The 57671-nt window shown below is 56.7% G+C and carries 44 protein-coding genes (2 of these 44 cut by a window edge); 31 read left to right on the top strand and 13 right to left on the bottom strand.

Annotation, left to right across the window (positions count from 1 at the left end; translation table 11 throughout):
* From dnaE to BHW66_RS09830, 5 genes are all read left to right on the top strand, one after another.
* Positions 1-1049, top strand: the 3' end of a protein-coding gene (dnaE, locus tag BHW66_RS09850) for a DNA polymerase III subunit alpha (RefSeq protein ID WP_046438013.1). It extends 2476 nt beyond the left edge of the window; the window shows 1049 of its 3525 coding nt (coding positions 2477-3525); its start codon lies off the left edge, out of view; it ends in the stop codon at positions 1047-1049.
* A gap of 4 nt (positions 1050-1053) precedes the next feature.
* Complete coding sequence (locus BHW66_RS09845; protein ID WP_031930203.1) at positions 1054-1617, top strand: GNAT family N-acetyltransferase; 564 nt, start codon at positions 1054-1056, stop codon at positions 1615-1617.
* A gap of 652 nt (positions 1618-2269) precedes the next feature.
* A complete protein-coding gene (locus tag BHW66_RS09840) occupies positions 2270-3670 on the top strand; it encodes a glutamate decarboxylase (protein WP_046437926.1) in 1401 nt (466 codons plus the stop codon).
* A 1184-nt stretch (positions 3671-4854) separates the two neighbouring features.
* Positions 4855-7431, top strand: a complete 2577-nt coding sequence (locus BHW66_RS09835) for a two-component regulator propeller domain-containing protein (protein WP_046437924.1) — start codon at positions 4855-4857, stop codon at positions 7429-7431.
* 53 nt (positions 7432-7484) lie between these two features.
* Positions 7485-7964, top strand: a complete 480-nt coding sequence (locus BHW66_RS09830) for a hypothetical protein (RefSeq protein ID WP_146023934.1) — start codon at positions 7485-7487, stop codon at positions 7962-7964.
* A gap of 333 nt (positions 7965-8297) precedes the next feature.
* On the opposite strand, the gene BHW66_RS09825 is transcribed toward BHW66_RS09830, so the two are convergent.
* Positions 8298-10295 carry a beta-N-acetylhexosaminidase gene (locus BHW66_RS09825; protein ID WP_102758705.1) on the bottom strand — a complete coding sequence of 666 codons (1998 nt, stop codon included), beginning with the start codon at positions 10293-10295 and terminating at the stop codon, positions 8298-8300.
* Between the two features lie 236 nt (positions 10296-10531).
* Here BHW66_RS09825 and BHW66_RS09820 point away from each other — a divergent pair, with 236 nt between their 5' ends.
* The 4 genes from BHW66_RS09820 (at position 10532) to BHW66_RS09805 (ending at position 15888) form a co-directional block, all read left to right on the top strand.
* A complete protein-coding gene (locus BHW66_RS09820; protein ID WP_128153422.1) occupies positions 10532-11311 on the top strand; it encodes a hypothetical protein in 780 nt (259 codons plus the stop codon).
* Positions 11312-11480: 169 nt separating this feature from the next.
* Entirely contained in the window at positions 11481-13268 is a 1788-nt protein-coding gene (locus BHW66_RS09815; RefSeq protein WP_022198405.1) for a chloride channel protein, read from the top strand.
* A 197-nt stretch (positions 13269-13465) separates the two neighbouring features.
* Positions 13466-14992, top strand: coding sequence for a sigma-54-dependent Fis family transcriptional regulator (locus BHW66_RS09810; protein ID WP_022198404.1), 1527 nt, complete (start codon positions 13466-13468; stop codon positions 14990-14992).
* A complete protein-coding gene (locus BHW66_RS09805; protein WP_022198403.1) occupies positions 14989-15888 on the top strand; it encodes a squalene/phytoene synthase family protein in 900 nt (299 codons plus the stop codon). Before BHW66_RS09810 ends, BHW66_RS09805 begins: the two co-directional genes overlap by 4 nt.
* A gap of 1 nt (position 15889) precedes the next feature.
* Here BHW66_RS09805 and BHW66_RS09800 read toward each other — a convergent pair whose 3' ends face one another.
* The 3 genes from BHW66_RS09800 to BHW66_RS09790 form a co-directional block, all read right to left on the bottom strand.
* Positions 15890-17461, bottom strand: a complete 1572-nt coding sequence (locus tag BHW66_RS09800) for a glycoside hydrolase family 75 protein (protein ID WP_102758680.1) — start codon at positions 17459-17461, stop codon at positions 15890-15892.
* Positions 17458-18303, bottom strand: coding sequence for an SDR family NAD(P)-dependent oxidoreductase (locus BHW66_RS09795; protein WP_102732330.1), 846 nt, complete (start codon positions 18301-18303; stop codon positions 17458-17460). The genes BHW66_RS09800 and BHW66_RS09795 overlap by 4 nt, the downstream gene beginning before the upstream one ends.
* A gap of 233 nt (positions 18304-18536) precedes the next feature.
* Positions 18537-18959 carry a hypothetical protein gene (locus BHW66_RS09790; RefSeq protein ID WP_012419416.1) on the bottom strand — a complete coding sequence of 141 codons (423 nt, stop codon included), beginning with the start codon at positions 18957-18959 and terminating at the stop codon, positions 18537-18539.
* A 192-nt stretch (positions 18960-19151) separates the two neighbouring features.
* On the opposite strand from BHW66_RS09790, the gene BHW66_RS09785 reads away from it, so the two are divergent.
* The 5 genes from BHW66_RS09785 (at position 19152) to BHW66_RS09765 (ending at position 26295) form a co-directional block, all read left to right on the top strand.
* Positions 19152-22688, top strand: a complete 3537-nt coding sequence (locus tag BHW66_RS09785) for an ATP-binding cassette domain-containing protein (protein ID WP_102758679.1) — start codon at positions 19152-19154, stop codon at positions 22686-22688.
* Positions 22689-22886: 198 nt separating this feature from the next.
* Entirely contained in the window at positions 22887-23441 is a 555-nt protein-coding gene (locus BHW66_RS09780; RefSeq protein ID WP_128153421.1) for a hypothetical protein, read from the top strand.
* 160 nt (positions 23442-23601) lie between these two features.
* On the top strand, positions 23602-24558 hold the full coding sequence (locus BHW66_RS09775; RefSeq protein ID WP_128153420.1) for a hypothetical protein: 957 nt from the start codon (positions 23602-23604) through the stop codon (positions 24556-24558).
* On the top strand, positions 24555-25187 hold the full coding sequence (locus tag BHW66_RS09770) for an ATP-binding cassette domain-containing protein (RefSeq protein ID WP_022198396.1): 633 nt from the start codon (positions 24555-24557) through the stop codon (positions 25185-25187). The genes BHW66_RS09775 and BHW66_RS09770 overlap by 4 nt, the downstream gene beginning before the upstream one ends.
* Positions 25150-26295 carry an ABC transporter permease gene (locus BHW66_RS09765; protein ID WP_022198395.1) on the top strand — a complete coding sequence of 382 codons (1146 nt, stop codon included), beginning with the start codon at positions 25150-25152 and terminating at the stop codon, positions 26293-26295. The genes BHW66_RS09770 and BHW66_RS09765 overlap by 38 nt, the downstream gene beginning before the upstream one ends.
* A gap of 171 nt (positions 26296-26466) precedes the next feature.
* Here BHW66_RS09765 and BHW66_RS09760 read toward each other — a convergent pair whose 3' ends face one another.
* On the bottom strand, positions 26467-26943 hold the full coding sequence (locus BHW66_RS09760; protein WP_022198394.1) for a hypothetical protein: 477 nt from the start codon (positions 26941-26943) through the stop codon (positions 26467-26469).
* Between the two features lie 28 nt (positions 26944-26971).
* A complete protein-coding gene (locus BHW66_RS09755) occupies positions 26972-27487 on the bottom strand; it encodes a hypothetical protein (RefSeq protein WP_022198393.1) in 516 nt (171 codons plus the stop codon).
* A 200-nt stretch (positions 27488-27687) separates the two neighbouring features.
* On the opposite strand from BHW66_RS09755, the gene BHW66_RS09750 reads away from it, so the two are divergent.
* Positions 27688-28977: a hypothetical protein gene (locus BHW66_RS09750; protein WP_022198392.1), complete on the top strand. Its 1290-nt coding sequence runs from the start codon at positions 27688-27690 to the stop codon at positions 28975-28977.
* Between the two features lie 110 nt (positions 28978-29087).
* A complete protein-coding gene (locus BHW66_RS09745; RefSeq protein ID WP_128153419.1) occupies positions 29088-30017 on the top strand; it encodes a hypothetical protein in 930 nt (309 codons plus the stop codon).
* A 70-nt stretch (positions 30018-30087) separates the two neighbouring features.
* On the opposite strand, the gene BHW66_RS09740 is transcribed toward BHW66_RS09745, so the two are convergent.
* On the bottom strand, positions 30088-30918 hold the full coding sequence (locus BHW66_RS09740) for a hypothetical protein (RefSeq protein ID WP_102738667.1): 831 nt from the start codon (positions 30916-30918) through the stop codon (positions 30088-30090).
* A 19-nt stretch (positions 30919-30937) separates the two neighbouring features.
* A complete protein-coding gene (gene menB, locus BHW66_RS09735; RefSeq protein ID WP_031930179.1) occupies positions 30938-31762 on the bottom strand; it encodes a 1,4-dihydroxy-2-naphthoyl-CoA synthase in 825 nt (274 codons plus the stop codon).
* A 211-nt stretch (positions 31763-31973) separates the two neighbouring features.
* On the opposite strand from menB, the gene BHW66_RS09730 reads away from it, so the two are divergent.
* The 7 genes from BHW66_RS09730 (at position 31974) to BHW66_RS09700 (ending at position 41019) form a co-directional block, all read left to right on the top strand.
* Positions 31974-33050 (top strand): AAA family ATPase, encoded by a 1077-nt coding sequence (locus BHW66_RS09730; protein ID WP_022198388.1) that lies wholly within the window; start codon positions 31974-31976, stop codon positions 33048-33050.
* The gene (locus tag BHW66_RS09725) at positions 33040-33837 is read left to right on the top strand and encodes a hypothetical protein (protein WP_012419403.1); all 798 of its coding nucleotides are present in this window, start codon (positions 33040-33042) and stop codon (positions 33835-33837) included. Before BHW66_RS09730 ends, BHW66_RS09725 begins: the two co-directional genes overlap by 11 nt.
* Positions 33838-34001: 164 nt before the next feature.
* Positions 34002-36452 (top strand): ATP-dependent zinc metalloprotease FtsH, encoded by a 2451-nt coding sequence (gene ftsH, locus BHW66_RS09720; protein ID WP_233444556.1) that lies wholly within the window; start codon positions 34002-34004, stop codon positions 36450-36452.
* A 21-nt stretch (positions 36453-36473) separates the two neighbouring features.
* Positions 36474-36824 carry a ribosome silencing factor gene (gene rsfS / locus BHW66_RS09715; protein ID WP_012419401.1) on the top strand — a complete coding sequence of 117 codons (351 nt, stop codon included), beginning with the start codon at positions 36474-36476 and terminating at the stop codon, positions 36822-36824.
* Positions 36825-37139: 315 nt separating this feature from the next.
* Positions 37140-39641 carry a DNA mismatch repair protein MutS gene (gene mutS, locus BHW66_RS09710; protein WP_249849793.1) on the top strand — a complete coding sequence of 834 codons (2502 nt, stop codon included), beginning with the start codon at positions 37140-37142 and terminating at the stop codon, positions 39639-39641.
* A gap of 1 nt (position 39642) precedes the next feature.
* Entirely contained in the window at positions 39643-40236 is a 594-nt protein-coding gene (locus BHW66_RS09705) for a 3'-5' exonuclease (RefSeq protein ID WP_022198372.1), read from the top strand.
* Positions 40237-40287: 51 nt separating this feature from the next.
* The gene (locus BHW66_RS09700) at positions 40288-41019 is read left to right on the top strand and encodes a GDSL-type esterase/lipase family protein (RefSeq protein ID WP_094139650.1); all 732 of its coding nucleotides are present in this window, start codon (positions 40288-40290) and stop codon (positions 41017-41019) included.
* Positions 41020-41093: 74 nt separating this feature from the next.
* Here the strand turns inward: BHW66_RS09700 and BHW66_RS09695 are convergent, their stop codons facing one another.
* The gene (locus BHW66_RS09695) at positions 41094-43409 is read right to left on the bottom strand and encodes a thioredoxin family protein (RefSeq protein WP_215836339.1); all 2316 of its coding nucleotides are present in this window, start codon (positions 43407-43409) and stop codon (positions 41094-41096) included.
* A gap of 81 nt (positions 43410-43490) precedes the next feature.
* Here BHW66_RS09695 and BHW66_RS09690 point away from each other — a divergent pair, with 81 nt between their 5' ends.
* Positions 43491-43898 carry an OsmC family protein gene (locus tag BHW66_RS09690; RefSeq protein WP_215836338.1) on the top strand — a complete coding sequence of 136 codons (408 nt, stop codon included), beginning with the start codon at positions 43491-43493 and terminating at the stop codon, positions 43896-43898.
* A 158-nt stretch (positions 43899-44056) separates the two neighbouring features.
* Positions 44057-44491, top strand: a complete 435-nt coding sequence (locus BHW66_RS09685) for a hypothetical protein (protein ID WP_286689020.1) — start codon at positions 44057-44059, stop codon at positions 44489-44491.
* A gap of 11 nt (positions 44492-44502) precedes the next feature.
* Here BHW66_RS09685 and BHW66_RS09680 read toward each other — a convergent pair whose 3' ends face one another.
* Positions 44503-44970 (bottom strand): deoxycytidylate deaminase, encoded by a 468-nt coding sequence (locus tag BHW66_RS09680; protein ID WP_215444062.1) that lies wholly within the window; start codon positions 44968-44970, stop codon positions 44503-44505.
* The gene (locus tag BHW66_RS09675) at positions 44960-47626 is read right to left on the bottom strand and encodes an MFS transporter (RefSeq protein ID WP_237970141.1); all 2667 of its coding nucleotides are present in this window, start codon (positions 47624-47626) and stop codon (positions 44960-44962) included. The genes BHW66_RS09680 and BHW66_RS09675 overlap by 11 nt, the downstream gene beginning before the upstream one ends.
* A 476-nt stretch (positions 47627-48102) precedes the next feature.
* Between BHW66_RS09675 and BHW66_RS09670 the strand changes: the two genes are divergently transcribed.
* From BHW66_RS09670 to BHW66_RS09645, 6 genes are all read left to right on the top strand, one after another.
* Positions 48103-48663 carry a hypothetical protein gene (locus BHW66_RS09670; RefSeq protein WP_094139648.1) on the top strand — a complete coding sequence of 187 codons (561 nt, stop codon included), beginning with the start codon at positions 48103-48105 and terminating at the stop codon, positions 48661-48663.
* Positions 48664-48743: 80 nt separating this feature from the next.
* Complete coding sequence (locus BHW66_RS09665) at positions 48744-49631, top strand: prephenate dehydrogenase/arogenate dehydrogenase family protein (RefSeq protein ID WP_164917371.1); 888 nt, start codon at positions 48744-48746, stop codon at positions 49629-49631.
* 134 nt (positions 49632-49765) lie between these two features.
* Complete coding sequence (locus BHW66_RS09660) at positions 49766-51973, top strand: TonB-dependent receptor (RefSeq protein ID WP_286689019.1); 2208 nt, start codon at positions 49766-49768, stop codon at positions 51971-51973.
* A 15-nt stretch (positions 51974-51988) separates the two neighbouring features.
* Positions 51989-52735: an ABC transporter ATP-binding protein gene (locus tag BHW66_RS09655; RefSeq protein WP_215433471.1), complete on the top strand. Its 747-nt coding sequence runs from the start codon at positions 51989-51991 to the stop codon at positions 52733-52735.
* 5 nt (positions 52736-52740) lie between these two features.
* On the top strand, positions 52741-55557 hold the full coding sequence (locus tag BHW66_RS09650) for an ABC transporter permease (RefSeq protein WP_215433473.1): 2817 nt from the start codon (positions 52741-52743) through the stop codon (positions 55555-55557).
* A gap of 212 nt (positions 55558-55769) precedes the next feature.
* Entirely contained in the window at positions 55770-56405 is a 636-nt protein-coding gene (locus BHW66_RS09645) for a CatA-like O-acetyltransferase (protein WP_102739027.1), read from the top strand.
* Positions 56406-56454: 49 nt separating this feature from the next.
* On the opposite strand, the gene BHW66_RS09640 is transcribed toward BHW66_RS09645, so the two are convergent.
* Together BHW66_RS09640 and der are read right to left on the bottom strand one after the other, a co-directional pair.
* Positions 56455-57423 (bottom strand): ABC transporter ATP-binding protein, encoded by a 969-nt coding sequence (locus BHW66_RS09640; RefSeq protein WP_286689018.1) that lies wholly within the window; start codon positions 57421-57423, stop codon positions 56455-56457.
* Between the two features lie 18 nt (positions 57424-57441).
* Positions 57442-57671 carry the end of a ribosome biogenesis GTPase Der gene (gene der / locus BHW66_RS09635; protein WP_240044118.1) on the bottom strand. The gene runs 1192 nt beyond the window's last position, so the window shows 230 of its 1422 coding nt (coding positions 1193-1422); its start codon lies beyond the right edge, outside the window; the stop codon is at positions 57442-57444.

Here is a 57671-nt window from a genome sequence, read left to right as displayed (position 1 = left end):
CTCCCGATGTGAATAAATCCATGCTCAAGTTCACTCCTGAGAAAATGCCCTCCGGCAAGCTGGCCGTGCGTTATGGGCTGGCGGCCATTAAGAACGTGGGAGAGGGGGCTATGCAGATTCTTCTGGAAGAAAGAGAGAAGAATGGGGAATTTTCCAGTATGGAGGACATTTGTAACAGGCTGGATTCCAAATCTGTCAACAAAAAGATTCTGGAATCCCTGATTCGTGCGGGAGCGCTGGACTGGACGCTGGAGCCGCGTTGTGTTCTGTTCGAACGTGTGGACCTGGCCCTCAGCGGAGCTTCCCAGGTACATAAGGATAAGGCTCTGGGGCAGGGGTCTCTGTTTGACATGACCTTTGAAGCGCCCAGGGTGAAGGATGAACCTGCCGTTCCAGAGTGGTCCAAGGAGCAGCGTATGGGAGATGAAAAGGATCTGTTGGGCGCTTATTTTTGCGGCCATCCCCTGGACTCCATGCGCGGTGTCATTGATGCGGAAAAATATACCCGCATAGGACTCATTGACACGCTGGAACCACACGAACTCAAGCAGAAGCACCAGATTGCCGGCATGGTTCGTTCCGTCACCCCCAAAATCAGCAAGGCCGGTAGAAAATTCGCCATTCTGACGTTGGAAGATTTTACCGGCAGCATAGAAGTGTTGTTGTGGTCGGATGTTTATGAAAAGGCTCAGGAAATGGAGGGAGGCCTGGAGCCGGGCGTTTTCGTCTCCATGCGAGCCAACATCCGGGAGGATGACCGTACATCCTCCAAAAGCGTGGCTGCCCAGAGCATTGACCCACTTGGAGGCAAAAAGCGCAAATCCAAATCCGGGGATCAGGGGCCTCTGAATATCATTGTCAGTCCCCTCCGCCACACGAGAAAAAATCTGGAACAGATACGGGATATTCTAAAAAGGTATCCCGGTCGTTCCAAAGTCAATCTCACCATCAAGGACAGCCTGGGCCATAGCCAAATTCTGGAACTGGATGAACGGTTTCGCGTGAATCGCTGCCCGGAGCTGGAAACAGAGCTTTCCATGTACAACTAAGGCCATGCCGGGAGGAAAACTGTCATTGCCGGAATCTGAACGCCTGGTGTTACGGGAGTGGCGGGAAAAAGACTGGCCTTTTTTTGCGGCTATGAACGCCAATCCCCAGGTGATGCGTTTTTTTCCCGGTGTCATGACGGACAAGGATTCTCTTTCCATGTGGAACCGTATGCGGGAAGAACTGGATGAAAGAGGGTATGGATTGTACGCAGTGGAATTGAAACATTCCGGTTCCTTGATCGGCCTTCTCGGCTTTCATTGGGCTGATTTTGAAGCGGACTTTACACCGTGTGTGGAAATAGGCTGGAGGCTTGTGCCGGAAGCCTGGGGGTACGGATACGCTACGGAAGGCGCCCGTGCATGCCTGAAACATGGTTTTGCACGATTCGGCTTTGACAGGGTATATTCTTTTACTGCTTGCGTGAATTTTCCTTCACAAGCTGTGATGCAACGTGTTGGAATGCGAAAAATAGCGGAATTCAATCATCCCAAAGTAGCTCCGGATTCCATTCTTTATCCGCATGTACTTTATGTGAAGGATACCTTCCGGAAAATTGAACGGGAGTAATCTTGAAGGAATGCCACCTGTTGACCGGGTAAAAAGTGCAGGGAGGGGGAGAAGGCACCTCTGCTGCCAGCCGTGGCTTAAAAGGGTGTAACTTGCCACGGCATTAACCCGGTATAGGTTGAGTATTTCTTCCCCCTGTCTGCACCAGAAGTTGCTCATCAGGAAAAGCGGGGAAGATTCCACGATGTTGGTTTTATTATTGTGCAGCAGTTTTTTTGATGGAAATTCGGGTTAATCCGTATTTTTCCCTTTCTGAAAGTGCGCATGCACGCCTCGGCATCAGGAACCGTAAAAGTCCGTGACACAGTTTTTTCCAATGGATGTTGTATTGTTAAGATAGGGGGGTAACACATTATCCCGTCTGGGAATTGCATCCGAAAACGTCCGTTTCTCTTAACTGTCATAATATGGAGATGTCATACATAAAGTTATCTGGAGATATTGGCGAGTTTTTATAAAGATATTTGCAATTAAATAATTTTTAGTCATCAATGAATGATGAAATAAATCTCGACTCTGTGTTTTTCCGGGAAAATTATACCTAGGATAATGACAATGGAAATATGAACGCTTTTATTCGCGGGTGCTTCTATCCTTCATGCGGGTTGCCTTTCACGGTTGGCCCGGAAACGATGAAACAATAGATACCGTCATGTTTGATCCAAATCAAAAACCCGATACAGCCCGGGCGGAAAATTCCATTTTCGGTTCTCCGGAGGCAGATAACCTTCTCCCCAAGGATGAGTTCCCGGATTATGCGATGCGCGCGGAGGACGCTTTCCAATTGGTGTCCGATGAATTGATGCTGGACGGCAATGCCCGCCAGAATCTTGCAACCTTCTGCCAGACCTGGGATGAAAAGCAGGTCAGGATGCTGATGAATCTCAGCATTAACAAGAACATGATTGACAAGGATGAATATCCCCAGACAGCCGCTATTGAGATGCGTTGCGCTGCCATTATTGCCAATCTTTGGAATGCCAGCCAGAATGAAAAGCCTATTGGTTGTTCCACTATCGGTTCCAGTGAAGCATGCATGCTTGGAGGCATGGCCGCCCTGTGGCGCTGGAGAGCCCGCCGGAAAGCCGCCGGCAAACCCATTGACAAGCCCAACCTGGTATGCGGCCCTGTCCAAATCTGCTGGCACAAGTTCTGCCGCTATTGGGATATTGAAATGCGTGAAATCCCGATGGCGCCCGGAAAATGGAAGATGGATGTTGACCGGATGCTGGAACAGATTGATGAGAACACCATCGTTGTGGTTCCCACGTTCGGAGTGACCTATACGGGTGCTTATGAATTGCCGGCGGAGATTGCCAAGGCCCTGGATGATTATGAAAACAAGACCGGCATCAGCGTTGACATCCATGTAGATGGAGCCAGCGGCGGTTTCCTTGCTCCGTTCTGCGCCCCGGATCTTGTCTTTGACTTCCGCATTCCCCGCGTCAAGTCCATCAGTGCTTCCGGCCATAAATACGGATTGGCTCCGCTCGGAGTGGGCTGGGTCGTTTGGAGAGATATTTCCGAACTGCCTGAAGGGTTGATCTTCAATGTCAACTATCTTGGCGGGGAAATTCCCAATTTTGCCATTAACTTCTCACGACCGGCCGGACAGATTATCTGCCAGTATTATGATTTCATCCGACTGGGCAAGGAAGGCTATACGAACATCCATACACAGGCCTACGAAGTAGCGAAGTACATTTCAGATGAGCTTTCCAAACTGGGGCCGTATGAATTCATTTGTACGGGCGATCCGGAAAAAGGTATTCCCGCCGTCTGCTTCTTCATCAAGGATGGAGCCCGTGCGAACTACACGCTCTTTGACCTTTCGGACAAGCTGAGAACCCGCGGTTGGCAGGTGCCCGCCTTCACGCTCCCTGCCAACTGTCAGGATACGGTGGTGATGCGCGTCATGGTTCGCCAGGGCTTCTCCAAAGATTTGGCAGACCTGTTCCTGGAAGACTACAAGCGCATGCTCTCTTTCTTCGAGAAACACCCGGTCTCTTCTCCGATGACGGCGGAAGAAGGAACGGCTTTCCACCATTCCTGATGGAAGAAGCTCTGCTGAGCGATTTTTGTTGGATGAATAAGTGTGTGTAAGCGCAGCTCCGCAGTTGTCAAGGTTTGTGCGTGGACCTGACGGCTGCGGAGCTTTAATAAGTGTTTATTTGATACGTTTCGATATTTCAGCAGGGTATTCAACAGCCCCAGGGAGGTAATCCGGGGCGGAAAGGCTGTTCTGCTATGGGCCGGATGCAGAATGATATGTTCCTTTTCTTTGTTGTGGAACGGAACACCTTCCTCTCCAGAAATAATCCGGAGGGGTTGGATAGGTCAGGGAGGTTCGTTTTTTCCGTTTATCTAGAAGTAATAATTGGCACCTGGGTATGAGGAAAGAACGTACGGGACGGCATAATTCTATCTGTCGTGAATTTGGCCGTATCTTTTAGGGAGGCGGTGTTTCATACCCCCGGCTTGGGGCTCAACAGAAACCTGCAGACCGCTATTATAATCGCCCGGATAGGCCATCTAGGGAGAAAACCGGGGGCTTTATTCCATCTTTTTTGTCTTCGCTTTCTTCTTTTCCGCCTGTCGGACTGGTTCCTCCCTCCTTTCCTTTGGTGGCTTTAATATACAGTTGACCGTCAGTCCCGCTTTATGAAGCAATACCTCATTCATGGTCGGAAGGGTGCTGCGTGACTATGCCGGAACTGGTTGCTGGAATCAGGTCCGGAAGAATTGTTCGTGTTGGTGAGGACAACACTTTCTTTTTCTTTGGCCATCATCGGGAAGCCCTCCTCCGGGAACGTCCATATTGCCTCCTATTGCCGCTTCGGAAGAGTAGATGGCTTCTCCTTCGGATCTTGAGCTGTGTTTATTCTCCTGCCTCAAAAAAGGCCGGTAAATATAACTTTATATGGGGAAACGCATGGTAGGTTTGAAATTTGAATCAGAGAATAACCGGGGAAAACATGTTGAAAAAACGGAATGCCGGACGTTGCTATCAGGCCTGTTCCCTGTATTTTCCCATCCAAGCATAAAAAAGTATTAGTGAGGATTTTCTTGGAATTGATGTTTTTAATATAACTAACACATATTAAATTGTTTATGTGCATAATTCTAAACGAATTATGCCGTATTTTGTTTGGATAAACTTAACAATAAATTGAAAATGGCGTTGACAATGATAAAAACCGATAATATTATCCTGCAATAATCAGGAGATAGTTGGTTATGTTGATTAAATTCAAACACTTCGTAGGGACATTTGTGTTGATTTTCCTTTTGTTGGGGGCGTGGGCGGCAGGAAAGGTCGTAACCGTCCAGATACCGGAGCAACTTCCGGAATGTCCGGTCCGTTTTATTCGCGGCACGCTGGTAGCTGGCGACGGCTCCATTTGGGCCGTAGGAGAAAAAGAAAGCATTTACCGCCTTCAGATTGGGGACCGGACATATGAAAAATCGTGGCTTAATATGGATTATTATTCCGGTTTCCCCAAAGGAAAGAATTTCACCTGTATCGCGGAGGACAGGCAGGGGCGCATCTGGGCGGGCACGGATGACAGCGGCGTAGCCGTTTTTAACGGAAGGGAATGGAAGATGTATGACCGCAGCAATGCCCTAAATGGAGAGCATGTTTATGCTTTGGCCATTTCTCCCGTTTCCGGGGAGGTGGCCGTCGCCACATCCGGAGGCGTATCCATTTACGATCCTGCAGGCGATTCATGGAAGACGCTGGACAGGTCCACCGGCCTGGTGGAAGACCAGGCGGCTTCCGCAGGTTTTGATACCAGGGGGAATTTGTGGCTGGCCTATGCTTGCGGCGGGGTATCCTGCTCTTCGCGCCAGTCAAAGTATATGCAGTGGAAAAATGTTCAGGCTCCCTGGTACTGGGATAACAGGCAATTCGCCCGTCAGCCGTACCAGCCGTATGGTGATGGTTTGCCTTCCAATATCTGCAATGTTTTGACTTGTACGGATAAGGGCCAGGTGTTGGTAGGTACCTGCTCAGGCTTGGCGTACAGTAACGGCATTAGTTCTTGGCGTTATATGAGAGGGCGTGATTATGCCCAGAAAAACAACCATCTGTATGGTTCTGCCGCACGGAAGACTGCGGTGCCGGGGGAGTCGAATTCCAGAATGTTGTCTGAAGATTTTATTTCTTCCATTATCCAGCAGGGAAAGGAAATTTTCATCGGCTACCGGATGCAGGGAGTGGATGTTCTGGATGCTGAAAAAATGACGGTGAATCAGAGAATAAGGAAGGGGCTGGAAAACGTGGATGTTCCTTCCTTGCTGGCGCTTCAGGACGGGAGTGTTTGGGCGGCGACATACGGACGGGGCTTTGTTCGTCTGAAAAAGGGGACTCTGGCTTATAAACTGGACAGGGAACAGCTGGACAATGAAGTCCCGTTCCCTCGTCCGGCGCAGATGGAGGAGCCTTCTGTAGTGCTCAGAAGGTTGGAAAGGCTGGGATCCGATGCGCATGCGGGGAAGAATATTGTGTTCCGGGGGGAGGACTGGACTACAAAAGGGGACTGGTGCGGGAAGTACGGGCACACGCGTGCCACGCTGTGCGCCACGAATGCCCCCATGAGCAATTCCGAATTCAAAGCCAAGCCTATCAAGTTCCGTACCCTTTCTTCCGTTCCCGGACATCCCGGATACAAGGGGGCCTTGTCACCCTACTGGATTCAGGGGCTGATGGGGCTCAACCGCAAGAAAGGGGACGCTTTGCGCTGGTGGGTGCATAGCATCAAGGAAAATGATAACCGCAACGTTCTTTTCGACCCTACGGATTCCGTGCGGACAGAGGCGGAGTGGGATGACCACGGAGAAGTGTATCCGGGCTTTGTGGATGGACCCGATATATGGGTAGCCGTAGAGGTGCCGGAAGGTGTCCATGAAATAGCCCTGTATTTTTACAATCCCAACGGTTATCTCACCAATGAATTCAGGCGGGATTACGTGGTGGAAGCCAGAAGGCACCCTTCCACCGCTCCCCTTGTGTTCCAGTTCAATATTGAGGGGGATCTTGCGATAGGAGAACAGAATAATTGGGGGAAGGAACTTGCTGCATCCATGGAGCAGTGGTATTCCTACCCGGTGGAGGCGCGCACACGCGTTTCCAGATTTGCGGGGTCCGGGGTTTATAAAAGGTTCATGAGCAGGAAAGGGGGGATTTACCTGTTCCGTATTTGCCGGAACGGTTCCTTTAATACCATTTTAAACGGCGTGTTTGTGAATGAAAAAATACCGTGGGAAATTCGAATGCCTGAGGAATTGCCTTATTACGTATCCGGTGCTCTGGCCGGTATTGTCCCCACTCCGGAAAGGGTGAGTGGAGCTACTCTGGGACAGAGGGAAAAGGCTGTGTGCAAGCCTCTGTATGAGTTGCAGTATACGCGCAAGTACCTGACTCCAGCTGCGTGCAGTCTTCAGAACAGGTATATTCTTTCCCTGTGGCGGCAGGCCCGGGAGAGTCGGGCCGAGGGTGGTTGCCTGGCGGACTGCCTCCAGTGGGAAGCCAGAGTAAGCGACGACCGTGTGAGAGCTTCCTTCGATGAGACCATGAAGCGTTCTTGGGATCAGAGCCAGATTTATTATATTGGCAACAGGTCCCGGGATTTCATGCCGAATGCCCCGGGTACTGTTCCTTTTTCTCTCAGCGAATTGCGCCTGATGGCCAAGCTGCGCATCGACTGGAGGCAGTATCGGGACGATGCGAAGACCCCTCCTGAAAAAACTGTTCAGGAAATGAAAGAATTCCTCAATAAGGAATTGCTGAAACAACAACAAAGTAGAAAATAACAATGAATAAAATTGCCTGTGCAATAATGGTTTCTCTCTCAGGAATCTGTCTCTTGAAAGGGGAAACAGTGCCGCAGAAAACGGAATGGAAAGGGGGACGTCTCATTTATGATGGAGTCATCATCAAAAATCAGTTCAATCTGCCTCAAAAAGGAATCAAATACCATGATGAGGATAGGTTGTCCTATGATGTCATGGACACCACCATTGAAATGAGCACCACCCTTTCCAAAAATCCTCAATGCGGCAGGGAATGGTGTTACAAGGGAATCAGCCATATTGTTGTTAAATATTCCGGCCCGATTTCCGATCCGATAGACGGGGGAACCATCTATTTTGAACCATACTATAACCACCATATCTGGTTTGATAAGAAAAAGCATGGGGAATGGGGGATTTTGTACTCCAAAGTCTATATTATTACCCGAATCAAGAATGCGAATATTGAGGATGTCAGAGACTATGGAATCAGCGGGGAGGACGGAAGCATCTTTTTCCAGTATGTGGAAAAAGTGGTAGATGATAACATGTAAATTCCGTCTGGCTTTCCCGGATGAAAATCATCTTCCGCCGATTCACGGTTGTTCAGGCTCCGGAGGTTCGTAAGCAACGACCTCCGGAGCCTTGTTAAGGCAAGGTTGATTTCAGGGTAAGCCTTTCTGGTTTAAAGTATCAATTTCGTGCCGCTTGATGGAAGGGGTGTCTTCCTCTATGAAAAGACATGCCGGCGCCCTTGGGAGGCCGATGATACTGAAAGGCTTGTGTCCGTAACCATGAGTCTGCGGATGCAGTGCTCCGTTTGTCGGAGTAAAGGGGGCTCTGTGTGAAGCCCCTGCTGTTTCTGGTATAGGACGGGGACGGTGTTTTTATGGCGTTTCAAAATACACTGTCCCGTGGGAATCCCGGCCTCCGTCCCCTTTGAATTTTGCTTTGACAGTATAGGTTGCTCCTTGCCTGGGTTCCGGGGCATTCAGAATGTACTGGATATTTTCCTTATGGGCGCCGCTTCTGCCCGCATGGGCGTCCCGGGAGATTTCCCGGGAATTTTCATACAGGGCTACGGATTCGATTTCGATGGCGTGGGCACCTTTGTCGTACAGCAGGGTGACAGTGTGTTTGCCGGACGCTTTGACCAGTTTGGTAACGTCAAACGAATGTTCCTCCCGGGTCAGGGTGGCAGGCGTCCATGTGCCAATCCTGGGCGTATTGAAAAAGTCAGATTTGTCTATTTGGCTGATGACGTTCCGGGCAAACTTGATCCCCATCAGATCCATACGCTCGCTATACGCTTTCAAGCGTTTTTTGAAATCCGGAAAATCCTTTTTACCGGCGGGAGTCCAGCCGACTTCCGCAAAGGCGCAGGCACGGGGGAATGCCTGGTAATGCAGGCGTTCCGGTGTGGAAATCCATTCCGTCCATACTTGGGCGCCCAGTCCCTTGACTCTGGAATGGTACTGTTCCTCCAACCCGGGGAAAACGGGTTCGAACCCATATGCCTTTTGCAGGGGAATGCTGCCGTAGCTGTAATCCAAATAGGTGGAGGTGTGGAGAGAATTGATAACGTCGTGTCCGTCCCGGATAGCGTTTTTAGCCAGGCCGGTGTTGCCCTTCCAGAACTGGATGACGGCGTTTGTATCCAGTTTGGCGCCGGCTTTTCCTCCTCCGTCCCCATTGACGTCATGTCCGTAAATTTCATTCCATCCCATCATGCGGCGCCCTTTTTGGGCAATAATGCCGGACATGCGGTTGGTGAAATGCATCTGGACGTCCGCATAACTTCTCATGCCGTTTTTTTTCATGAATTCCTCAATTTCCGGAACACCCTTCCATTGCTTGTCATAGCGCACCTCATCTCCGCCAATGTGGATGATTCTGCCGGGGAAGAGCGCCGTGATTTCATCCAAAACATCGGACAGGAAGGCATAAGTTTTTTCCGAGGTGGGATCGAAGGCCGTATTGACGATGAATGTGGTGGGCACTTCCCCGGGAGTTTTCAGGCTCAGGAAGGGGTATGCTACGGCGGCGGCACTGGCATGGCCCGGCATTTCAATTTCCGGAACGATGGTGATGTTTCGGCGGGCTGCGTATTGTACGATATCTCTGATCTGTGCCTGGGTATAAAAGCCTTCATGCGGCGTTCCGTCTGATTTACCGCTGTTCCATGTGCCGATTTCTGATTCTCTGCGTTTGGAGCCAATGGAGGTCAGGCGCGGATACTTCTTGATTTCAATGCGCCATCCTGTGTCGTCCGTCAGGTGCCAGTGCAGGATGTTCATTTTCAGCAGAGCCATTTGGTCGATGATCTGTTTAATGGTTTTCTCGCCAAAGAAGTGGCGTGCTTCATCAATCATCAGCGCCCGCCAAGAGAACCGCGGGTAGTCCGTTATGCGGAACGGAGTTTCAGAAATATTCCACCGGACGGCGGATTTATCTGCCGTCCGGTCGTGGAAGACGAAGGGCATCATCTGGACCAGGCTTTGCCCCGCGTAAAAGATGCCCCTGGCATCGGCTGCGGAAAGGATGATTCCGTTTGGGGATGATTGGATGGAGTAGGCTTCTTCTCCTCTGGCGGCAAGGGTTGGGTCTTTTTTGATGACGATGCAGGCGGCTTTTTTCGACGCTTGCCCGGCCGGTTTAAGGGGAAGGGGGAGTCCTGTCCCTTCGCTGAGCATCTGCTGCAATTGCCCTGCCTGATCCAGGAAAGACTTGTCCTGTGTTTCCGTGATGATGAGGGAATCCGGTGTGAGACGGGCCGGACTTCCTGTGAACAATGTGATTTCCGCCGGTTTCGGGATGATTTGTTCTTGTGAGAAGGCTGCGGGAAGGAAGGTGGACAGGGCGAGTGCGGGGATAATGAATTTCATGGACACGGTTATAAGTACAAAGACTGCTGACACAATCTTTCATGGGGAATTCGTTTTTTTGGCTCTTGGAACTGAATATTGTTTTTTCATGCTGGTCTCATCTTTAGAAGGTCTTTGTCCGGGTGAGGGCGTAGTATCCGTTTACGGCTAAAGCGGTGTGCGGGTACGCATGGGTGGATGGCGTCGCCTCCGGATATGCCGTTTTAGAAAAATTTCCAGCCATGACCAATATGAAGATGAATACCGTAATTCTGTTGTCGCTGGCGGCCTGCACCGGCATGCTGGCGTGTCCCGGAGCCTGGGCGACGGCGGTCTGCCAAGAACAGTCCTACCACCTGAAGACGGCATGCCCCCACCCCCTTTCCCTGGCCGGTCCTGCGGATGAGCGTGTTTATTTGCGATTTCAGGCGGGGTGGGCCAGCAAATACGAGTGCGAGGGCTTGAACTTGTGGGACGGTTCTCTCTGCATGTTTGTTCCTGAAATACAGTATAAAGAGTGGGTGGGGAAAATATGGTACGGTGTTTCCACGGATCACCGGAATCATGCGGAGCTGAAATACCGGCTGGACTACGTCAGGGAACTGGGCAACTGGACGGTCATGCCTTGGTATGAGCACAGCTTTGTTTTTCCGGGAGATAAGGGAATCCCGCGTCCCGGATTGAAGACGACCTACCATTTTTCCGACCGCTGGTTTGGCGGCGCGGACCTGTACTGGCAATATAACAACCATACGTTTCGCGGTTATTACGCCGTATTTGCGGGGATGCATGAAGAAATAGCTGATTGCGTGCGGGTGGATGCCGTAGTGCGCTACGGTTACAATGGGGGGTATGTAGGCCCGGTGGTGCACCATGGTTCCAATGCTCTGGATTATAATCTGAGCGTTACCTTCCGTGCTACCGGGCGCCTGACTGTGGAATTGTTCACCAATTACAGCCAGGCGCTGACCGTGGTAAAGCAAAAGGGGCTGGGGGATGATTTCTATTACGGCGTCAATTTGAAATATACGTTCTGACTACCGGCGCGGGGGCCAGGCCCCGAAGGGGGCCCGTAAGAGCCGTCTGCGGATCCGTTGAAAATCTTCTCTGGCTCCGGAGGGGCATGGGGCTGGGCAGTTTTTTCTTCCGTATCGAACAGCCGGAGGTATTTTTTTGTCACAATGGAATAGTATTGCCTTCTTTTCTATGAATTCTCCACTCCCCCAGTCCCAGCCGCCGGATTCCGTCTGGTACGGATGGATTTTAAAACTGTTCCATCATTGGAAGGTGGGGGAAAGGCAGGTTACTTATGTATGGGCCGTTCTTGTCGGCATGGTGGGCTCCTGCATGTCTCTGTTTTTCGAGTGGATGGTGGAAGTGATCCAGTGGATGCTCACCGGCATCTGGTCGGATTCCCGCGTAGGAACCTTTTCCCTGGTGGAGCCGGAATGGCGCATGTTTATTCCGGTGGCGGGCGGCCTGGTGGCCGGCTGCATTCTGCTGTTCCTGAAGAAAAGGATGCCGGGGCAGGCTACGGAATACATGGAGGCCATGTCCATCGGGAACGGGCTGATCAAGTTCCGGGCCTCCGCCCTGAAAGTTTTTTCCGCGGCATGGAGCATCGCTTCCGGCGCGGCCATCGGCAAGGAAGGGCCTATCATCCAGTCTTCCGCCCTGATTGCGTCTACCGTGGGGCAGCGTCTGCACGTATCCATTCCGCGGCTCCGTCTGCTGGTTGGCTGCGGAGCGGCAGCCGGGTTCACGACGGCGTTCCATGCCCCTTTTTCCGGCTGCCTGTTCGTGAGTGAAATCATCATCGGCACCGTGAGCATGGATATTCTGGCCCCCCTGCTCATTGCATCCTGTACCGGGTTCGTGATGCTGCATCTGCTGGGGGATCCCTCCCCTTTGTACAGTTCCCCGTTTGAAAGCTTTACTGTCTTTTCCCAGTCTCTCTGGTGCATCGCCTTGGGGGCGGCGGCGGCCGTGGCGGCCAGGGGATGGGTCAGTTTGCTGGATGCGGCCGCCAGATATTTGAATGGCCGCCAGTCCCTTCTGCCGCTGCGATTGGCGGCCGCCGGGCTGGTCGTGGGGATTCTGGCCGTTTTTTATCCGGAAGTGGTGGGCAACGGTCAGGCTCTCATTACCGGGCTGGTCCATGAGGATTACGGCACGCGGGAGGCGCTCGTCCTGCTTCTGGTGAAGGTGTCTGCCGTGGCGGTGGTGTTCGGCTGCGGCACGGTGGGGGGAGCCATGACGCCCACCCTGTACGTGGGGAGCATGGTGGGTTTTATCTTCAGTACGGTTCTGACGTCTCTGGGAATGGAGGGCAACCATACGGTGGCGTATGCGATGGTGGGTATGGCGTCCTTTTTCGCCGTAGCTGCCCAGGCCCCCCTGACGGCTCTGGTGATGGTGGTGGAGTTTTCCATGAGCGGACAGATGATTTATCCCTTGCTGATCGGTGTCGTAAGCGCTTATGGCACGGGAAAACTGATTCGCGCGCGTTCCATGTATGCCGCCAGCCTGGCCGGCAGTCCGGCGTCCGTCGTCAGTCTGCCCATGGCGCAAGTCCATGTGCATGACCTGGCGCGGCACGTGGTGCCCCAGGTGGCCCCGGATGCTTCCCTGGATGATGTCTCTTCCCTGATGCTGCGGAATCCCGGAGATCTGGTTTTTGTGGTGAATAAGGATGGAACTTATGAAGGGGCCATCTATCCGGAGGACTTTCTGGCGGTTCGCCGGCAGATGGAGGAGCGGAAGGGGGCGGCCCCGGCCGATGCCGGGTCCCTGGTCCGTACGGGCGCTCCCGTGCTGGACGCCGGCACCCATCTGACGGATGCCTTGAAGCTGTTTGAACAAACCCATCTGCCAGCCTTTCCCGTGGTCTGGAAGAATACCGGTCGGCTGGACGGCGTGCTGTACCGCAACGCGTTGTTCCAGGTTATCACGGAGATGATGAAACGGGAGTCCGGCGGAGACGTGGGCATGTAAAACGGAACGAAACAAGGGATGTATATTACATTTTTGTAAAAATCTTTTGTTCCCCGTTCGTAATATCATCAAAATTAATTGCTGGGATGTTATCCATATTCCCCGTACCGTTTTTTTGCCCGGCTGCATGGCGGTGGAAGAAAAAGTAGTTGGTATGGCGGGGGCGTGCGGTTAATATTCGCCCAGCCCCGGATTGCATGAATGAAATAAACAGGTCACCGGATTTGGAGATGGTCGTGCTGAAAGAAATCAGCTCCGCCATTGTCAATGAACGCAACGGCACGGCTTTGCTCCGGCATATTCTGGATGTGCTTTACCGCCGCATGAAAATGCTGCGCGGCACGTTCACCATCCGCCGCGGGAACGATTTGATGATTGAAGCCTCCCACGGCCTGGACGAGCAGGAAATGAAACGCGGCCATTACCATGTGGGGGAAGGCATTACGGGGCATGTGGCAGAAACGGGCAGGCCCCATGTGATTGAGGATATTTCCCGGGATTCCAGGTTCCTGAACCGTACCCGCACGCGCAAAAGCGGTGAAAAAGTAGCCTTCATCTGCGTTCCCATCATTCATTTGCAGCAGGTCATCGGCACGTTGAGCATTGACCGTGCCGTGGACCGGGACACCGACCTGGAACGGGATCAGAAACTGTTGGAGATTGTAGGCAATATTGTTGGGGATGCTCTGGCTGCCAGCCTCCAGGCGCATGAGGAACGTGCCGCCCTGGTCGCGGAAAATGAAAAACTGAGGGAGCTTTTGACGACTAATCCGGGCGAATTGATTGGCAATTGCAGCACTATGCTCCAGGTGTATGAACAGATCCGCCAGGTGGCGCCCAGCGATGCCACGGTGCTGATACGGGGAAGTTCCGGAACGGGGAAGGAACTGGTGGCGCGCGCCGTGGTGAATCTGAGCGGCAGAAAGGATAAGCCGCTGGTCACGCTGAATTGTGCGGCCATGCCGGAGAACCTGCTGGAAAGCGAGCTGTTCGGTCATGAAAAGGGTTCTTTTACCGGGGCCACCAGCCGCCGCATCGGTCGGGCGGAGGCGGCGGACGGCGGCACCCTGTTTCTGGATGAAATCGGGGATTTAAGCCTTCAGATGCAGGTGAAGCTGCTGCGCTTTCTTCAGGAAAAAACCTTTTCCCGCGTGGGAAGCAACAGGGAGCTTCATGCAGACGTGCGCTTCATCGCCGCCACCAGCCGCAATCTGGAGGAATTGATGGCGGCGAACAAGTTCCGGGAAGACTTGTACTACCGGCTGAACATTTTCCCCATCGTTATGCCGGACCTCTCCAAACGCAAGGGGGACGTCATGCTGCTGGCGGAACATTTTCTTTCCAAGTTCAACCTGAAATACGGAAAGGATATCAAACGGCTGTCCACTCCCGCCATCAACATGCTCATGGCTTACCACTGGCCCGGCAACGTCCGGGAGCTGGAAAACTGCATGGAACGTGCCGTCATTACGGCGCAGGACGACTGCATTTACGGTTACAACCTTCCCGCCTCCCTCCAGATGCCCAGCCATGACGTCCCTTATTCCCGTGACGGGGAGGCTCCTGCCGATTTGCCGACCATGGTAGATTCCTTTGAACGGGAATTGATTGTAGCCGCATTGAAACGTTCTCCGGGCAATATGTCCGCCGCGGCCCGGGAACTGGGCATTTCCCCGCGGGTACTCCATTATAAGATGCACAGGCTGGGCCTGCAGAAATCATGAAAGGCCTTGACCATCTTCTATCGGCCGTCTCCCGGTCCTTTTATCTGAGCATGCGCTTCCTGCCCCGGGAAATGCGCTCCGGCGTGGCCGTGGGCTATCTGCTGGCGCGTGCCACGGATACGGTGGCGGATGCCGTGGATATGGATTGCCGGGAGCGCCTGGCGCTTTTGAGGATGATGGGAGAGACGGTGGCCGGCGCCGCCTCCCGGGAGGTCGCCGCCACCTGTTTTGGCCGTCTGGGCGTTCTTTCCACAATCCAGACGCACCGGGGAGAGGCGGAATTGCTGGCCCGTTTCCCCGAATGCCTGGCGCTGCTGGAAAACCTTTCCCCGCATGAACGGACGCTGGTGCGGCAGGTGCTGGCCTCCATCGTGGAGGGACAGGCGTGGGATTTGATGTATTTTGAAAGCCATGCTGCCGTCTCATGTCCGGAACAGCTGGAACATTATACTTACATGGTGGCCGGCTGCGTAGGGGAATTCTGGACCAGGCTGGGTTTGCTGGCTCAGGGGCCGGGCTTTAGCACGCAGCCGGAGGAGCAGCTTTTGCGCTGGGGCAGGCACTACGGCATGGGGCTGCAGTTGGTGAATATTCTGCGTGACCGGGAGGAAGACCTCGCCCGCGGAAGAAGCTACTTGCCTGCCCCCGATGACCGTCCATGGCTGGACCGTGCGGAACGCTGGCTGAAGGAAGGGGTGTTTTACGCGGAATCTCTGCGGAACGGGCGGCTGCGTTTTTCCACTGTCCTGCCCGCTTGGCTGGGGCTGGACACGCTGGAATTGCTCCAGCGGGCGGATCGGCGGCATCCGTCTTCCGGGAAGGTGAAGATTGCGCGCGGAGACGTTTATTTCCGGATGTGGAAAGCCTTTCTTTTTTCCTGGAAGGAGGCTCTGTAGCTTATGCGGCGCTTTTTGCGGCTGATGAAGCCGGTGCAGTTTGCGGGGAAGCCGAGGCCGGCGCGGGCTTGTTCCCGGGGGCTTCCTCCTTTTTCCGCTTATCCGCGGATGTTTCCGCTGTGCCGCCGCTTTCCGGTTTTGGGGCGGGCGGCGGCTTGGGCGCCAGCAGGTCTTCCCATTGGTGGAGTTTGAATCCTTTCCCCATGCCGCCTATTTCGTTGAGAAGTTCCCGGCATCTGTCCGTAAGTTTTTCATAGTCGGGTGGGCCGGCCTCAGGCTCTGCGGAACCGGGGAAAATCAGGTAACTTACCTTCAGGTCGGAGACGGGGCGGCTGTAAGGGCCCGCCTTGGGGTTGATTTCACGGCTCAGGCGCAGGGACCCCTCCCCAGTTTTGTAGCGCGGCCCGGCGTCTCCCACCAGGGCCGGGTACAACTTGTCTCCCACGATGACGACGGCATAGTCCCCGAACTGCGGGGAGAAGGGAGAGGACTGGTTGACGACTCCCAGCGGTACCACGATGAACGGATCGTATTCCGAGATCAGGAAGCTGTACCGCTTCAGTTCCTCAATGACCCGTTCCGCATGGTCTATTTTGCGGCGCAGAGCCGTTTTTTCCGCGGCGGGGGCTTTTTCCAGCGTCTTCTTGTAGGAGGCCAGCCTCTGCTGCCAGGGGTTGAGCAGGGGATTGGGCTTGTCTGTGCGCTTTTTCCAGCGGTAGGAAGTGCTGGGCTGATAGAAGGAGCTTTTCAGGATTTTATCCGGCATGGCGGCCAGCCGGTCCCCGTCCGAGCCGTCGGAAACAACATCCATTTCACTTTGCAGCCAGAGAAGCTTCCTTCCCGTGTCCGGATAGGCGGTTTCCAGAATCGTCTCCGTATCGTAATAATTATGGCGGTCCAGAAGTTTGAGCAGGGAGGCCAGGTTTTTACGGATTTCCGTCTGTTTGCGGACGTAAACCTGCCCGTAGTAAGGGGAGACGCGCGCATGCCTGAACAGGGTGGACAGGCCGGGAAGCATGGGTTCCAGTTTCGGATTGAGCTTCAGCATATCTTCCTTTTTCGTCAATGCTTTGGGCTGTTTGACGTTCAGGGAAAGGGTCATCTGGTAATTGCTTTTGGTTTCCCTGTCCCTGGAGGCCAGGGTGCCGGGTTGGAAATTAACCTGCGTTTTCAGGTTCAGGCCGCGGGCCAGTTCATAAATATGGGTCATGGCCCCTTCCGCGGGCCTTGTGGGAAGCACGGGAGGAAATGGGGGGTACTGCACCGGGGGAAGGGCGATTGTGCGCTCCGGCGTCCATGGAGTGTACAGCCGTTCATCCCCGGGTTCCTTTCCGGAGGCAGATGGCGCAGCGGTTATTGGCTGTTCTTCCTGCCCGGGCTGTTCCGCGGGGGGGGATTCCTGGGGCGGACAGGTTCCGGAATCCGGCGGCGCCTGTTCCGGCTCCCCTTTCAGGGCGCGTATGATCTGGGCGGGGTACGGCGTGAACAGGGAGGCTGCCATGGCTGCCAGGCAGAGGCAGACTGCGAGCTTGAACCAGGTGAGGCGGGGTATTCCGCGGCGGTGCGCTTTCATGATGCTGAAGAAGGAGAATCATTGGATGCCGGCAGGACTTTCCGGGGACGCCTGCCCATGAAAAGGCGTATCAGCCCCAGCGGGGCGGCAGCCAGCAGCATGGCGGCCAGCCGTATTTTCATGCCGGGAAAGACCCGGGCTCGTCCGCGGGCCAGGGCGCGGAGGCTGTCTTTCACGACGGTTTCAACGGACGTGTCAAAAGCATTGCGCCCCGGCATCATGTTTCCGGTGAAGCCGGGGCGGCGCGCCGCTTTCCCGAAGCCTGTGGAAACCGGGCCGGGGCAGACGGCCATCACGCGGATGCCGTGTTCGCGCAGTTCCAGCCGCAGCGCTTCCGACAGGCTGGAAACATAAGCCTTGGTGGCCGCATAAACGGCAAAATCCGGAATGGGCAGGAGGGCTCCCAGGGAACTGAGGTTGATGATATCCCCTCCGTTCCTCTTCATGACGGGGATCAGCGCATGGCACAGGCGGGTGAGGCTTTCCACGTTCAGGCGCAGCAAGGAACGTATTTTTTCCCAGCGGCCGTCCGCAAAATCTCCGTAATCACCGGCTCCGGCGTTGTTAATCAGAAGGGTTCTTCCCGGAGGAAGGCTGTCCAGGCGTGAAATGAGCGTATTCAGGGAGGTTTCGTCCGCCAGGTCGCAGGGAAGGACGGAGGCGTGAAGGCCGGGATGGCGTTTTTCCAGGGCGGCGGCAAGCTGGCGCAGGGCTGCTTCATTCCGGGCGATGAGCACCAGTTCCGCCGTATGGGGGGCCAGCGTTCCGGCAAACGCTTCCCCGAAGCCGGATGATGCGCCCGTAATGATAATCCTGTCGTATTGGAGGCGTGCGGTGTACATGGCGGGTTGGAGCAGCCCGTATCATGGTCAATCCGGTGCGGAACCGCAATGAAAAAGGGGGAAGGAGGACGCAAAAAGCCGGCCTCCCTTTTTTAGGCCGGGGCCAGGCGCAGAGGTCTTCAGGTGCATGGAACCGGGGCCGGTCTGTTCCGCACTTCCGGGAGGACGGCCGCTCCAATAAAAAACCGCCTGCCGGATGAACGGGAGGCGGTTTGATGGAAGAGGGATGTTTCTTAGGCCTGGGCAGCTTCTTCCTGCACCTGCACTACGCGGAAGGGCACGCGGGAGGCGAGCTCGCCGTCAACCGTCAGGTCGATGGAGTAGTTGCCCGGTTTTTCAAAACGCAGGCCTTGGAAGTTCATGATCAGGTTGCGGGTGAAGAAGGAAGCCCCTTCCGGGAAAGCGGGAACCGGGAAATTGATCTTGATGGGCATACGTTCCTTGTCCAGCGGCGTGCCGTCGGCATCAACGATGCTCAGGCCCAGTTCGTGCGTGCCTTCGTCTTCAGGAGTGAGGCAGATGCGCAGGGCAACGGCGCAGACGGGATGCACGACTGGGAACTGGCGGGCAACCAGGGAGTCAAAACCGCCCTGGATGCAGAGCTTGCCCTGGTAGTCGGCGGCGAAGTCACAAAGAGTAGAAACTAAAATATCCATGTTGTGATAATGTTGATGTATTTGGCTAGCTTTCACGCGGAAAGCATGAACATTGGACAGAACTATACTTCCTACGGACCTATTGCAAGATAAAGCTGTAGAAAATATTGTCATTTCTCCGTGAAATTCCGGTTGCGCTTGAGATGGGGCGGGAATCCCTGTACTACTGGTTCCGGCAACGCGTTTCCAGGCATGATCCAATGGTTTTTTGACATTCCTTCCAAGCTGATTCACTGGAGGCTGAATCTGGTCAGGACGCTGGGCGCCTACGTGCCGTGGCTGCGCCGTGACGACGGCTCCATGAAGGTTCATGCCGGAACGCTGGTGGACTTGTTCGCCACTATTTTAAGCGGACGCCGCCATTTGAGCGCCCGTGATGCGGACGCCGCTCTGGATATTCTGCGCTATACTTTCCCGGAAGTGGAGCACCGCTGGCTTTCCAACCGTTTTGAGCGGTCCATGAGGGCCAGCCTGACAGTTGCGGATGTCCTGGCCTCCGCAGCTTCCGGCAGGGATGAGACGGAACGCATGGCGATAGCTCTGGAAGTGCTCTCCCTGCTGATCAATACGGGAGATGCCCGCATGACAGGGGATCTGTTTGACCAGGTGACGTACGGTCTGGAACTGCCGGGCACGGCAAACCACCTGAGGCAGCTGCTGATGACACCGGACGTGGAGGCCCAGGAACCGGCGTACAGCGTCGGTTTTTCCTCCGGCATCGGTGCGGAGGTATCCCTCCCGGAGCAGGATAAGGGCATTTCCTTCCGCCTGATCCGGTGTTCCCGTTTGGTGCTGGTGGTGAATGACGGCACCCGCCCCATTGTGGTGCGCGGGCGTCATTTGCAGCCCGGCGGGGTGATGCCATTGACCAACGGGCAGGTGGTGCTTCTGCCGTCCGGTCCGCTGAGTTTTGAAGACTTCGCGTTTTTTCTGGATTGCAAGCGTTCAGGCAAGCAGGATGTATGCTATATTTCCCTGGACGGAGGCTCCCTGCAAATCAGCCGGGTGCGTTCCCGCGCCAGCGAGGTGCGCGTGAACATGGGGCTGGCGTGCGAGGTGGAGGTGCTGAGGCCGGAAGTGGAATTCGCGGTTGACGGGAAACGGCTGTACCCCGGTGAAAGCGTGCGCATGGCCTATTACTCATCCTTCACGCTGGACGGGGAAGGGCCTTTCTCCATGGGGGAGGTGCAGAATTCCATGTCGGACATCGGGCGCCGTTTCCGCCTGGATCCCGGAAACCGCAAGCTGCGGGTGACCAACCTGCCGGAAAAGGCGCGCAAGGGAGACATGCTGCTGACTCCCGGGCTGGCCCCCGGAGCGGTGCTGGAGGTTTCTTTTTCCAGCGCCACCAATTCCGGCTGGCTGGAAGTGGTGGAGGCCTCCATGCCTCTGCTGCTCAATGGGCGGCCTGTTCGGGGAAGGGTTTCCCTGAGGGATGGGGACGTGGTGCACCTGAATGCCTACCACGCGCTGCGCTGCCGTTTTTCCGCCGGGGTGCTGGATGAAGAATACCATGCGATCAGAACCCTCAGCGTGGAAGGGGTGACCAAGGAATTCCTGCGCTCCGGACGCGTGCTGGACAATATTGACCTGGCCGTGAAACGCGGGGAAATGGTGTGCATCCTGGGGCCCAGCGGGTCCGGGAAAAGCACGCTGCTCTCCATGTTGGCCGGCCAGTTGCCGCCCACCCGGGGCTGCATCCGTTACAACAACCAGCTTCTGTACAGCGCCCCGGATCTTATCCGGCCCTACATCGCCTTCATTCCCCGGGAAGATATTCTGGATGCGGCCATGAGCGTTTCCGAGCACATCTCTCAGGCCACCATGATACGCCGTCCGCGGCTGAACCGGTCGGAACGCGTCAGGCGCGTGAACGCTATTTTGAAATTCCTGGGCCTGACGCACATCGCCTCCCGCCGCGTGGGTGAGATGAACGCCCGCACCATTTCCGACGGGGAGCGCACTCGCCTGAACCTGGGGCTTGACCTGGCAGGCATTGCGGATGTTTTCCTGCTGGACGAACCTATCAGCGGCCTGTCCACGTCAGATGCCAAGCTAGTCATGCAGACCATGCAGAACATGAGCCGCGACAAAATGGTAATCGCCACCATGCACCGGCCCAGCACGGCTATTCTGAACCAGTTCCACAAAGTGCTGGTGCTGGACCACGGCGGCCAGATGGCTTACTGGGGGGACGTGCCGGGCATGATGCGGTATTTCCGGAAGGCGGCTGCGGACATGGCCATTGACGTCTCCGAGGAGGCGCGGACGGCCGGAGGCGCGGACTACGTATTTGAGGTGCTGGAAGCCCCCCTCTCCTGGCACGACCGCCGCAGGCGGCAGCACCCCCGCTTGTGGCAGGAGCGCTTTGAAGGCTACCGGTTCCGCAACGTGATGGGGCATCATCATGAAGGGGGCGCCCCCAGAACGCTGTATGAAGGCACGCTGGAATTTCCCCCCGCCCCCAGGCGCAGCGTCATACAGCTCTGGCGGCTTTTCCGCATCTGGGCCGTGCGCACCTTCCTGGGGCGCGTGCGGAGCCGTATGGGGCTGTACACCATGCTGCTGGAAGGGCCGGTGCTGGCCCTGCTGATTTCCATGACCCTGCGCGCCTCTTCCAGCCCGGAATATACGTTTGCCACGGCCCTCCACATCCCTTCCTACCTGTTCCTGGCGACCATTGTGGCCATGTTCTTCGGCCTGACCGGGGCGGCCAGCGAAGTGCTCAAGGACCGTGCCCTGCTCAAGAGGGAGAGCAATGCCAAGGTATTTGTGACCGGTTATGTGCTGGCAAAGGCGCTGGTGTTGACGGGGCTTTCCGCCGTGCAGTCCGCCCTGTTTCTTTGGGTGGGGAACTCCATTCTGGAAATCCATGAAATGTTCCTGATTTACCTGGGGACGATGACCCTGACGGCCTTTGTCGGCGTGAGCCTGTCCCTGCTGGTTTCCGTCTTCGCCAGGACGGAGAGGGCGGCGCTTAACATGGTGCCTCTGCTTCTGATTCCCCAGATATTGATGGCCGGAGCCATTGTCCGCTTTGATGAAATGAACCAGTTCATCCCATGGTCCGCCCACCGTACGGATGAACACGGGCGTCTTAAGCCGGGGCGTGTGCCGCTGGTGGCGGAATTCTGCCCTTTGCGCTACTCTTTTGAAACGATGGTGGTGGACCAGGCGTCCAAAAATGTATGGGAGAGGGAGCGTGAAACCATCCAGGAGAAAGTGGACGACCTGAAGGAACGCCCTCATCTGGACGACAGGGAATTTGAAGAATTCAAGCTGCTCAAGATGGCGCTGCTCCACATTGCCGCTATTGGAGCGGAGGGGCCGGAACAGGCCAAAGCCGCCGTCCGGCAGGTGAGGAGGGCCGCCCTTGGCGGTTCGGAAAAAAGCTACAGGCGGACTATTGCGGAATTGGAACTCCTGGGCAAGGACCGTCCGTCCGTCAAATCCTTCTATGTCAATGACCGCGTTGTGATGCTGGATGAATCTGCCGAAATCCAGCGTGTCAGCCGTGATGCCCTGGACAGGCCGGAAATTTTTCTGGCCCGCCGCCAGCCTCTGCTCTGGGGAGGCTCCGGCCTGTCCCCGGGGGATTCCGGATACAGCGCTGATGACGGAACGGTTCCCACCCCATGGAAGGATTCCCTGTTCCTGTTCCTGATGGGGGCTGCCCCCCTGCTGGTCACGGGCCGCGTCCTCAAGCGCAGGCTGGAAAAGGCCGGATGACGTTTGCGGCCTGCGGGGATTGGCGTCTGGATTTTCCGCCGCAAAGCGGAAAATCCGGCGTGCGCGTCCGGGGAATGGCAGCGGGCCGTAAGCCCCGGTGCATCCCGCAAAAAAACGGAAGGCCCCTCCAAATATTCTTTTATTTATGTGTTGACGCGCCGGACGGAATCACTATCCTTGAAGAAAATCTTTTTCTTTATGTTTTCCCGATTGACGAACAGGTGCGTATTATCTTCCCTTTCCGCGGCAGCTTTGTCCCTTGGACTCTTTTCCTGCGGAGGCAGCGGCAGCAGCGGTGACGGGGAAAGCCTTCCTTCCGGCACCATGCTGGACTTGAGCGCTTCTCTTTCCACGGAAGATGGGCTAGGGCCGTGGAATATTATCGTCAAATTGACGGGCAATGGTTCGGACCTTCCCCAGGTAAGCATTAACGCGGCAAGCAGCAATGAAAGCGCTCCTATGAACATTGCTTCCGTAGTGTACCGCAGGACGGGATCATCCGCTATTCTGAGGGGGAACTTCACGATTACTTCCGGGCAGTGGACGGCTCCGGGCCCGATTGTCGTGACAAACAGGGACAAGGCCTTTATAGATGCTAATATTTCCTTCAACACCTCCAATGAACGTGAGAGCTGCGGCGGGACGTTCACCGGTTCCATCACTTACCAGGTTCCCGTTCAGAATGATGAAGGCGGATTTGAAGCGCAGGACTGGACCGCTACGGAAGGAACGGTGAGTTACACGGTATCCTGAGTTCTGATCATTTATGACGGGGCTTTGCTGCCGTGAAATGGAGGCAGGCCTGTTTGAAATTATGGTCGGAAGGGCAAAGAAATGTCTTTGGGGCATCTGGCTGTGCTCGGGGCTGGCTCTTTGTGTCTGGAATGCGGAATCGGCCGGCGGGGGGACTGGTATGGCGGCATCGGAAGATGCCTGCTTTATCAAGACTTTCCGCGCCAAGATTGTCCCGGAGAGGCTGCGTTCCTTTGTCATGCCGGCGGATGGAATTGTCAGCAACTGGATTCCCGCGGACGGGCGCGTTCAGAAGGATACTATTATTGCAACAGTCAATGAAGATGAAATTGAACTGGAGCGCAAGGAGCTGGAAGTAAAAATTCTGAAGGACCGCATCGCCAAAGAGGAAGAGTTGTCAAAGCTGGAAAAACAGCTTGAAGAGATAGAGTTTTACTCTTCCCTGACGAGGGAGGAACGGCAATATGCCAGCAAGCAGGCGGAAGGCGGGGAAAGGGCCATCCGGGCATTGAAAGACAAGATTGAGCTTTCTAAAAAGGAGTTGTCCCTGGTGGAAGACAAGCCGCGTCTGGATTTTCGCAAGAAAGAGGAAAAATATATCCTCAGAATGCCTTTTGACGGGAAACTGCAGTACCAGTTTTCCATTCCGCCGGATAACAGCGTAGCCCTGTACATGGATGCCGCGTCCCCGATTGCGACCGTGTGCGATGACTCCTCTTATTATCTGACCATTTCCATTTCGGACCCTGATTTGACGAATCTGCCGCCGGAATCCCTTTCCCTGTCCGTCCCTCTGGGCGACGGTTCCGCCCTGAAGGGGGTTTTTGCCTTCAAGCGGGTGGAGAAGAATGTTTCCGGCGGCGGGGAATTGCTGGCGTATTTTTTCCGTCTGCCCCGTCAGGAGCATGCACGCGCCCATTCGATGCTGGGTTCCAACTGCACGGCCCGTCTTTATTACATGCCGCAGGGAGAAGTGTTTCATCTCAACAAGGTGAGGCTGGCTTCCCTGCCGGAAGGGAAAAAATGTTCGTCCTGGCAGGAACTTCTTGAAAAAGTGCATCCGGACCTGGAGCTGGTGGTGAATGGAGAAACGGAATTGATTGTTCGAAAAAAATGAAATTGCTGTGCGAATCAGTCTGTTTCAGTTATTCAGGCAAGCAGTGGATTTTTGAAGATTATAACAGGGTATTCACTTCCGGAATCACCATTTTGAAAGGGTATTCCGGATGCGGGAAAACGACTCTGTTGAAAATTCTGGCGGGGTATCTGAAGCCGCAGAGCGGGCGCGTGGTTACTCCCCGCCGGAAGGTCCCGGCGGATTCCCTCTACCGGCGCAAGGAGGTGAGCTACATGTTCCAGGGGCTTAATCTCCTTCCCCTGGCTACGGTGGAGAGAAACCTTCAATTGTGCGCGGAAATGGCCATGCTGCCTAAAAAGCAGTGGACGCGGAGGGCGGATGATTTGATTACCCGCCTGGGCCTGGAATCTCTGAGGCATAAAAAGGCGGGGAGCTTGTCCGGCGGCCAGGCCCAGCGGGCGGCTCTTGCCCGCACGATGATGAAGGATTCCGATGTGCTGCTGCTGGACGAACCTACTTCCGGCTTGGATGACGGCAATACGGAAATCATTAAAAATTTGATCAGGGAGTACCCTGCTGACAAAATTTGCATTTTGAGCACGCATGATTCCCGGCTGTTTGACCTGACTCATGAAATCATGGATTTTAACCTGTCTGTATCTCTTTAAAGATACTCTCCACCGTTGGAAGGAACGCCCGGCCAGCCCCCTTTCACGGATTCTGGTGGCCTTCTTCCTTTCCCTGTGCGCGCTCTCTTTTCTCGCCAATTATGTCCTCTCCGCCAAAATGCTGCATGATGAAATCAGGAAGAACGGGGCGGACCTGATTATTGTTTTTGATACCGTGCGCGACGGTGAGCCTTCCAAGAAAAATTTGCTGCAGCATGAACTGCCTTCCCTGTATGGCTGCGACGTCCTGGTGCTGAATGATGCCCGTGCGGGCGTGGCGCGCGTGGGCAAGACAGTATTCCCCATCCTGGAATACAACATGGAGTCCTGTTCCTTTCTTTCCGCGCTTGGGTTGGAGGACGTGGCTACCGTCCTCCTGTACAATCCCTCCCGGAGCCCGTTGCAGGCGGGGCCTTGTACGGTTACCATAGCGGATTTTGATTTTTCCCTGAATGCCTCCCCTCTGCCGGAGGGGCATTTGCTGGGCAGGCTGTATCCTTCCGGAGTCATTTTGGCCCCGGAAGGAACCTTCAGTTCCGGACAGGAGGTTCCCGTGGAAAATTGCCGCTACATCATCCGGGTGCATGAAATGACGGCGGCCCGCATTCGGGACATAGAAGAAGTGCTGAACAACATGGTGCGTTATGACGGCAGCATGACCATGGTTCAGACTCACGTAGGGCTGCTTGACAGGCTGGAAGTGCTGATGGGCAACCAGACGGAGTGCAGGACGGGATTTTCCCTCGGTATCGCGGTGATCGTCGGCATTCTGCTTACAGCCTTGGCATCCATGGAATTCCGTCAGAATGAATATGTCTATACGCTGATGAAGAGCTTCGGGGTGCGTCCTGTACTGCTGATTATGGCGTTTATCGTGGAAAACGCATTTCTGATTGGCGTTTCCTTTGCGGGAGCCGTCTGGGCGTTTATGAAAACCCAGAGAATCGTTTTGGGGGAATTTTTTAAGCTGGGAAACTCCGTCCTGACTTATGCCGATATACGGCAGGATTTGTGGCTGCTGGGAATTTCCCTGGCGGGATGTGTTCTGCTTTCCTCCATTCCGGTTGCCTTTTCCGCCTGCCGCCCCATAGGGAAAGTGCTCAAGTAAGTGATGGAGCTTCGGGGGCTGCTCCCGGTTTTGTCTGCGTTCCGGCATGTCCGCCTTTGCCGGCGGTCTGGGAGGGAAAGTCCGTCTCTGTTCCGGCAGGAGAGATCAGGGTAAAAAAATCCCTTCCCGCCATGGGAGCAGGAAGGGAGGTATGAAGAAAGGGCTTATTGATCAAGAGCTGGAGGATACTCTGAAATCCCTGATGACCGCCTGGCAGTTATCCTGCTGGGTTTCTGTTTCAGTATATTCGGCGTCTCTGACGCTGCAGGTGGCAGAACCGATGCCTTTGGAGATATTCTGGGGATTATACAGGACGACGAGGGCATCCAGATTGTTGGTTGTTTCCCCGTCATTGGACGACCAGTAGAAGCCTATCTGTTCCGCAGAGTCGGAGGAAGGCTTGTAGTTGACGACATGAAGGGATGCCGTTGAGGCGGCCGGGCTGGTTCCGGTGTAAATGGTGGCGGTGCTTTCTGAGGCGATGATGAAGGAGAAGACGTAAGGCTTGCCGTCCTGAAGCGTAATGTCCAACGTGCGCTGAAGGCCGGTGGGAAGATAGGCCTGTTCGCTGGAACTGGATCCGCCGCAGCCGGAGAGGATCCCAAGCCCGAGAGTAATTAAAGCGGGAATGTAAAGGCGGGAATTCATGATTTGATGGATAAAGGAAAGAATTTATTTATGACTGGGATATAATGTTGACGCTGATGGTGATGCCGTCGATGGGGATGGGCGTCCTGTCTTGCGCTTGCATGTAGGAAATGCTGGCGCCGCCTTCCCCGGAAGAAGCATGGGTGGCGTTCTCAAAAGTTAACTGGGGAATCCTGATGGTGCTCATGAGGGTGTTGGGTTCCGAGGATGAACCGCTGTTTCTGTTGTAGGACAGGATCAGCTCCGCGGTGTTTTTCCCGGTTTTGGTGTAGGAATAAATGCCTGCCCCGTTCCACATGTTCATGTCTTCCCCTTGCGTCTGGATGATGAACGCCCCGTTGTCACCGGTGGTCATGTCAAAAATGGCAGGAAGCGTTATGGCGGCATCCGTAATGCCTGTTACCTGCATGTTTAACACTTTGCTGCCGATGGTGGAGGGCGCCAGGCCTTCGGCATCGGAACTGCTTCCGCCGCATTGGGCCAGCGTAAGAATGCCGAGGGAGCAGCAGGCCGCGGACAAAGAGGTAAAAAAAGGACGCATCATAAAAGGATAATAATTTTCCGATAAACTATGATATCACACATTGATTTGTCAAGATAGGAATCAGGAGGGAGGTATTTTTTACACGGGGAAAGGAAAAACCGAATTCCCTGCGCTCCAGGACTTCTTTTTTCCTTCTTTCTCCGCCTGCCGTGTTGATGCTTGACTTTTCAGGGGCAGAAGCTATGTAACAAGGGGCCTGTATGTTCCCGTTTCCTCCTGTTGTCCGTTCTTTCCTGTTTTCCCTGTTTGAAAGGGCATGGCTGAGGACTGCGTTGTGCTTCTGCCTCTGTGCGACGGTATGCGCCTCCTGCTCCGTGGACAGGCACATGGAAAAAAAGGCGGGGGAATTGATGGCCAGGATGGATGCCGTTCCCGATTGGCGGCAGCTGCCGCGGAAGGAAATTTCATGGCACCAGGCCCTGGCGATGATGATGGAGCGGAACATCGACTTGAAAAAATCGGAGCAGTCCCTCAAGACGACGAAACGTTCCGTCATCAATGTTTTTACCCAGATAATCCCCGGCGTCAATCTGGATTGGATGCTGACCAAGGAATTGAGCGACCTGGCCAAGGTGACGGCCAGCGATGTGGAATACAACACGAACATCCTGTTCAACATGCCGTCCCTCACCCAGATCCCGTTCGATTATTATTCCGCCAAGGCGGCTGTTTATACGGCGGAAAAGACGCTGGAGATGAAAAAAAGGGAGCTGGTGGCCAGATTGTACCAGCAGGTGCTTTCCTACCGGAATGCGCAGATCAGCTACAATAACCAGCTGAGCTCCCTGCCTTATGACGATGATGGCGTCCAGAAAAAGAAGCTGGACCTGGAACGGGAACGGAATTTGAATGAGATTTCCCAGGGTTTTGCCGTGCTGCTGGGGAATATGGACGCCCGGTGGCTGGTGAAACCTGAAACGATGCCCAGGCTGGACTGGGGCAGGTACAGGGCGGCGTCCCGCCAGTTGGATCTGCTGGTGGTGACGATGGTGGCCATGGAGCTGGAAGCTTCCCGCCTCCAGGTGTTGAATGCCAAATTGAAGTTCTTCCCGTCCGTGGATATTAATTTTTACAGCCCAACCCTGTTTTCCAGCACGGGCGGGACGTACGGCGGTTTTTTTGCGGGAGCGGGCGATATGAAGGTGAACATGAGCCTGCGGGAAGAGCTGGATACGCGCCTGACATCCTGGTTCCAGTATAAGTCGGCCAAAGAAAGCCACGAACTGCTGCAGCGCGAAGTGGTGATGGAACTGCAGCGGCGGCGCATCAAGATAGCCGCGTTGCTGGAGAGCCGCAGGAGGTTTGAGCTCTGGCAGGGGGTGCTGATGAAGGAAATTGCGTTCAAGGAGTCCAGATTATCCGTTTCCGGAGATGAATATCTGGAACAGAGGAAGGATATCAGGAAAATGTATGCTGACCTGGATAATGAGGCTTCCAAGAATGCGGAGGTGGAAGCGGCCCTCATCATGGAATATGGCTGGCTGAAATAAGGCGGGGGAGGATGAACAGGCCCTGTGTGACTGCGGGGGCTTCCTTTCTTGATGCTTTCAAGGGCTTGTGCTATGTTCCGGATATGCAAAAAGTTCGGCAGCCCGCGGGTATGGCATTGATGATTCTGGCTTTTCCGGCCGCCATTTACGGGGCGTTTCCGTGGGGAATTGCCCTGGGGGCCTTTTTGTTCCTGCTGGGGGTGGTTGTGGCGGCCAGCCGTTTTTCCGCCATAGTCTGGTCATGGTGCCTGTTTTCCCTGGGGATGTATCTGGCGGCTCCTTTTATCTGGATGTGGAATCCGGACTATTTTTTCAGCCGTTCGTTTGACATTCTGTTGATAAGCGGCTGCCTGGTGGGCAGCCTGGTTTTGCTTGCAATCCGGTTTGCGGTTATTCCCGTGCTGTGGCCCAGGATTTTCCGCCACTTCGTGGAAGGAAGCCCCACGCTGGAGGATCTGGCGCCCGAAAAGGGAAAGACGGTGGCTGAACTGCGGGGCGGCATAGAACGCAGGCAGGTGAATTTCCTGTTCGGGCATGCGGACCGGGAACTGGTGGAAAAATGGGGGAAAATAGCCCAGGGAATAGCGGCTCTTTCCAGAAGCCGCAAACGGCTGGCAATATGGGCTGCGGGTATTTTCCTGGCTTGGCCCGCAGCCGTGTTTTTCCTTTCCGGGGGGATGGGCGGCGCGCTGGACCGGGATATTGACCGCATGTGGGGAACCCGCCCGTTCCGGGACGGCATGGTGGTTTCCAGCCCTGCGGCGATGAATGCGGCGCGGCGCGTTTTCAGGGATGCCCGGGCGCTGCGTGGCCTGACGATGGAGCAGGCGCGCGCGTGGCTGAGGACGGACCGCAGGAGTGCGGCATTCAAATTGGGCAAGCCCCGTTATGATTTTGAAAAGGATGAAACCGTGCTGGTGCTTTCAGATGGGAGGGATTCCATCCGCCTGGTGGCGGTTTTCAATGATGCGGGTCAGATTACCCATTCCTGGCCTGAGGAGTATATGACTTTGATGGTCAGGGATCTGGAGAAAAATTGAATGCCGGGGCCGGAAGGGGGCATTGCCCGGCAGGGCATCCGGTGATTGCGGAAGGCCCTGCGGTCTTCCGCTACAGCGTGCGCTTTTGCGGAGGCGTCAGGTTCAGCCTGCCTTCACTGATATGGATGCCCATGCCGCTTTCTTCAATCATGTGGATAAGCGGCAGGTAGGCCTGGAGCAGGTTTTCAAACGCGGGCAGGAGAAAAATCATGTAACCCTGGGGAACGGAAAGGCTGCCGATGGTGCCCCCCACGTGGATTCCTCCCGGCAGCGTTTCGTCATTGTAGAATTCGAAGCGGGTCTGCACCGCCATGTAATTGTGCGGGTCCAGGGATTGGAAGGGCGTCAGGAACAGGGAAATCGTCTGGCGGGAGTCGATGCCCGTATAGCGTTCGATGATGATTTCCATGTATCCTTCCCCGATGGTTCCGTCCGGCCGTTCCTTGCCGCCGTGCAGACGGATGCCGGCCGCCGGGTTGGTGGCGAAGATGGCCAGGGCGCCGTGCTGCTGGGGATGGATGGAGGAAGCCAGGTAGCGGTTGATGTCTTCTTCCGAGAACGAGACGGAGGCGTCCCTGTTGATGGCCTGTTTCAGGATTCTGGGGATATCCGGGGCGTTTTCCCTTTGGCGGAAGCCGGGCAGGTCGTCCGTTTTCTGCGGGCACCAGGAGGAGTAAACCAGCCAGGCAATAGCGGCCAGAATGGCTATGGTCAGCAGGAAGATGAGATTGCCTATCAGGGAGAAAGGCGTTTTTTCACGGACGGGTTTTTCCCGGGAGCCCTGATCTTCCGGATCGTAGAAATGCTCCACGATGTTTTCATGTTCCGGCAGGTCGCGCAGGGATTCCCTGCCGGCGGTGCCGTTCCGGGGGGCGCCTTCATTGTCGGAGCTGGGTGCCATGGTGCGGAGGAGGGGGAGGTTACGGAAGTCTGGGGAATTTGGAAAAATCCGGAGCGCGTTTTTCAACGAAGGCGTTTTTGCCTTCCTTCGCTTCCTCGCTCATATAATAGAGCAGGGTGGCGTTGCCGGCCAGGTCCAGCAGGCCCATCTGCCCGTCGCAGTCGGCGTTCAGGGATGCCTTCAGGCAGCGCAGGGCCAGAGGGCTGTGGCGGAGCATCTGGCGGCACCAGGAGAGCGTTTCCTCCTCCAGGTCCTCCAGGGGAACCACGGTGTTGACCAGGCCCATGTCCAGCGCCTGCCGGGCATCGTACTGCCTGCACAGGTACCAGATTTCCCGCGCTTTTTTCTGGCCCACGATGCGCGCCAGGTAGGAGGAGCCGAGGCCTCCGTCAAAAGAGCCCACTTTGGGCCCTGTCTGTCCGAATTTGGCGTTGTCCGCGGCAATGGTGAGGTCGCAGACGACGTGGAGGACGTGACCTCCGCCGATGGCGTATCCGGCCACCATGGCGACGACGGGCTTGGGCATGGTGCGGATGGTGCGCTGCACGTCCAGAATGTTCAGGCGCGGCACGCCGTCTTCACCGATGTAGCCGGCATTTCCGCGCACTTTCTGGTCGCCTCCGGAGCAGAAAGCGTCCGGGCCTTCTCCGGTCAGGATGACCACGCCCACCCTGGGGTCTTCATGGGCGGCGTTCAGGGCGTTGAGCATTTCATGCACGGTCAGGGGACGGAACGCATTGCGGACGTGGGGGCGGTTGATCGTGATTTTTGCGATGCTGCCGTTGTCCGTTGTTTCATACTTGATGTCCGTGTATTCCCTGGCGGTGGTCCATTGTGCGCTCATACGGATTACTTTAATAAGGCGCCCGGCAATGGGAAGCCTAAAATGCGCCGCCTTCCGGGTATGTCCGGAACCTGCGGGGGATGGGGCGGTGCTGCGGCCGCAGGCGTTTTCCCCGTTGTTTCCGGTGTTTTTCCGGCAGGCTCCCCGGTGGCCGGCAGCTGGCGGCTTTTGTCATTTACGGCCTGCGCTTCTGTGCTACATTGGGAACGGTATGATACATGACCTACTGGTGAGCGGCGTGACGGTGTTTCCCGGGAGAGAGCATTTTGAGTTTGTTCCGGGAATCAATGTGGTGGTGGGAGGCAATGATTCCGGCAAAAGCCATTTGCTGAAATTATGCTATACCGTGGCCAAGTGGAGCGCTGACGGGGGGAGAAAATCCCTGCCGGAAAAATGGGCGGAGGAGCAGCGGCTCAGAAAAGACCTGATGCGGGTGTTCGCGTCCCGCGGGCTGGCCGGGCTGACGGCCCGGAACCGGGGAAACGCCCATGCGCGCGTGGAGGCCTCCATGGAGGGGGACGGCGTGCCGGAGGGCATGGGGAACCTGGTGTTTGATTTCCAGGCGGGGCATGAAGAGGAGGGGCTGAGCATCCGGGAAATGCCCCGGCGTTTTCTGAACGTGCCGGTGGTGTTCCTGGCGGCGCGGGAGGTGCTGACCATTTATCCGAGTTTTGTGCAGGTGGGAAGCAGATTCCCCGAATTTCTGGACGGCGGCAGTTGGGACCTCTGCCGTTATCTGGATATGGAGGCGGAAGCGGAGCCCATCAGTACGGATGCCGGGCGCGTGGTTGCCAGGCTGGAAAAAATCATCGGGGGGAAGGTGGTGAAGCGTGACGGGCGGTTCTTTTTGCAGCGTCCCGGACAGCAGCCGATAGAAATGAGCCTGGTGGCGGAAGGATTCAAAAGGCTGGGAACGCTGAGCTACCTGATCCGGAACGGTTCCGTGAAAAAAGGTTCCGTCCTGTTTTGGGATGAACCGGAAATGAATCTGAACGCCTCCCACCTGCCCGTGCTGGTGAAAACCCTGACGGGGCTTGCCAAGACGGGGGTGCAGGTTATTTTGTCCTCCCACAGCCTGTTCCTGCTGCGGGAGCTGATGATTCAGCTTTCCGAACCCCGCAATGCCATGGTGCAGAGAAAGTTTTTCGGGATGAGCGTGCCGCGGGGGGAACGTTCCGGGGTAAGGGTGTCCTGGGGGGAATCCCTGGAGGACGTGGGGCCTATCGAGTCTCTTGAAGCGGAAATCGAACAGGCGGACAGGTATTTGAAGCTGAGTTATGAGTCATAAGCCGTCAAAAGCTTATTACGTGGAGGGCGTCCACCGTTTCTGGATCGATGAAGGCTACGTGGTGTGCCGCATTGAATGTTCGGATTATTATGCCCGGCAGGCGCAGAATTTCTGCGGGGGATGCAAGGAAATGGATTTTCTGCTGTATCATCCGGAACGCCGGGATCTGTGGCTGGTGGAAGTGAAGGATTACCGTTTTGACGCCCGGCCCAAGGTGGGGGAACTGGTCTGCGCCCTGAGCCGCAAGGTCCGGGATACGATGTTCCTCCTCCGGGCCGCTTCCGTGGCCGCTCCGGACGAGGAGCCGGCGGAGGGCATTTCCCTGAGGGATTTTTCCATTCAGGCCTCGGGGGCGGAAACGCTTCATCTGGCCTTTTTGCTGGAAATGGGTATGGGCGGCGTCTGGACGGACGGCGGCCTGCTGGCGAATGTCAAGAACCTGCTGGTGGGGTCCATGCGTTTTCTGGATGCGGAACTGGTTTGCGCGCCCATTACCTATCCCCGCCGCATCGGCCCCTGGCGCGTGACCTCCGCCCACGGGGAGGTGAGCAAGCGGGTGGAAATCCGCCGCGCCAGAAAATTGGCGGAAATCCAGGAGCAGAGGCGGCGGGAGCGGCTGAACGCGCAGGAGGAGGGGGCCTGGCAGGAAAAGAGCCGGGAAGATGCCGGTTCCCATGCGGCCCCGGCGGAAGAAAGGATGCCCCAGTGGAAGCGGCGTCTCCGGCAGCGCATGAACGGAGAAAGCGCGAACCATGAGGGGCGGCGCAGAAAAAGAAAGCGGGAATGAGGCCTGCGCCGGTTAAGGCCTTATTGCCGGGAAGAGCCCCGGCCCGGAACGGTGCGGGCCCGTCCTGCGGCGGCTGTATGGCATGTCTCGGAAAAAAGTTTTATTTTACAAGGACTCGCGTATCATGCCGCCCTATTCATTAACTTCTGTGTGCTAACCACATTATGTCTGACAGAATGCCACCCAGTCCTCCCCGTCCTCCCAAATTTCCCGGCTCCGGCAGGCCCGAATCCCCCAACTGGGGCGTGTGGGTCATGGTACTTCTCATTGTAGGCGTCCTTGCGTTTGGCTTTTTCACCCCTGAATCTTTCGGGCTGGGCCCCCGCAAGGAAAATCTGGAATCCTTTGAAGCCCAGTATAAGGCGGGGCGCGTGGTGCTGAACGACCCCAAGGCCCCCGTGGAAGTGGTGCTGAGCGAAAACGGTTCCGAAGGCGTTATTCACGCGCTGGTGTACAGGAAGGAAATTCAGCCGAAGGTGGAAATGACCCCCTTTGCGCTGACTTATTCCATGTCCCTTCCGGACCGCGACAAGCCTTTGCTGAATGAACTTTCCGGCTACAGGGTGGTGGAGAGCCCGTACCGGACGGAAGAGGGAAAGAATGTTTCCCTCATTCCTGAGGGAGCCCAGAAGCTTTCCGTGCCTGAATTCAACCGCCTGGCCCTGGAAGGCCGCATCGCCGGAGGAAAGGACGGCATCATCCTGGCGGAAGACGGCAACCAGAACGTGCTGGTCGGACAGATTGTCACCCGCATCTGGCCCGCGGCTACGGGAGACGCCTCCGTGGACAAGCAGCGTTTTGAACGCGTGGAAGTGCCTTTTACCCTGGAGTTCCAGGGAGACCGCGTCAAGCAGCTTCTGGGGCCGGATACGAAGTTCAAGCGTGAATCCGGTTCCTGGGGCGGCATCCTGCTGAATCTGCTGCCCATCGTGCTCATTCTGGTGATTCTGTTTTTCATGTTCCGCGCGCAGAGCGGCGGGGCCCGGGGGGCCATGAGCTTCGGCAAAAGCCGGGCGCGCCTCATCTCCCCGGACAAGAACAAGGTGACGTTCAAGGATGTGGCCGGCATCAGCGAAGCCAAGGAGGAAGTGTGGGAACTGGTGGAGTTCCTGCGCAATCCGGAAAAATTCCGCGACTTGGGCGCTACCATTCCCCGCGGCGTGCTGATGGTCGGGGCGCCCGGCACGGGCAAAACTCTGCTGGCGCGTGCCATTGCCGGGGAGTCCAACGCTTCCTTCTATTCCATCAGCGGCTCGGACTTTGTGGAAATGTTCGTGGGGGTGGGTGCAAGCCGTGTCCGCGATATGTTTGAACAGGCCAAAAGGACGGCGCCCAGCCTGATTTTCATTGATGAAATTGACGCCGTGGGCCGCCAGCGCGGTTACGGCATGGGCGGCGGCAATGACGAGCGGGAACAAACGCTGAACGCCCTGCTGGTGGAGATGGACGGTTTTGAAAACAACTCCAATGTAATCGTGATTGCCGCCACCAACCGTGCGGACATCCTGGACCCGGCCCTGCTGCGTCCCGGCCGCTTCGACCGGCAGGTGGTGGTGAACCTGCCGGACGTCCGGGGGCGCGAACAGATCCTGCAGGTGCATGCCAGAAAAGTGAAGATGGCGCCCGGAGTCAGCTTTGAGCGGATTGCCCGCGGCACGTCCGGCTTTTCCGGTGCCCAGCTGGCCAACCTGGTCAATGAAGCCGCCCTGTTGGCCGCCCGCAAGGGTCTGAAGGAGATTACGGAGGCCGAATTGGAAGAAGCCCGCGACAAGGTCAGCTGGGGGCGTGAACGCCGCAGCCTGGCGATTAACGAACGGGGGCGCCGCATTACCGCCGTGCATGAGGCGGGGCATGCCATCTGCCTGTTGAAAACGCCGCACAGCGAGCCGCTGCACCGGGTGACCATTGTTCCCCGCGGCGGGGCCCTCGGCATGACCATGTGGCTTCCTTCCGACGACAAGATGCACCAGCTCCGGTCCGAAATGCTGGACCAGCTCGTCGTGGCGATGGGCGGGCGCTGCGCCGAACAAATCGTTTTTGGTGATGTGACCAGCGGCGCTACCGGAGACATCAAGAGCGCCACCAACCTGGCGCGGCGCATGGTGTGCGAATTCGGCATGAGCGAAAAACTGGGGCTGATTGAGTACGGAGAACACCAGGGAGAAGTTTATATTGCCCGCGACCTGGGGACGCGTTCCCGCAATTATTCCGAATCCACGGCGGAGCTGATTGACTCGGAAGTCCGCTTCCTGGTGGACAGCGCTTATGAACGCGCCATGGCCATCCTGACGGAAAACCGGGACAAGCTGGACATTCTGACGGAGGCCCTGATGGAGTTTGAAACGCTGGAAGGTTCCCAGGTCATGGATATTCTGGAATACGGGGAAATGAAAAACCCTCCCTCCAGGGTGACTCCGCCCCCCATGCCTTCCGAAGTGGAGGAACAGCCCGGGAAGGATGATTCCGGCCATACCGAGAAGAAAGAAGCTGAAGAGACCCGCGCGGACGGCGCTGAAGAACGGAAGATGGAAGGGGAACTGGAACAGGCGGAACGGGACCCCTTCTCCTACAATCCCGTTGATGAGTTCGGCAAGGACGGCGGAGAAAAGAAATAATTCAATAGAAACGAATCGAATATGGTAGCCAACGATGCGATGGAACTGGCCAGGATGTGCGCCCGCGCCGCGGATGACGCCAAGGCCGAAAATGTGCGGGTGTACGACTTGCGGGGCATGTCTTCCCTGACGGATTTCATGGTAGTGTGCACGGGGTTGTCCGTCCCCCATCTGCGAGCCGTCATCCGGGAGCTGGAAGAAGCCGTCCGGGAAAAGGCGGGAGCCCTCCCCACCTATGTGGAAGATACGCCTGTGGCATTGTGGTCCGTAGTGGACTACATTGACGTGATGGTTCACATCATGGGGCAGGAAACGCGCGAATTCTACGGTATGGACACCCTGTGGAAGGATGCCCCCGTGGTGGAATATTAATTCCTCCAATCTGACTTCACACCGTGCCGCATCCGGTTGCGGCACGGTTTTTTCTTTTCTGGAATAAATGGCCTGTTGTTTGCCGCGCTTCGCAAAAAGATGGCAGTCTGCATGGCCGGGTTCTTCCGCATGAGGGCCTGTTTCCGGAGAGGAAGAGAAAAGACGCGATAATGGCAGAGGCAACGCATTTTCTTTGCGGGGCTTTGGATGATTCTTCCCTGGCTTTTCCTTGGAAAAGGGGAGTGGAGCCCCGGTTCTAACAAGATTCCAACCTTGCCTTGAAGCCGCAATCGGATTACTCTTTCACCGTTATTTATGAGTAGTTCCGGACCTGCCTCAACCCCGATGATGGATCAGTACCTTCGCATGAAGAAGGGCTTGCCGGAAGACGTGCTGCTGTTTTTCCGGCTGGGGGATTTTTACGAAATGTTTTTTGAGGACGCCAAGGAGGCCTCCGCCATTTTGGGCCTGACGCTGACCAAGCGCCACGGCATTCCGATGTGCGGGGTGCCCCACCACAGCGCGGAAGGGTATATCGGACGGCTGGTGAAGGGAGGAAAGCGGGTGGCTATTGCGGAGCAGACCACCATTCCGCAGCCGGGCAAACTGGTGGAGCGGGAATTGACCCGCGTGATTTCCGCCGGAACCCTGGCGGATATGAATTTGCTGGATTCCTCCCGCCATAATTACATTGTGGCGTTGTACAGGGACAAGAAGCGCTTCGGCCTGGCATGCGTGGACCATACCACGGGGGAATTTTCCGTGGCCCAGTTCGAACACATGGATTTGCTTCTGGACGAGCTGTCCCGCATCAATCCCTCCGAACTCCTGGTCAGCGACGAGCAGACGGACTGCTTCCCCGGAACCCACCCCACGCTTTATTACGACGGATATACTTTTCTGCCTTCCACGGCCATTCCCAATTTGCTGAGCCATTTCCGGGTGCATTCCCTGGACGGCTTCGGCTGCGGGGAGATGACTGCCGCCCTGGGTGCGTCCGGCGCGGTGCTCCATTATCTGAGCTACCAGCTCCGCCGCCCTACGGACCATTTGCGCCGCATTTCCGTGCGCGCCACGGAGAACGCCGTGCTGATTGACCAGGCCAGCCAGAGGAATCTGGATCTGGTGGATTCCCGCGGCGGCGTGAAGCTTTCCCTGCTGGGAACCCTGGACAGGACAAGCACCCCCATGGGCGCGCGCAAACTCCGGGACTGGCTGCTCCACCCCCTGTGCGATCTGGAAAAGCTTCTGGCGAGGCAGGAGGTGATCGCCGTTCTGCTGCAGGAGCCCTACCTGATGAGCAAGCTGAGGGAGAGCCTGAAGAATGTGCGGGACATGGAGCGGCTGACGGGGCGCATTTCCCAGGGCGCCGGGAATGCCCGCGACCTTCAGGCGCTGGCTTCCTCCCTGTCGCGCATCCCCGCGCTCAGGGATGATTTGGAATCCCTGCCCGGCGGCGGGGAGATGCTGGAGAGCATCCGTTCCCGCATGGGCTGTTTTGATGAGCTGGTGGATTTGCTCCAGCGCGCCCTGGTGGAGGAACCGCCCGTGACCATCAAAGAGGGCGGCATCATCAGGGAAGGGTATCACGCCGGTCTGGATGAATTGCGGCTGGCTTCCCGCGACGGGAAGGAGTGGCTGGCACGGCTGCAGGAGAAGGAGCGCAAGCGCACGGGAATTGATTCCCTGAAAATTCGCTTTAATAACGTCTTCGGTTATTACATTGAAGTAACGAAGAGCCATTACGATAAAGTGCCCCCGGATTACCAGCGCAAGCAGACGCTGGTGAACGCGGAGCGCTTTATTACCCCGGAGCTCAAGCAGATGGAGAATACCATCCTGGGGGCGGACGAGCGTTCCCGCCAGGTGGAGTATGAGCAGTTCCTCCTGTTGCGTGAGGAAGTGGGCCGCCACATTGACGATATCCAGATGACGGCGGACGCCATGGCGGATCTGGACGTGCTGCTGGGACTGGCGGAGGGCGCGCAGCAGTACCGGTACTGTCGCCCCGTTCTGGACAATTCCATGACCCTGCGCATTGTCAATGGCCGCCATCCCGTTATTGAGCAGAATGTTTCCGGCGATGTGTTCGTTCCCAACGACGCTTTTCTGGAACCGGAGGAAAACCGCCTTATTCTGCTGACCGGGCCCAATATGGCGGGCAAGAGCACCTATATCCGCCAGGTGGCCCTGATTACGCTGATGGCCCAGATTGGAGCGTATGTGCCGGCGGAAGCCGCCCACATCGGTTTGGTGGACCGCATTTTCTGCCGCGTGGGAGCCAGCGACGACCTGGCGCGCGGCCAGTCCACCTTTATGGTGGAGATGAGCGAAACTTCCCTGATTCTGAATAACGCTACGGAGCGCTCCCTGATTATTCTGGATGAAATCGGGCGGGGCACGGCCACCTTTGACGGTCTTTCCATCGCCTGGGCCGTGGCGGAATACCTGCATGACGAGCTGAAGTCCCGCACCCTGTTCGCTACGCATTATCATGAGCTGACGGATTTGGCCAATTCCAGGCAGGGCGTGCAGAATTACAATGTGGCCGTGCGGGAGTGGAAGGAGGAAATCGTGTTTCTGCGCAAGATTGTGCCGGGAGCGGCGGACAAGTCCTACGGCATTCAGGTGGCCCGACTGGCCGGCATGCCTGCCGTCATTGTGGACCGCGCCAAGGCCATCCTGTCCCATCTGGAGATGAATTCCACGCGCCCCAGGAAAAAGGGGCGCTCCCGGCTGGCGGAACCGAGAGCCAAGAATACGGACATGGACGATGATATGCCTGTCGGGGAATATGCTCAGCTGGAGTTGTTCTGATATGCCTCCGCTTTCGGATACAATCGGCGGCCTGCGTTTCGCCGCCATTGATTTTGAATCCGCCGGCGCGGCCCGGGGGGAGACGGACCAGCCCGTCCAGATAGGCATAGCCGCATGTTCCCGCCTGGAGGACGAACCTGAGTTGTGGACTTCCTATATTGCGGTGGAGAAGCCGGTTTTATGGTCCGCCTCCCAGGTGCACGGCATTACTACGGAGATGCTGGCGGATGCCCCGTCTTTTCCTTCCCTGTGGCCGGAGATACGTTCCCGGTTGGGGCAGGCCGTGGTGGTGGGGCATAATCCGGCTACGGAACGGAAGTTCCTGCGGCGGTTTCCAGGCCACGGCTTCGGTCCGTGGCTGGATACGCTGGCTTTGGGCAGGATGTGCGTCCCCGGTCTGGAGGATTATTCCCTGTCTTCTTTGTGCGGCGCCCTGGGGTTGACCTGTTCCGTGGAGGCGTTGCTTCCTGCGCGCCGCTGGCATGACGCTTTGTATGATGCGCTGGCAAGCCTGCTGATTGTCCGTTTTCTGGTAAAGGAATTGAATTTGTCCGGCCAGCCCCTGGAGGTATTGGGCAAGGCGGTGAGAACATGATTTTCCCGGCAGGGGAAAGAATGCTTTTCCGGGCCGCGTATTCGGAAAAAGATGAATGCTTCTGTTTTCTCTGCCGTTTTTTTATTGCTCTCCTTTGCTTCTTCTGCCGTGTATGCGGCTCCTGCTGATGAGGCTCCGGATCCGCCCGATGTTCCCAAACTGAATACCCAGCCGTGGGTTCCGGCCCGTTACAGGGCGGTTCGGGAAAATTTGCTGGGGAAGGAATGCGGCATTCTGTTCGTGGGGGATTCCATTACGGAATGCTGGGAACGGGAAGGTGCCGCGCTGTGGAAGAGGCTGTTTCTGCCGATGAAGGCGGTCAACTTCGGAGTGAGCGGGGACAGGACGGACAGCATGCTGTGGCGTATGGAGGATACGAAACTGGCGGTCAAGACTTCCCCCCGCTATTGCGTTTTACTGGCCGGGACGAATAATATCGGCCGCTGGAAGGGGAGGCAAGCCGCAGCGCAGACGGTGAAGGGCATCCGGGAGATAGCCGTACGCCTGTTGAAGAAGTTTCCGGAGACCCGTTTGATCCTGATGGAGGTGACTCCCTACGGCACCGATCCCGGCAGCCCGTTGCGCAGGAGGCAGGAGGAGATTAACCGTTTGCTGCGCAGGCTGGAGCTTCCGAGGACCACCATTTTATCCATTAACGGCAGTCTGCTGAAGCCGGACGGGACGTTCAGGGAGGGCATGTTCAGGGATCATGTCCATTTAACGGAGAAGGGTTATCAGGCATGGGCGGACGCGTTGCTGCCGCTGTTGAACGGGGAAGGGTAAGTTCTCTCCGTTTCCTGCTGCCCGGCATGGCCTGGGGGGAGGGCGGCGGATTGCCGCCCGCATGACAAGACGTCCTAGCGTTCCATTTCCTTTTCCAGGAATTCCAGCAGGTAGGCCGGGGACAGAAGTTCCCTGGTGACGACGGGTTTTCTGCCGGGAAGATACAGGGCATTGACGGGAACGGCCGTGCGCCCCAGGTTTTTAAGTTCCTGGTCAATGGCGGGGTTCGTGCGGGTCTTGTCCGCCTTCATCATGACGATGCCGTCTTTCTTGAAAGCGGCCAGCACTTCATCCGTATAGGAAGCCTTGTTGACCTGGCAGGTGGAGCACCAGCGGGCCGTGAAGTCCACATAAACGGGTTTTCCTCCGTCCAGGGCGGCCTGCATGGCTTCCGGGCTCCAGGGCGTCCAGATGTTTCCTTCCTCCTGGAGGGAGGGCGCTGCGGCAGCGGATGAGTCAGCAGCTCTGGAGGCGGAACCGCGGCCGAACCAGGCGGCTCCTTCCGGCGGAAGCATGTAGTACAGGCCGGACAGCAGGAAGATTACGGAGAAGATGCCTCCCGTGACGCGGGACTTTCTGCTGCGGTACATGGGGCACCATCTGCCGTATACCCAAAAGGCCAGGGAAAACAGCACCAGCCCGAAGAAGAGGAACAGGATGTCCTGGGGATGGTTGTCAGCATCAAAGAATGCCATGTAAATCCAGAGGAAGTAGGCGGCGGTGCCGAACATCAGGAAGGACATGGCCTGCTTGAAGGATTCCATCCATGCGCCGGGTTTGGGCAGGTATTTGGTCAGGACGGGAAAGGCGCCCAGAATGATGTAGGGAAGGGACATTCCAAGCCCCATCATGGTCAGGCAGAGCACGATGCCCAGCGGCGGCTGGAGCATGGCCGCGCCGATAGCCTGGCCCAGGAACGGAGCGCTGCACGGGGTGGAGATGACCGTAGCCAGGGCGCCGGACCAGAAGGAGCCGGCATAACCTTTCCGGCGCTGGAGGTCGTTGCCCATGGTCGTGGCTTTGACGCCTATTTCAAAGACGCCGAACATGCTCAGCCCCATGGCGAGCATCAGGCCCAGCAGGCAGAAATTCACCCAGGGGTTTTCAAACCAGAACGCCCAGTTGACGATGCCCTCCGCGCCGCGGCCCAGCCAGAAGTCTCCGCTGAATATGCCGGGGCCGGCTGGGGAGCTCCAGTCAAACATGTTCGCTTTCAGCGCAATCAGAATGGCAGTAATGATCCAGAAAGAAATCAGGATGCCCAGTACGAAGGTAAGTGAGTGGGCCAGTATTTTTTTCCGTTCCCCCCCTCCCAACTGGACGAATCCCATAATCTTGAGGCCGATTACCGGGAAGACACACGGCATGACATTGAGGATGATGCCGCCGATGAACATGAAGAACATGATTTCCCCCAGGCCCATCAGCGGAGGCGCGGGGATGGAGGCGGAAGGTTCCGGGGCGGATTCCGTTCCGGCGGCTGTTGCCTGGGATTCCCCGGAGAAGGGGCGGTCGTCCGCGGTGATGATGATGCCTTCCCTGCCGGCGCGCAGGATGCCGGAAAGGCTGGTCAGCGGTTTCCCCTTGTCCGCGTCCGGCAGGTTGTTGGGGTAAAGGCCGTCCGTGGTGTCATTGAATTGCATGGACAGCTCATAATTGGAGTCATCCAGTTTTTTGAAGGTTTGGGGAGTGGTAGGGTTGATTTCCCCCTGATTGCAGAAAAAATAGACGGAATCCTGCGGAACGGGGCGTCCGTTTGTCCTGAGGTGCAGGGTGACGGTTTTCCCTTCCTGGGAAATTCGGGCTTTCAGCCCTTCCGCCCAGTCGGGGGCGGCAAGCCCTGCCATATTCCCGGTCAATTCCGCCGCGTCAGGAGCTGTCTGCCCGTCTCCGCGCTTCAGCGTGACGTTGAAGTTTCTGGTTTCCGGGGCGGCGCACTGTTCCGCGCACATCTGCCACGTCATGGTGGTGGTGAACGTCGCTTCCGGGGGAGCGTCCTTTTCCGGAGTTACCCGGAACGCCATTTTCGCCTTTCCGCTGTATCCGTAAAAATCCACAAGCCCTTTTCCCAGTTCCGGAACTTGCCAGAAGGGGCCTTCCACCCGGAAACCGGACACAGGCTGGAAGGCGGCTTCCATGGGCAGGCCCACGGTTCCCGGATTTTTGTAGTAAACGTGCCAGTGGTCCGGCAGCTCTAGCTCCGTCACGATGACGAAGGGAACTTCTCCATAGGAGGTGACTGTGGCCTTGGAGGAACCGGATGTCCGGGGAGGGCCAAAGTCCCCCGCCTCTCCAAAGCTCATGCCGCCGAAGTCCTGGGCCGCCCCCGTGCTGAAACACCCGGCGATTATGCCCAGGCAGCCGGCGGCTGTTTTCAAAAAGTTTCTCATAACAAAGGCGGTTACCATAAAGAACGGGGGGATTCAATGTTTGTGTGTTGCATGGCGGGGAGCCTTGTATAAAATAAGGCCATGGTAAAAACTAAAACGACGTACGAGGGCGGCCTCCATTGTTCCATGGTTCATGAACCTTCCGGGGCCACGCTTTCCACGGATGCCCCCGTGGACAATAACGGCAAGGGCGAGTCTTTTTCTCCCACGGACCTGGTAGGCGCGGCGCTCGCCGGCTGCATGAGCACGATCATGGGTATTGTTGCCGGGCGTAAGGGGATTCATCTGGAAGGAATGACGGTGGAAGTGGCCAAACACATGAATGCGGATCCCCGCCGTATCGGCAAGCTGGAAGTCGTCATTACCGTTCCGCTTCCGTCCGATTGTCCGGACAGGAATCTGCTGGAACAGGCAGCTCTGAGCTGCCCGGTCAAGCACAGCCTGCACCCTGATATTGAAATACCCATTACCTGGAAATGGGTTGGCTGACAGCTTCCGTATTTTCTTGAGACCGCCTGTGAAAACAGGCGGTTTTTTTATGATGTTAAAAAATGTTGGAAAAATGAAATAATAGTTGAGTGCGCTTGACTTATATTTTTGTGTTGTGCATTTTTCCGGGGATGAAAAAGTTGTTCCCTGTCTTGTTGATGATTCCTGTGACGGTGTGCGGATTGTTGTCCGGATGCGGCGGAGGTTCGGGGAAATCCGGAGACGACGGGAATACTTCTTTGAGCGGACAACAGGTAAGCCTGTTTGAGGGAGGGAGCATCTTATTCCAGCTCCAGTTCATCGGGCAGGACGTGGATGTTATCAGAATGGATACAAGAGCCGTGTACGACGGGGTTTATACGTACCGGTTCAATAGCGTGGGGAATGTTGGCGTATTGAATATTGCTCCGGCTGCCAACAGCAGCTCCGCCTGTACCATGGCGAATGTGAACATTGCCTTTGACGACGCCGGGCGGAATGCGGGCGTCATTACTTCCGGCACCATTACGGAAACCGGGCTTGATTTGGACCCGGCCATTGACGGCGTTCCCCGGTCCATGGCCGGTTGGACGTGCCGCGTGCATCGGGATTGATTTTCCGGGGATCAGTTGTCCAGGACAAGGGGGAAGTGCCGGCTGAGCGGATAGTCCGTAACCTGGATCAGTTCCACGCCGTAAAGGCTGGCGATGGCAGGGGCTTCGGATTTATCATAAGGCTCACAGTAATAAATGGTCTTTACGCCGTGAGCGCACAGCGCCTGCATGCAGGAGGTACAGGGCATTGTGGTGCATGCCACCACCTTGGCTTCCCCCCTCCGGAACAGGCTGCACAGGTTGATTTCCGCATGCAGCATGTATTTCTGGCGTTCTTCCCGGCTGGCCCAGAAGGTGTCCTGAGCCTTGAATCCGGGATACAGTCCGTTGTAGGCGGTGCCGATGACGCGGTTGTCCGCATCCAGGGCGGCGGCTCCCACCTTGCGGTACGGATCCTCCGACCGCAGGGCTGCCGCGTGCGCCAGCGTCATTACATACTGCGGGATGGGAAGGCGGGTTGACGAGGAGTTATTGTTCATGGTTGGAAGACTGGAGTTCCGCCAGGAAGCCCGACTCGTCCAGGTACAGGTTGGGCGGCAGGGAATAAGGGGTGGAGAGGGTCGCCCCGGCGATGACGTTGGAAAGAGGGGGATTCAAGTAAAAGCCGGGAAGGAGGCGCCCCCTTGTCCTGGCCCGCATGCCGAGCTGCACGGTGCCGTCATCCAGCTTGAAGACGCTTCTCTTCATGGACATGGCCAGGATAATGCCGCGGTCCGTGGCGAAGCAGGGCCGCCAGCCGATGTTGGGGAGAACCAGGTCTCCCGAGCCGCTGAAGTCATAAAACGGCGTGCGCGTCTTCGGAACCAGGCTGTAGAGCCTGCGGCGCAGGAAATCGGAGCCGGCTATCTGCCTGATGCCTTCCGGCATGCTGTGGTCCCCGTCGCTGATGAGGTAAACGGGAGTGCTGGTGAGGATGGGCCAGAGGACGGCGGCCACCGTTTCGTGGACTTCTTCGCGTCCTACGCTGGTGAGCATAAGTTCCCGGGGTTGGAGGGAGTTCACCCGTTCCAGCTGCTGGGCGTTCATCCAGAAGTCGCACAGGCGGCTTTGGGAGCGGGTGCTGTCCAGCAGGGTGGACAGCCATTTCCTGAGTTCCGGATGCTCCGCTTCCACGGTGTCGTTCATCAGGCATTCCGCTATTTCGTACCCGGAGAGCCGCGCGTTTTTAGAGAAGACCAGCGGCTTGTGGGCGATGCGCTCCAGATGGTTCAGGATGGCATCCCTGCCGATGCTGGCTGCAATTTCCAGGCATGTGGAGGACAGCTCCCGCAGCGTGTTGATGACCATGCGGGGATTGACGGCGTCAGGCTCAATGGGCTCTCCGATGGCGGCGGTGAAACGGTAGGGAACGCGGAGAGGCGCCTTGGAGAAGAAGCGGTTGCCCGAGTAGGAAAAGATGCTGCCCCATAGTTCGTCCATGTAAATGGGCACGATGGGGCAGCGCGATTTTTTCGCCAGCATTTCCAGCCCCCGCCGCGCGGCGCAAAGGGTGCCCGTGCGGGTGAGCTGGCCTTCCGGGAAGATGCAGATGACTTCTCCGGCCTTCAGGGCCTGGATGGCCTTGGACAGGGATTCCCGCGGATTACGGGAGGAAATGGGCAGGCAGTTGAAGAGTTCCAGAATCCAGCCGAGCCAGCGGATGGCTACGAATTCCTCCGCCACGATGAACCGTATGGGGCGCGGGCAGATGAGAGAAAGGAACAGCGCATCCCCGTAGGTGACATGATTGGAGACGATGACGGCTCCGCCGTCTTCCGGAATGCGGTCCTGGTGGATGATGCGGGAGCGGTAGACAATCCTCATGATCCAGAGGCCCATCATGCGGATGAATTCACGGGGAATAAGCCGGAATGCCACAATGGTGATGACCACGCCCAGGGCGGCCAGCACCCAGAATTGGTTCTGGATGGAGAAGATATTCCTGAGCATGAGCTGGAAGCCGACGGCCACCAGCCCCATCAGGCAGTCCATCAGGTTGCCGGCGGCGATGACGGTGCTGCGGTTGGAGGGGTCGCAGTTGTCCTGAAGGTGGGCGTTTAACGGCACCAGGTACGCGGCGGCGAAAGCTCCGGTGATGCCGAACCCGATGTTGCTGGGGAGGGAGCCGGGTGCGAAGAAGGACATGAATATGCACCCGATAGTGAAGCCGATTGCGCCCAGGGGAATGAGCCCCAGTTCAATTTTTTTACGGCAGATGATGGAGGCGATGACGCCGCCTACCACCGTGCCGCCGCTGAGCCATGCCATGAGAATGGCCGCGGACATGCTGAATCCGGTACCGTCAATGGGGTGTTCCTGGGCGATTTGGAGGGAGATGAGCATCAGGGCGCCGGCCAGGAACCAGAAGTAGGACACGCCGATTTCGCTGAGCCTCAAGTCCCGCTGGCTCCAGAGATACTTGAGCTGCACGAAATGTTCGTAAAAGAGCTTCCATTCGAATTTCCTGGTCTGGTTGGCCGGATACCGCGGGAGGTAAAGGGACGCAATGGCTACGGGAACGGCGATGCAGGTGAGGATGAATGTGGGGAAAGCGGCTGCTTCCCAGCCGTCGTTGGAGGAGACTTGCAGGATGTCGAACCAGGCGAAGATGCCTATCTGGGCCGCTAGCATGGACAGGATGAGGCTCATCTCCATCAGCCCTGAAGCGTAGCCCAGCTGCCGGGAGCCTACCATGTCCTTGACCACTCCCTTTTTGGCCGGGCTCAGGATGGTCGCCTGGACGGAGAAGACGCAGAACCAGAAAACGGCCATTTCAATGTTTTCGTATTTGTAGCACAGAAGCATGGCCCCCAGTACCAGAATCTGTAGGAAAGACATGAATTGAATGATGCGGGCCTTGCAGAAACAGTCCGCCAGCCATCCGACGAAAGGGGAGAACAGAATGTAGGGCAGAACAAAGATGCAGGCCAGAATGTACTGGAGGGAGTTGACCCAGGAATCCGGCCCGTATGCGGCGTTGGTGGAAGCCAGCCAGACGCCCAGCGGAATCAGCAGGAACTGGGCGGCTTTTTCATTGAAAGCGTTCTGGGCTTGAATGAGAATCAGGGAATAAAATCCCCTCCATTCCTGTTTTGAGGGCATTTTTTTCTTAGATGTCTGTACGTCATCCATGTGGGGCGGATTGTAGCAGATCATGGGGGGTAGGGAAGGATAATCTGTTCCCGTACAGGCGCGTTCCCGGGAAGAGGGGGAAGCGTTTTTTCCAGTTTTTTGAAGAGGGCGGGCAGGGGAGGGCCGGAGGTCGGCGCGGCATGTTCGGGAGGGAAGCGTCTCTTCCCGCTGGAGAACGGAATGGAGCTCCGGCTTCTTCCGAATAAGGCTGCGGCAGGAGTACCTGTTGGAGCGCTTGTTGATAAAGAGTGATGGTTGTTCCGTCTTTGTGCCGTTTTCCGGCTCTTCCTTTTGTTGAGTCCGTCCAGGGCTGTTCCGGCGCTGCCGATGGGTAAAAGAAATGCGGCGAGCGCGTCTGTTCGGGCGGCTTTGCCCGCGTGCGGGGACGGAAGCCGAAGATTCCTTGTCATGAAGAGGTTCGGCAAACAGGCTTTATGGTTGACATGAGGTTGCGGGACCGTAGGATGCTGGCAGAAAGCTATCACCCGAAGAGAGATTATATGAATACTTCCCCGACGATAGGCGTGCTGCTGGCCGCAGGTGCAATTCTTCTGCCTTCCTGTGAAACGGAGCGCGTGAATGAACGCCCCATCGGCATTTATCCTACGGAAAATGTCTATCCGTCCGGCGCTGTGGGCGCCCAGGGCGATAGCCTGCTGAATGATATTCAGCGTGAAAATTCTCTGGATCCGATGGCCGGGCAGAATTCCGGTTTTAACCCGGACCCCGCCCGGACCAATTCCGGGACCATCGGCAATATGGTGGGAGGGGCCAACAATATCACGCCTCCGGCTCCCGTTGTGCCCAAGCCCGTCGTTCCTAATCCCGTGAGTGGTTCCGCCGGTTCCGGCATTGCCGCCCCCAGGCCAGTAGAGCCTCCCGCTTCTTCTTCCGTACCGGTGGCGTGGCCTACGGCGGATCCCACGGTGGTGGTCAGCCCGTATGACCGCACCAAGAAGATCAAGATTTTGAACAGGAGCACCAATAAGCCGTATCCCTCCGGGACGGTATTGCGGGACACCAACTTTCCCAACGAGATTAAGAAGTTCCGCGTGCCCTGATGCGGCCGCCGCAACGAGATCATGCCGCGCCCCTGAACATGCCGATGTTCCGGGGCGCTGATGTATTCCCCTGTAAATCCATGAGAGAATATTCCAGAAAGCAGCTTTTTTTCTCCTCCGTCGCCATTCTCGGCCCCGGCCTTCTGGGTGGGTCCCTGGCGCTGGCCGTCAGGAAGCAGTTGCCGCATGTGCACGTGAGCTTGTGGGGCAGGAGGGAAGAACCATTGGAATATGCCCGTTCTTCCGGAGCCGCCCATACCGCTTCCACCCGGATGGAGGAGGTGGTGGCAGGGGCGGATTTGGTTGTGCTGGCTACCCCGGTTGGCGTGATGCCCCGCCTTGTTTCCGACATGCTTCCTTTATTGAAACCGGGAGTACTGGTAACGGATGTGGGTTCCGTGAAGGGGTGTGTTCACCAGGCCGTGGGCTCCGTGCTGAAGAAAGCCGGCGTGGCGTTTATCGGCTCCCATCCCATGGCCGGTTCCGAAAAGCAGGGTATGGAACATGCTTCCGGGGACCTCTTCCGGGATGCGACCTGCATCCTGACGAATGACGAGCATGTGCATGAAGATGTGCTGCTGTTGCTCCAGCGGTTCTGGGAGCGTGTGGGCTGCCACTGCATCCGGATGAAAGCGGCGGATCATGATTCTTCCGTGGCACGCATTTCCCACATACCTCATGCTTTGTCCGCCCTGTGCGTCCACAGCGCTCTGGACGGTGGGGATACAAAGCTGCTGGGGCTGGTATCCGCCGGAGGTTTCCGCGATACCACCCGCGTTTCCATGGGGGAACCGTCCATGTGGGCTGAAATTCTGGCGGAAAATGCCCCTGCTGTTCTGGAGCGTCTGGATGAAGCCCTGTCCCAGCTGGGACAAGTGAGGAATTGGCTGGCCGCAGGGGATAAGGAGGCATTGCGGGAATGGCTGAAGGCTGCGGCGGAGAGCCGGGCGCAGGCGTTGGGTTTGTGAAAGGGCGGGGCCGTTCTGCCATCAGATGCGCTTTTGCCGGAAGGAAAAGGAACGGTCTGTTATCAAATTGTTAACAAACGGGAATGGACGGTTCTTTGTTCCGTCCTATACTTGCCCCTATGCGTTTATCCAACATGAATACCCCCCGCCATCGCCGCCAGGGGCGCGGCCTGCACCGTGCTGCCGCCATTGGGAGCCTGCTTGTTCTCGGACAATCTGCCTATGCCGAGACAAAGGCCGCCGCCGCAGAGGAAGGCGTGCAGGAAATGCCGGAACGCGTGATGACCATCCGTTCCAGGTCCCTGCGGGCGGAAACGGTCAGTTCCGCTACTCTCACGAACATGAAGACGGAGGAAGTTCCGCAAACGGTAAACGTCATTACAAGGGACCTGATGGATTCCAAGGGGTCCGATTCCCTGGTGGAAGCGCTGCGTATGGATTCCTCCGTCAATACGGGTGGGGACATGCTTTTGTCCCGTACGGCGGACCAGTACACCATCCGCGGCTTTGCCGGCAGTGATGTTCAGATCGGCAATATGCCCCTCCCGCGAGGCATGGGGTATGGCATGGATACGTCCCTGATAGAAAATATTGAGATTGTCAAAGGCCCCATCGGTTCCATTTCCGGCGGTCAGACCAGTACGCTCGGGGCATACGGCGCCGGCGGTTCCATCAATCTGATCCTGAAGGAGCCTGATTTTCTGGAACGGACGGAGTTGACGGCTTACGCCCGCCTTTCCCATCACGGGCAGAAATACCGCGCAACGATTGACGATACCCGGTACAGGGGGGATGAAACGAATGGATTTGCCCTGCGTACGGTGGTAGCCGCCGAGTATGAACGCCCGTTCTGGCTGAGCAACGGAGCCAACGGAGGCCAGAAGTACACGGTGTCCCCCATTTTCCGCTGGCAGCATGATTCCCGCACCAAGACGGTGCTGACGACCAGTTTCCAGTATCAAAATTCTCCGACGACTATGGGCATCCCTGTGTTGGGCGGCCATTTTGTGGGGCCGTATGACGCCTGGTACGGTTCTCCGAGCGGAAGGCTTAATTCCAAATCCCTGCTGGCGATGCTGGATTTCGAACGCAAGCTGGAAAAGATATGGACGATCCGCATTGGCGGCGGTATTGGGTACAGCGATGTGGACTATAATGTCTGGGGCATTTCCTCTTCCGCTGGGAGAGGAACCAGCACGGCGGATTATTACAACCAGATGATTGCTTCCGGAAAGGCCAAATATGAAGCCGCCTGGAGCGACGAGTGGAATATCAACTGGAATTTTTATTCCAACGCACTGGCGGAATTTAAGACCGGGCAGGTGAAGCATGAAGCCCTGATGGGCGTTTCTTACACGGGGAGCAGCACTTATGGAGACGGTTCCAGCCTGGTGACAAATGCCACCGCAAACATGAACGGCTATTTTTCCCTGTACAATCCTCCTCCTTTTTTCCCTGCAGGGCGCGATTATTCCGGCGCCAATGCGACGGATACCGTGGTGCAGAGGGCTGGTTTTCTGCTGCAGGATGTCCTCAGTTATGGACAGTGGCGTTTTCTGGCCGGCGTTCGCGGTGACGCGCATTTCAGCCTGGATAATAATTATGCGTTTGCATGGAGCCCCCGCTTCGGAATTACCCGCATGTTCGGCGAGCGCGTAGCGTTGTTCGCCAATGCAGCCCGTACGTCCGCCCCCAACTTCGGGTATCTGGATGAAAACGGGAAGGAATTGACCGATTCCTGGCGTACGGACCAGATGGAATTCGGGTTCCGGGTCAGCCCGGTTGATAAGGTGTGGTTTTCCGCTTCCTGGTTTGACATCATCCAGAATAATACGCCTGTTGCCATAGACGGATATACCAACCGGTACTATTCGGACGGCTCCAAGAGGGCGGAAGGCGTGGAACTTTCCCTGAACGGGGAAATAACCAAGAATTGGAGTTCCTATCTTTCCTACACCTACACCCGCACCAAGAACCGGACCACCGGGGAAGTGTATCCCACGATTGCTCCGAATGCTCTGGCCCTCTGGCAGAAGTACCGCATTGACGGAGGGTTGCTGAACGGTACGGTGCTGGGCCTGGGCTACCGCTGCAAGGATTCCTACTACGCTACGTTCCGGGGCGCAAAAATTGCGGACAACTACACCATCCCCTCCTATAGCGTATTCGACTTTACGGTGGAAATCCCCCTGCCGGAATCCAAATGGCTGAAAGATGCCACGCTGAGGCTGGCTGTGTATAATATCTTCGATAAAAAGTACGTGCAGTCCACCCGCCATGCCGTGCAGTGCACGGTGGGAGAGCCGCGCACGTTTGAAGTAGGCCTGAAGACCACGTTTTAACCTTGCGTTTCCGCCATGAGTTCCCCCGTCATTTCCGTCAGCCATCTCAAGCGCGGTTTCAAATCCGGTTCCGGGAGTATAACTGTGCTGAAAGATATCAGCCTTACCGTGAACCGGGGAGAGTTCGTCGCCGTGATGGGCGCAAGCGGCTCCGGAAAAAGTACTCTGCTGAACGTGCTGGGAGGGCTGCTGGCTCCGGATTCCGGCACGGTGACGGTGGATGGGATGGATCTCGGTTCCATGTCGGATGCCTCCCTGACGGTGTACCGGCGGGACCGTGTAGGGTTCATTTTCCAGATGTTTAACCTGGTGGGCACCTTGAACGTGGAGGAAAACATTCTGTTGCCGTCCCTGGCGGGAGGCAGGAGGGTGGCCCCCGCCGCCCTGGACGCCATGATTGAAAAGGTTGGACTGTCTCACCGTCGGCATGCCATGCCGGATACGCTCAGCGGCGGGGAGCAGCAGCGCGTAGCGATTGCCCGTGCATTGGTTTCCGGTCCCGCTCTGGTGCTGGCGGATGAGCCTACGGGCAACCTGGATTCTGAAAATACCCGGCTTATGGGAGATTTGTTCCGGGATTTGCATCGTGCGCAAGGTTGTGCTTTTGTCCTGGTGACGCATGCGCCGGACGTAGCCATGTGGGCGGATCGTGTAGTCGTACTCAAGGACGGCAGTATTGTGGACGACAGATCCACAGCGGAATTTGCCGGTCCTGCGGAATTGTCCTCCTTCTATGAACGTACGCTGAATGATGCCTTATGACGTTGATGTTCAAACTGATTTGGAGGGATCTGCGCGCCACCCCCGGCCGGATGGCTGTCAGCGTGTTCGCCATCCTTGTCTCCGTCAGCCTCATTGTATGGATGATGGGGAGCTATGATACGCTGGTCAGGGAGTTTGACAATGATGCGGAGGCCTATATGGGGAATTATGACCTCTGCCTGGTGCCGGAGTCTCCCAAAGGGCCCCTTCCTCCCGGACAGTACCCGCAGTTCCGTGACCCGGAGCTGCCCGCCCGTCTGGCCGCCTCTCCCCTTGTAGAGACGGTGAACGCCGCGTGCCAGGTGCCGCGCCTCCAAATCGGCTGCGGAAATGAGCGGGGCAGCTTTGACGAGCAGACGCGCGACCGCATGGGAATTCCTCCCCAGAGCCCCATCCTGGTGGGAAACCATGCTGTGGAGTGTCCTTATGAGTTGAAAGAGGGAGTTTGGCCGGATATGGCTTCCTCCTCAGCCATGGAGGGGGTGCTGGGCAGCGGAAGCGCCAAATATTTCAGCGCGGGAGTGGGGACTGTCATGAACGTGCGCGTGGGAACGCATGTGTACGACGTAAAGATTGTGGGCATCGTCAAGCAGGCCAAGGCCACCCCCGGCGTCATTATGGGGCCGGGCGGCATGTCCGGCCCGGTTTTTTCCTCCCTTTTTGTGCCCGTGAAGGTATGCGAGAAAATTACGGGGCAGCCTTTTGCCCCCAATTTGATTTACGTTCAGCTCAAGGAAGGGGTGGACAAAAAGGAATTTACTGAGAATTTCCGGCAGGAGCTGGTCCAGGCTTCCGCTGCGGTAGCGGATACGGATTCCATCATCCGGCGGCTTTCCAGCGATCGGTCCGTCCGTTCACAGAAGGATAGCGCGGAAATGTCTGTCTGGCTTGTCCTGTTTTCCTGTATTTTCATTATTTTCACAACGCTGAGCATTGGCGTCAGCGAACGTGCCCGCAGACTGGCCCTGATGCGTGCTCTGGGGCTGGGGCGCATGCAAATTGCACTGCTGATTGCAGGAGAGGGGATTTTTCTGTGCATTCCGGCATTGCTGGGAGGGCTGGCCGCAGGCTTTTTTCTGGTGTACCTGCTGGAGGAAGGCTCTGCCTCTGTACCCGTGCTGACCTGGTCCACAGTATTAACCGCCGCCGTATGCGCTGTGGGCGGGGCCTTGCTGGCTTCCATCATTCCTGCGTGGCGCGCTTCCCGCCAGTCTCCGCTGGAAGCGGCCGTTCCTTCCTCCGGATTCATCGGGAAGGTGAGCCGTGTTCCTGTGTGGTCTGTCGTGGCGGGCCTCGCATGCGTGTGTCTTCAGCCTGCGGCCCTGCTGTTGCCGGGCCTGGAGGTAGAAACGCGCAAATGGATATTTTTCTGGCTGGGTTACCCCGGTCTGGTAGCCGGTGCGCTGTTTCTGGCCCCCACCTTCGTGCGCGTGACGGAGTGGACCGGGGCATGGATTACCGGATTTCTGCTGCACGTTCCGCATTCTTTCCTGAAAATGCAGCTCAGCCGCAACCTCAGCCGTTCCGTGGGAACTGCCGTATCCATGTCTGTGGGCCTCTCTCTTTTTGTGGGGGTGCAGACATGGGGCTATTCCATGCTGGTTCCTTTTTCCCCGGATACGTCAACACCCGGAACTCTGGTTTCCTTCCTGCATACGGAGTTCAAATCTGCGGATGTTCCGGAGCTGATGGCGCGCCCCAGCCTGCGGAATTCCCGAATGTATCCCATCTACGTGGATGAACCGGATATTGCTCCGGCACAGATGAAAAGCCCCGGTTTTTCCGGGATGCGCAACCGTTCCATCGTACTGGCCGGCATTCCCGTGGCGGAGATGGCCGGGGGGAGCCATCCGCTGTTCAACCCCGTGTTTGTTTCCGGAAATCCGCAGGAGGCTTATGCCATGCTGGAATCCACCCGTTCTCTCCTGATTCCGGATACGTTTGCACGGACGGTGGGGTTGAAGGTCGGGGATGACTTGATGCTGGTTAATCCGTCTTCCCGGGAACTCCGTTCCGGAAATGAGCCCTCTGCCGGTATTCGCGGCCGGGGCAGGGGGGCCGCCGTACGGGGAGAACCCTGGAAGGTGGCGGGAATAGTTTCCTTCCCCGGCTGGCATTGGTTGACCAAGACCAGCGGAATGCGCGTGCGCCGCGGGGGTTTTGTTGCCGCTTTGGCGATTGCCGATGAACGCTGGCTCAAAGAGGAATACGCTCATCAGGGATTCCAGTTTATCTGGGGGGATACTGCTCCGGGGATCAGCAATGTGGAACTTCAGAACGACCTGGGGGAATACGCCCTGATGAAAGTGCGGGAGCAGGAAAACGGAGGGGAAGGCGCCAAGCCTCTGGTGAAGGCCCTGACCCGGGAAAGCCTGGGAGGAAGCGTTACCAGCCGCGGGGACGATGTGATTTTTACGATGAGCAAGCTTCCCATCATCATGATGGTGATCGCCGTTCTGGCTGTACTTAACACCGTCCTGGCTTCCGTGCAGTCCCGCCGCCGGGAATTTGGATTGATGCGTGCGGTGGGCGTGCCGGGCGGCATGGTGATGCGGATGCTCTGGGCGGAAACGCTGATGGTTTCCCTGTGCTCCGTTGTCATGAGTCTTGTGCTGGGAGTCCTGGGCGCCTGGTGCTCCATCCAGATTTTGGAATACGGCTATCACTTCGGCGTCGTTACTCCTCCTGTCACAATGCCCTGGGCGCATCTGGCCTGTGCTGTGCTTCTGGTGTTTGTCCTCTCCTCCCTGGCGTGTCTTCTGCCTGCGTGGCGCATGAAGCATGCGTCCGTGACGGATTTGCTTTCCGTTCGCGAGGGGTAGGAGCATTCAGGATGTTCTTTATTGCAACATAGTTGATGATTGGATAAATAAAGGCATTAATCAATGCGTTGGCGCTGGGAACAGCCGGGCTGGAATTTCCGGGAGAGGCGGGGAATATTGTTGCTTTGACTGCTTCTGTCCTGTTTTTTTGCTGCCGGAGCAACAACGCGAAAACGTGTACGGGGAGCCTTCCCTGAATAGAAAATAAGTGCATGAAAAAGAAAATAGAAATCGCTTCCTGGCCTCGAAGGTCCCATTATGAGTATTTCCGGACGTTTGACTGCCCCATGTTTTCCATTACGTCCCCGGTCCGGGTGGATGCTCTGTACCGTTATGCGAAACGGGAGGGGGTTTCCTTTTTCATTTTGTGCCTGTTTGTGCTGCTGAAGGCGTTGAACAGGGTGCCCCAGCTGCGCCAGCGGGTGGAGGAAGGGGATGTATGGGAGTATGAGTCCGTGGATGCCCTGGTTCCGGTGCTGGCTGCGGATGGAGAATTCACCCAGATTTTAGTGGAATACCGGATGGAGTTGTCTGATTTCCTGAAACATGCCGTTCCTCTTGTGCAGGCTGCCAAACTTGCTCCCGCCCAGGCGAATCCGTGCCATAGGGCGGATATCGCCGTATTCAGCTGCCTGCCGTGGATTCCATTCACACAGGTGGCCAGTGCCTACAGAGTGTTTCGGGGACAATACTTTCCCCTCATCCATTGGGGGAAGATGGAGGCGGATGCTTCCGGCAGGATGGTGATGCCCGTGGCCATTCAGGCGAACCATGTGCTGGTGGACGGGGTGCATGTGGGCCGTTTTTACGGTATTCTGGAAGAATTGTGCGGAAATCAATTCAGTTAAAAGGATTTTCCTGTACGCAGCATTATCTGCGAGCAAACAGGAAAGGAAACTAAGCCAGACAGCCCGGACAGTTCTGGACTGAGTGCCCCGGAGATATTTCCACCAGCTCCGGTTCCCGGTCCGTGAGGCAGAGTGCCGGGTTTCCGAGGGTGTTCCTGGGGCGGAAGCTGCATCCGCATGGCTCCTGAGTCATGTTGGGAGGCAGTCCGGGAATGGTATAGAGGGGGGCGCCTTTCGCATGCAGCCCGGGAATGGATTTCATCAGGGCTCTGGTGTAGGCATGCCGGGGATGTTCCAGAAGTTCCTTCGCCGGGGCGCTTTCCACGATGCGGCCTGCATACATGACGTTGATGCGGTCCGCGTATTGGCGCACCACGCCGAGGTCATGTGTGATGAGGATGACGGAGGTGCCCATGTCCTGCTGAAGTTTTCTGATGAGATCCAGCACCTGCTTCTGGACAGTGACGTCAAGGGCGGTGGTGGGTTCATCCGCGATGAGTATTTCCGGTCTGGTGATGAGGGCCATGGCAATCATCACGCGCTGGCGCATGCCGCCGGAGAATTGGTGGGGGTATGCGTCCATGCGTTGTTCCGCATCCGGTATGCCTGCCAGGGCAAGCTGTTCCAGCGCGCGTGTCCGCGCTTCCTTTTTGCCGGCCCCTTCGTGAATGACAAGGGGTTCCGCCACCTGCTCCCCGATGGTCAGGTACGGGTTGAGGGAGGTCATGGGGTCCTGGAAGATCATGGAGATGCGTTTGCCGCGGATGGCCCGGAGTTCCTTTTCCGGGCAACGGAGCAGATCTGTGCCGTCCAGCATGGCTGAACCGCTTTCAATGCGGCCCGGAGGCATCGGAATGAGCCCCATTATGGAGTAGCAGGTGACGGATTTTCCTGATCCGGATTCACCCACGATGCCAAGCGTTTCCCCCGGGGCTACATCAAAGGACACGTTCCTTACCGCCCGGACAATGCCGGCCCTGGTGTGGAAGGAGGCGCTGAGGTTCCTGACGGAGAGCATGCGGAGAAGGAGGGATGATCAGTCGTTGCGCACGCGTGAACGGGCGGAGAAGATGACCGGAATGCCGGGAGCGGGGTAGGCTTCCCTTATTTTGTTGCGCAGGTACTGGGAATAGCTGTCCGTGAGCAGGCTTTTGTCATTGACGAAAAGAACGTAGCGCGGGACGGGAATAGTATTGTACTTGGGGTCCACCGCTGTGGTGGCGTAATATATTTTCAACCTTCTGGCAGAGCCGCTGGCGGCGCCGG

Source organism: Akkermansia sp. 54_46, from assembly GCF_001917295.1.
In the GTDB taxonomy this organism is placed as follows: Bacteria; Verrucomicrobiota; Verrucomicrobiia; order Verrucomicrobiales; family Akkermansiaceae; genus Akkermansia; species Akkermansia muciniphila.
Note: the sequence above shows the minus strand (reverse complement) of the source record. Positions and strands in the feature narration are given on the sequence as shown.

Excerpts from the sequence above, each read along its gene's own strand:
- BHW66_RS09845 (WP_031930203.1), top strand. The coding sequence starts at position 1,054 with ATGCCGGGAGGAAAACTGTCATTGCCGGAATCTGAACGCCTGGTGTTA.
- BHW66_RS09840 (WP_046437926.1), top strand. The coding sequence starts at position 2,270 with ATGTTTGATCCAAATCAAAAACCCGATACAGCCCGGGCGGAAAATTCC.
- BHW66_RS09835 (WP_046437924.1), top strand. The coding sequence starts at position 4,855 with ATGTTGATTAAATTCAAACACTTCGTAGGGACATTTGTGTTGATTTTC.
- BHW66_RS09825 (WP_102758705.1), bottom strand. The coding sequence starts at position 10,295 with ATGAAATTCATTATCCCCGCACTCGCCCTGTCCACCTTCCTTCCCGCA.
- BHW66_RS09820 (WP_128153422.1), top strand. The coding sequence starts at position 10,532 with ATGAATACCGTAATTCTGTTGTCGCTGGCGGCCTGCACCGGCATGCTG.
- BHW66_RS09815 (WP_022198405.1), top strand. The coding sequence starts at position 11,481 with ATGAATTCTCCACTCCCCCAGTCCCAGCCGCCGGATTCCGTCTGGTAC.
- BHW66_RS09810 (WP_022198404.1), top strand. The coding sequence starts at position 13,466 with ATGAATGAAATAAACAGGTCACCGGATTTGGAGATGGTCGTGCTGAAA.
- BHW66_RS09805 (WP_022198403.1), top strand. The coding sequence starts at position 14,989 with ATGAAAGGCCTTGACCATCTTCTATCGGCCGTCTCCCGGTCCTTTTAT.
- BHW66_RS09800 (WP_102758680.1), bottom strand. The coding sequence starts at position 17,461 with ATGAAAGCGCACCGCCGCGGAATACCCCGCCTCACCTGGTTCAAGCTC.
- BHW66_RS09795 (WP_102732330.1), bottom strand. The coding sequence starts at position 18,303 with ATGTACACCGCACGCCTCCAATACGACAGGATTATCATTACGGGCGCA.
- BHW66_RS09790 (WP_012419416.1), bottom strand. The coding sequence starts at position 18,959 with ATGGATATTTTAGTTTCTACTCTTTGTGACTTCGCCGCCGACTACCAG.
- BHW66_RS09785 (WP_102758679.1), top strand. The coding sequence starts at position 19,152 with ATGATCCAATGGTTTTTTGACATTCCTTCCAAGCTGATTCACTGGAGG.
- BHW66_RS09780 (WP_128153421.1), top strand. The coding sequence starts at position 22,887 with ATGTTTTCCCGATTGACGAACAGGTGCGTATTATCTTCCCTTTCCGCG.
- BHW66_RS09775 (WP_128153420.1), top strand. The coding sequence starts at position 23,602 with ATGGCGGCATCGGAAGATGCCTGCTTTATCAAGACTTTCCGCGCCAAG.
- BHW66_RS09770 (WP_022198396.1), top strand. The coding sequence starts at position 24,555 with ATGAAATTGCTGTGCGAATCAGTCTGTTTCAGTTATTCAGGCAAGCAG.
- BHW66_RS09765 (WP_022198395.1), top strand. The coding sequence starts at position 25,150 with ATGAAATCATGGATTTTAACCTGTCTGTATCTCTTTAAAGATACTCTC.
- BHW66_RS09760 (WP_022198394.1), bottom strand. The coding sequence starts at position 26,943 with ATGAATTCCCGCCTTTACATTCCCGCTTTAATTACTCTCGGGCTTGGG.
- BHW66_RS09755 (WP_022198393.1), bottom strand. The coding sequence starts at position 27,487 with ATGATGCGTCCTTTTTTTACCTCTTTGTCCGCGGCCTGCTGCTCCCTC.
- BHW66_RS09750 (WP_022198392.1), top strand. The coding sequence starts at position 27,688 with ATGTTCCCGTTTCCTCCTGTTGTCCGTTCTTTCCTGTTTTCCCTGTTT.
- BHW66_RS09745 (WP_128153419.1), top strand. The coding sequence starts at position 29,088 with ATGGCATTGATGATTCTGGCTTTTCCGGCCGCCATTTACGGGGCGTTT.
- BHW66_RS09740 (WP_102738667.1), bottom strand. The coding sequence starts at position 30,918 with ATGGCACCCAGCTCCGACAATGAAGGCGCCCCCCGGAACGGCACCGCC.
- menB (WP_031930179.1), bottom strand. The coding sequence starts at position 31,762 with ATGAGCGCACAATGGACCACCGCCAGGGAATACACGGACATCAAGTAT.
- BHW66_RS09730 (WP_022198388.1), top strand. The coding sequence starts at position 31,974 with ATGATACATGACCTACTGGTGAGCGGCGTGACGGTGTTTCCCGGGAGA.
- BHW66_RS09725 (WP_012419403.1), top strand. The coding sequence starts at position 33,040 with ATGAGTCATAAGCCGTCAAAAGCTTATTACGTGGAGGGCGTCCACCGT.
- ftsH (WP_233444556.1), top strand. The coding sequence starts at position 34,002 with ATGTCTGACAGAATGCCACCCAGTCCTCCCCGTCCTCCCAAATTTCCC.
- rsfS (WP_012419401.1), top strand. The coding sequence starts at position 36,474 with ATGGTAGCCAACGATGCGATGGAACTGGCCAGGATGTGCGCCCGCGCC.
- mutS (WP_249849793.1), top strand. The coding sequence starts at position 37,140 with ATGAGTAGTTCCGGACCTGCCTCAACCCCGATGATGGATCAGTACCTT.
- BHW66_RS09705 (WP_022198372.1), top strand. The coding sequence starts at position 39,643 with ATGCCTCCGCTTTCGGATACAATCGGCGGCCTGCGTTTCGCCGCCATT.
- BHW66_RS09700 (WP_094139650.1), top strand. The coding sequence starts at position 40,288 with ATGAATGCTTCTGTTTTCTCTGCCGTTTTTTTATTGCTCTCCTTTGCT.
- BHW66_RS09695 (WP_215836339.1), bottom strand. The coding sequence starts at position 43,409 with ATGAGAAACTTTTTGAAAACAGCCGCCGGCTGCCTGGGCATAATCGCC.
- BHW66_RS09690 (WP_215836338.1), top strand. The coding sequence starts at position 43,491 with ATGGTAAAAACTAAAACGACGTACGAGGGCGGCCTCCATTGTTCCATG.
- BHW66_RS09685 (WP_286689020.1), top strand. The coding sequence starts at position 44,057 with ATGATTCCTGTGACGGTGTGCGGATTGTTGTCCGGATGCGGCGGAGGT.
- BHW66_RS09680 (WP_215444062.1), bottom strand. The coding sequence starts at position 44,970 with ATGAACAATAACTCCTCGTCAACCCGCCTTCCCATCCCGCAGTATGTA.
- BHW66_RS09675 (WP_237970141.1), bottom strand. The coding sequence starts at position 47,626 with ATGATCTGCTACAATCCGCCCCACATGGATGACGTACAGACATCTAAG.
- BHW66_RS09670 (WP_094139648.1), top strand. The coding sequence starts at position 48,103 with ATGAATACTTCCCCGACGATAGGCGTGCTGCTGGCCGCAGGTGCAATT.
- BHW66_RS09665 (WP_164917371.1), top strand. The coding sequence starts at position 48,744 with ATGAGAGAATATTCCAGAAAGCAGCTTTTTTTCTCCTCCGTCGCCATT.
- BHW66_RS09660 (WP_286689019.1), top strand. The coding sequence starts at position 49,766 with ATGAATACCCCCCGCCATCGCCGCCAGGGGCGCGGCCTGCACCGTGCT.
- BHW66_RS09655 (WP_215433471.1), top strand. The coding sequence starts at position 51,989 with ATGAGTTCCCCCGTCATTTCCGTCAGCCATCTCAAGCGCGGTTTCAAA.
- BHW66_RS09650 (WP_215433473.1), top strand. The coding sequence starts at position 52,741 with ATGTTCAAACTGATTTGGAGGGATCTGCGCGCCACCCCCGGCCGGATG.
- BHW66_RS09645 (WP_102739027.1), top strand. The coding sequence starts at position 55,770 with ATGAAAAAGAAAATAGAAATCGCTTCCTGGCCTCGAAGGTCCCATTAT.
- BHW66_RS09640 (WP_286689018.1), bottom strand. The coding sequence starts at position 57,423 with ATGCTCTCCGTCAGGAACCTCAGCGCCTCCTTCCACACCAGGGCCGGC.